The sequence below is a fragment of the Pseudomonas sp. PDM28 genome (assembly GCF_019219115.1).
Lineage (GTDB): Bacteria > Pseudomonadota > Gammaproteobacteria > Pseudomonadales > Pseudomonadaceae > Aquipseudomonas > Aquipseudomonas laurylsulfatiphila.
On the sequence record NZ_JAHUWG010000015.1, the window covers coordinates 1 to 57,671 of the forward strand.

Consider the following 57,671-nt stretch of genomic DNA (forward strand, 5'->3'; position numbering starts at 1 on the left):
TTGTGGGAGCGGGCTTGCCCGCGATGAGGCCTTCACTGCCAACATCCCTGCTGCCTGACACTGCGCCATCGCGGGCAAGCCCGCTCCCACAGTTGATTTCTGTTGAACACAAATCTTGTATTCACCCAGATACTTGTGGGAGCGGGCTTGCCCGCGATGAGGCCATCACTGCCAACATCCCTGCTGCCTGACACTGCGCCATCGCGGGCAAGCCCGCTCCCACAGTTGGTTTTTGTTGAACACAAATCTTGTATTCACCCCAGATGCTTGTGGGAGCGGGTCACGCCGAGTCGAGCAGTTCGCGATGGGGTTTGCCATTGCCGCAACAGATCACGCGGTTACGCCCGGTGGTCTTGGCTTCGTATAGCGCATGATCGGCGTCGTTGAGCCAAAGCGTCGCGTCGGCGTGCGCCGGGTCGAATGACGCCAGGCCAATGCTCAGGCTGACTTTCAGTGCCGGACTCTGCTCGTAACCCAAGGTGGCGAAGCGATCACGCAACGCCTCCATGAGCACCGCGGCGCGGTTCAGGGGCAGGTCCGGAAGGATCACGCAGAACTCGTCACCACCGTAGCGCCCGGCCACATCGGTCGCTCGCAGGTTCTGCTTGAGCATTTTGCTCAACTGACGCAGGACGATGTCACCGGCAACATGGCCGTAGGTGTCGTTGATGGCCTTGAAATGGTCGATGTCGATCAGGGCAATCGCCCCGCCTTTTTGCTGGCGTTTGCAGCGCTGGAACTCGACTTCCAGTTGGTCCTTCCAGGTGCCATGGTTGAACAGGCCCGTCAGGCTGTCGGTGCGGCTCAGCGCCAGCAGTTCACGCTTCTGACGGCCGAGGGTATGGGCCTGGCGGAAGCAGATCCAGCCCAGCGCCAACGGATACAGGCACAGCAAGGGCAAACAGGCATAGAGCTGCAGCGGGCTGGTCGCTGGAATGAACGCCGGGGCGAAAATCTGTAAACCGACGCCGATGCCCAGCACTTGCGCGGCCGTCCCGGCCAGCAGGAAGCGCATGCCGCCGATGGCCACGTTATTCATGGCCATCATGGAAATGGTGGTCGCGCTGGGCAATGGATTGAAATGCATCGCGGCAATCCAGAAGCCGCCGAGAAAGGCATCGATCAGCAGATTGCGGTGTTCGGCGTGATAAGGCTTTCTGGCCCGGCGCGCCCATTGATAAGCCACGTGCGGCCAGACCAGGCCATTGAACCACATGAAACCCCAGACCCAGGGCGCTGGATCGAGTGGATACATCGCCGCGCTCACGCACACCAATCCCAGGGCCACCCCCAGGATTCGCGATGTATAGAGCCTCCTGGCCAATGAGAATCCCTTTCCTCCCGCTTTTTCCATAAGGCCTCTGTGCCACTCGACGGAATGCGATAACAGCCTGTGCCTGTGCGCTGGAGTCTATCAGGGCGAGATTAAATAGCCATCACCGGCTGGCGGGCTGAATGTCGCGACATCACCCTCACATAAAAGCAAAAGCCTCACCCCAGAAACGGCTATACATGAAAGAAGGGGTTGATCAATGACCATAAGAGGAGGCCCATGCAGACCTTTCAAGTATTGATCATCGGCAGCGGGTTTGGCGGCCAATGTGCCGCAATCAATTTGCTCAAGGCCGGGATCGACGATTTTCGCCTGCTGGAGCGGCGGGATTTCTTCGGCGGCACCTGGTGCCAGAACACCTACCCCGGCGCGGCCGTCGACGTACCTTCGCCGCTGTATTCGTTGTCTTTCGCACCCTATCGCTGGACGCAGATGTTCGCCGAACAGGCCGAGCTGCATCGCTACACCCGCCATGTGGTGGAACACTTCGGCCTGCGCGACAAGGTGGAACTGGACGCGAATGTCGAGCGCATCGAATGGGACGACACCAGCAAGCGCTGGACCGTCTACACCGCCGGCAAGGGCACGTATTGCGCGCAGTTCCTGATCAACGCGACCGGGCCGCTGAGCCAACCGGTGGTGCCGCACTTCGAGGGACAGGAGCGTTTTCAAGGTAAAACGTTTCACACCAACAACTGGGATCACGGCTACGACTATCGGGACAAACGCGTGGCCATCGTCGGCAGCGGCGCCAGTGCGGCCCAGGTGATACCGGCCATTGCCCCGGACGTCGGGCACTTGCATGTGTTCCAGCGCACGCCCCACTGGGTGTTGCCCCGGGCCGACCGCAGCTTTGGCCGTTTCCAGCGCTGGCTGCTGGGACTCAAGCCGGCCTACAAACTGCTGCGCTGGGGGATCTACTGGCAGTTCGAAACCCGGGTGATTGCCTTCAAGTATTCGAAGCCGGCGATACACATGGTCCAGCGCCAGGCCCTGCGTTTTCTCAAACGCCAGGTGCCGGACGCCGAACTGCGACGCCAACTGACGCCGGACTACACCATCGGCTGCAAACGAGTGATCCTGTCCAGCACGCTGTACCCGGCACTGGCGCGGCGCAACGTGACGCTGCACAGCCGCGAGCAAGGCATCGCCGCCATCGACGAAACCGGCATCGTGACCCTGGACGGCCAGCACATCGACCTGGACCTGATCGTCTGGTCCACCGGCTACGACGCCACCGACGGGGTGATTTCCTACCCGGTCACGGGAAAAAACGGCACCCGTCTCAAGGAAGTCTGGGCGCAATACCCTCGGGCCTACCTCGGCACCGCCCTGCCCGACTTTCCCAACCTGTTTATCGTCACCGGGCCGAACACCGGGATCGGCCACACCTCGGCACTGTTCATCATCGAATCGCAGATGAATTACATCCTCGACTGTATTCGCACCTTGAAGACTCAAGGTTTACGCAGCATCGAAGTTCGCCATGAGGCGGAACGTACCTACACTGAAATGATCCACCGGGAAATGGAACGTACCGTGTGGAAATCCGGTGGTTGCCACAGTTGGTATCAAAGCAAGAGCGGTCATGTGATTGCGATGTTTCCGGGGTTCAGTTTCAGCTTTCATCGCTTGACCCGAGCGCTGAAACCCGCCGATCACATTTTGTCCTGAGCAGATAGAAGGGAGACGCGTGATGCTTTTGTTGTTCGTGGTTCTCGCAGTGTTCGTCGCCTGGAGCTGGCTGACCTACCCGGCCATCGGCTACTGGCTCTATGACCTGAGCATGGCGGCCGAGGCCAAGTTGTACCGGCTGCACAAGATCGTCGTGCCCATCCCCGAGATGACCGTCTCGACCTGGCAAGGCGGGCCGTACGAAGCCACCAGCAGTGTGCTGATGCTCCATGGCTTCAGCGCCGACAAGAACCTCTGGCTGCGTTTCGCCCGGCACTTTGTCGGCAGCCACCGGGTGATCATCCCGGACATCGCCGGCCATGGCGAAACCGGCTTCAAGGCGGGCGGCGGCTACGACATCCCGCTGCAGGCCAAGCGCATGATCCAGCTGCTGGACGTGTGCGGCGTCGAGAAAGTCCATGTCATCGGCAACTCCATGGGTGGCTACATGGCGGCATGGCTCGCGGCCACTTACCCGGAACGCATTGTGTCCCTGGCCCTGATCGACCCGGCCGGGGTCACCTCGCCCGAACCCAGTGACCTGGAGCGGCATTTGGCCAAGGGCCACAACCCGTTCCTGATTCATTCGCGGGAAGAATTCCAGCGTTTCTACGCCATGACCATGGCATCCCCGCCCTGGGTGCCGAAGCTCGTGCTCGATGCCGTGGCCCAGCGCTATGAACAGTCCCGCGAGGAGCTGGAAGAAATCTTCCGCGATTTCCGCGCCAGCCCGCCGATGGAACCCCATCTGCCCGACATCAGCGTCCCGTCGCTGTTGCTGTGGGGGCGCAAGGACCGGCTGATCGACGTCAGCAGCGTGGCGGTCTGGAGCAAGGGCATCGCCGACCTGCGCGTGCATATCTGGGACGCCATCGGGCACATGCCCATGGTGGAAGCGCCCTCCGGTTCGGCGCGCCTGTATCGAGAGTTTTTGGCATCGCTGCGTTCGGAGAGTCCACAGGATCAACGACTGCACTAGGTTTGCAGTCGTTTGCAGTCGTTTGCAGAATGAAGTTCGTCAGAAACTTCGTTTGTCGGCGTCGCTGAAGGCTGCGATCTTTCGTCCATCCTTTACGTCACCGCGCCAGGAATCCTGTTCATGAACCACCCGAACTTCGTCAGCCCTGACCTGATCCGCCAACGCTTTTCCAAAGCGATGTCCGACATGTACCGCGAGGAAGTGCCGTTGTACGGCGCGTTGATGGAACTGGTGGAGCAGACAAACCGTCACGTGCTGCAAAACGATCCGCAGATCCTGCAACAGCTCACCAGCACTGGCGAAATCGAGCGTCTGGACCTGGAGCGCCATGGGGCGATTCGCGTCGGTACGGCCGATGAACTGGCGACCCTCGCCCGCCTGTTCGCGGTGATGGGGATGCAACCGGTGGGTTACTACGACCTGACACCAGCCGGCGTCCCGGTGCATTCCACGGCGTTTCGCGCAGTGCATGAAGCGTCGTTGCAGGTCAGTCCGTTCCGGGTGTTCACCTCGCTGTTGCGCCTGGAGTTGATCGAAGACCTGGAACTGCGAGCGTTCGCCCAGTCGATGCTCGACCGGCGCTCGATCTTCACCGCCAAAGCCCTCTCGCTGATCGAGCGTGCAGAATCCGAGGGGGGCTTGACCGAACCGCAAGCCCTGGAATTCGTCGAACAGGCCCTGGAAACCTTTCGCTGGCACCACAGCGCCACCGTCACCGCCGAGCAGTATCAGAAACTCAGCAGCCAGCATCGGCTGATCGCCGACGTGGTGGCGTTCAAGGGCCCGCACATCAACCACCTGACTCCACGGACCCTGGACATCGACATCGTCCAGGCGCAAATGCCCGCCCATGGCATCACCCCCAAAGCGGTGATCGAAGGTCCGCCCCGCCGCCAGTGCCCGATCCTGCTGCGCCAGACCAGTTTCAAGGCCCTCGACGAGCCGATTGCCTTCACCGATCAGAACGAAGCTCGCGGCAGCCACAGTGCCCGCTTCGGCGAGATTGAACAGCGCGGTGCCGCCCTCACGCCAAAAGGCCGCGCACTGTACGACCGTTTGCTCAACGCCGCGCGGGACGAACTCAAGGACTTCCCCAACGAAGCCAACGCCGCGCGCTATAACGCCCTGATGGCGCAGCATTTCAGCGAGTTCCCTGACACCTGGGAAGGCATGCGCCAACAGGAGCTGGCTTACTTCCGCTACTTCGTGACGGAAAAAGGCCTGGCGGCGGGCGACCTGAAAAACGTCGCACTGGACGACCTGCTCGGCAGCGGTTACCTGCGGGTTGAACCGCTGGTGTACGAAGACTTCCTGCCGGTCAGCGCGGCGGGGATTTTTCAGTCGAACCTGGGGGACGCGGCGCAAACCCGCTACGGCGTGCACTCCAATCAGCAGGCGTTCGAAAAGGCCCTGGGGCGTACGACGATCGATGAGTTGGCGTTGTATGCCGAGAGCCAGCGGCGCTCGATCGAGCAGTGTTTCGCGGCGTTGGCCGATGTTGAAAAAGGCTCTTCAAGCAATCCCGGGAAACACCGATAACGCAATACCTGTAGGAGCCAGCCTGCTGGCGATGGATTCAAATGCGCCGCGTTCATCCGGTTAACACGCGTTATCGTTAACGACCATCGCTGGCAAGCCAGCTCCCACATGGGAACGTGCCCTCGCTGAAACTACTGTAGGAGCCAGCCTGCTGGCGATGGATTCAAATGCGCCGCGTTCATCCGGTTAACACGCGTTATCGTTAACGACCATCGCTGGCAAGCCAGCTCCTACAAGGGACCGCGCCCACGCTGCCCCCCCAAAAAAAGGGCGACCTGCAGGTCGCCCTTTTTTTATATCCGAAACTTTCAATACAACCAATAAAGTGTCCGCCCAGTGCGATGGCCTCGGCAATCCATGCACTGGTAAAGAGCCGTACACTGGGCGAACGGAAAGCATTTTAGTGGATGAGAATCTATATGTCCGCACTGCAAAGATGAAATTTATCGACACAATGTTTAAGAAAATGTCGACTTGAATACGATGCCGCACAGCGCCCTAAATACGCCCGTTAAACACTATGAGCTGATTATTCCTGTACAAGACTTCTACAAAAATAATCAGCCCATATAACTAACTCAATCTCAGTGCTTGCTGGTCACCGTCAATATGTCGGTGTAAACCACGTTAACGCTTTGTCCGACTTTCAAATCCTTGAGTTTGGCCTGGACTTCAGGTCGCTTGACGTCAACCGTCTTGGACTTGCCTTCCGGGTTTTCAAAAGTCACCTGGTGTTTTTTCTGGTCGATGTGGGTGATTTTCAGCTGCACTTTCACCTGGCGGTAAGCTTCGCCGCCGGGGTTGTCGCTACCGGGGGCTGCGCGCACTTCGCCAGTGGCTTCGGCAGTGCCCGGCAGGCCTTTGTCGACATCGGTGTCGAGGAAGGCGGCAACGGCGCTGGTGACCCTGATGTCGACCGTGTCGCCGGCCTTGAGGTTGTCGAGGTTTTTTGCCTTTTCGGTCAGTTGCACAGGGAATTCATTACCCTGCGGACCTTTGAGGACCACGATACGGTTTGTCGTATCGACCGAAACGACTTGGGTGGCAACCTGATCGACCACCACAACTTCGGACAACGGGAGTTCGGCGGCAACCGCACCGAAACTGGCGGCAGACAACAAGGTGGCGAGGGTGATGGCTTTGGTCAGTGCGTGGCGTTTCATAGGCAGAACTTTCCCTGTGATGAATGACAACAGACGGCGTTGACGCAAAGCGCAATGCCATGTGTGCGATGAGCATAGACGCTGTTCAGCAAGTGGTCGCAGCAGGCCGCTGATTTTCTAATACCCGGTCATTTCCAGATAGCCGTTCCCTGCATGACTGCCACTGAGGCGCACCGGGCCTTCCCAGTACGGTATGCGCAAGTCCATCCACGCCTGGGGATTGAGCGCGGTGATGGCGATATCGAGGTCTCTGGAGGGGATCCTGATCGACCAGCGCACGGGCATCTCGCGCCCGGCCACGCTGGCCCTGTCTTGCGGTGTGAGGCTGATGTCGCCGGCGTGCAGCAACTGTGTCTGCCCCCGGGCGTCGATCCAGGTGCCGGTGAGGTAAGGCTCGCCGTCCTTTTGCCGCATGCGATACAGCATCACCTGCTCGCCGCTGTCCAGGTGCAGGGAGAACCAGTCCCAACCGCTCTGGTTGGCCGTCAGGGGCTGGCTGCTCCATTCACGGTCGAGCCAGGCCGGGCCACTGACCTGAAAGGTCTGGCCGTCGATTTCCAGGGCGCCGCTGGCCTGGAAAAACGGCTGGCTGTAGTAGTAAGAGGCCTGACCCTGTTCGGACTTCTGGCTGAACCCCTTGTCCCCTTGCAGCACCAGCGGACCTGTCGAGGTCAACCGCAGCTGGTAGCTGAAACGCTTGTCGCGGGCGTTGAGCAGCAAGTCGGCCAACGGATCGTCGGCTGTCGCCTGGCTGCTCAACTGCCAGTCGTCGATCCATGCATTGAACGGTGCAACGCTGACACCGGCCTGACCGACGCCGCCCCGAGCATAGCGTTCAGCCGCGTGATGCACCGTTACCGACGTCACCGCCGCGTGACCGAGCCAGATCGTCTGGTTCTGCCAGCCTGCCACCTCGGGGGTGGCTTTCAAGGCACTGCGGAACAGCGTCCATTGCGCGCCGAACTCATGCCCCTGAGCATCCTTCAGGTTGGCGGTGATGTACCACCATTCGATGCGAAAGCCATCGTGCGGGCCGTGATCCGCCGGGAAGCTGAACACCCGGCCGGGCACTACCTTGGTGAACTCAGCGGCCTGGTTGCCCAGCCCGGCAAAACCCTTTTCAACCGGCGCCGGTTGATCGCAGCCGCTCACCAGCAGCACCAGCAGCAAGACGCCGAATTTAATCTTCATGGGCAAAGGTCCGCAGCAAGTCCGCCGGTTGCGTGCGGTACAAACGGAACAACGGCCAGGCCGAAGCCAGCAATGTCGCCACCAGCGCCAGGCCCATCAACTGCAACAATTGCAACGGGAACACCCGCAACGGCAGGCGCCAGCCAAAGGCCTGCACATTGATCACCGTGTCCAGGCACCACGCCAGGGCGATGCCCAACGGCAACGCCAGCACCAGGGTCAGCAGCGCCAGCAACCAGGTTTGCCCCAGGTTGAGCAACATCAGATGCCGGCGTGTCACGCCCAGCGCCCACAGCGGCGCCAGCTGCCCGAGACGGCTCTGGCTTTGGGTCAACAGGCTGATGAACAGCGCCACGCCGGCTACGCACAACGTCAGGCTATTGAGTGCGGCAGTGGCGGCGAAGGTGCGTTCGAAGACTTGCGTGGACCAGCCCTTGAGCCGCGCCTGATCGACGATGCGGCTGTCGTCCAGGGTAAAACGCGCCTGCAGCGCCGTGACGAACGCCGGGATCGACGCCGGTTCGATGCGCAGGTTGAAGCGGTTGGGTGCCAATTGCGGCCAGCCGCGCAGCAGGTGGTTGATATTGACCAGAATGTGACCCTTGGGATTGCCGTAGTCGGCGTAGATTCCGACGATCCGTGGCGACCAGGGGCCAGTGGGCGTCGGCAGCGTCAGGTGGTCGCCCAGTTGCACGCGCAGGCGCCGGGCCAGTTGCTCGCTGAGCATCACCGCATCGTCCTTGGCCAGTCGTTCCCAAGGGTTGTCACCCAGGGCTTCGAGCAACGGCCAGTGCTGGTGGTAGGTCGCGTGATCGATGATCCCGGACAGGTCCGTCGGCCAGCCCTGCAGCTGGATCGACACCTGCCAGTTGGGCAACACCGCCGCCAGTTGCGGCTGCTGGTCGAGCCAGCCGTGCAGCTCCCTGGCCTGGGCCGGGTTCTGTGGGTTGAGGTAAAGCTCGGCCGTCAGCCGTTGCTCAAGCCAGTCGCTGAAGGTCTGGCGAAACCCTGCAGTCATGCTGCCGGCACCGATATTGGCGGCCATGGCCAACAGCAGCGCCATCAACGCCAGGCTCAACGCCGGAAGTTGCTGGCGGCAATCGGCGACAAACCATTGGCCCAGTACCGAGCGGCTGCGCTGCGAAGCGAGACTGAGCAGCGAACTGAGCACCACCGGCAACGCCAGCGCGGCGCCAATCAACAGCGCCGCCATCAGCACGAAGCCACTGACCAGGCTGTCGCCGAAGATCAGCGCCAGCAGCGCGATCACCCCGGCCATTGCCGCCACCCAAGCCTGGCGTCGCAACCAGCGTGCATGGGCCTGATGCCAGGCCTGCGGGTCGGCCAGCGCCAGCAATGGCAAACGCGCTGCCCGCAGCAGACTGTTGACACCGGCCAGCAATGCGCCGATCAGACTCAGGCCGATACCACCGAACCACCATGACAGGCCAAGGTTCAACTGCCCCGCCACTTCGGCCCCATACAAGCCACGCAGGCTGGCGGCGACATCCGGCAACAGCACGGCCGCCAGCAGGTAGCCGCTGACCACCCCGGCCACACCGCCGATCAGGGCCAATCCACCCAATTCGACGGCGAGACAGGCGATCAGCATGCGCGCACTCACACCACAGGCCCGCAGAGTCCGCAGCAAACCCCGGCGTTGTTCCAGCGCCAGCCCGATGGCGGCGTGCACGATAAACAGGCCGACCACGAACGACAGCACCCCCAGGGCCGCAAGGTTCAGGTGAAAGCTTTCGGTCAGACGTGTGAGGTTGTTTTCTTCGCCAGCACTCTTGAGTTGCAGCTGGCCCTGGAAGGCGTGCGGCAGCGGTGCAGTGAAATCCTTCGGTAGCAGCAGTCGCGACAGTTGATCCGGCAACCCGAGAATCTGCTGGGCAAAACCGATGTCCACCAACAGCACGCCGGGCGCCATGTCGGCCTGCACCTGCAGCGGCGGGAGTGCCACGCCCGCCAGGTTCAGTGGCCGGTCACCTTCGCGCAAGCCCAGTACCTGCAAGGTTTGCGACGATATCCAGGTACTGCCCGGCGGACTGAAAAAACCGACCACCTGCTCGATCGCCAAGGCCTGCCCCGCCACCGCCGCGCCCGCCGGCAGCGACACCGGCTCGATGCCCATCAACTGCAGGCGCTGTTCTTCATGCCCCTTGAGCGTGACCCGACCTTGCAGCACCGGTGACACGGGCCACCCCGCGCGGCGCAAATCGACAAACCATTGCTGCGCGAAGGTGCCGCCACCGAGCGCACCGAGACTGGCCTGAGGCTCGCCGCCGATCAACTGACTGGCGCGGGCGTAGCTGTCACGGGCCTGGCTGTTGAGTGCCTGGACGCCGGTCAACAGGCCGGTGGCCAGCCACAACCCGGTCAGCACGCTGAAAAACTGCACCGGATGCTGCCGCCAGTGGCTGAGCAGCGCGCGCAGGGTCTGGCCAAAGATGCGCATGTCAGCGCTCGCCCACACCGGCCAGGCGACCACCGCACAGCAAGGCCTTTTCCGCCAGCCGCGCCGCCACGCCGGGACTGTGGGTGACCATCAGCAGGCTGGTGGGACTGTCGTCGAGCAGTTCCAGCAGCAACTGCAATACCTCGGCGCCGGTGGTTTCATCGAGGCTGCCGGTGGGCTCGTCGGCCAGCAGCAATGGCGGGCGCGACGCCAGCGCCCGGCCCAGCGCGACCCGTTGCTGCTGGCCGCCGGACAGTTGCTCCGGGTAGCGCCGCAACAGCTCGCCCAAGCCCAGGCGCTGAACCAGATGGGCTTGCCAGCGTGGGTCATGACGCCCGGCCAGACGCGCCTGGATCGCCAGGTTGTCTTCGACCCGCAGGCTGCCGATCAGGTTGAATTGCTGGAACACCAGGCCGATTTCCGTTCGGCGCCAGTTCGCCAGTTGCCCTTCGTTCATCTGTTCCAGGCGATGCCCGCCACTGCGGATGCTGCCGCGATCGACCTTGTCCAGCCCGGCGATCAGGTGCAGCAAAGTGCTTTTGCCACTGCCCGACTCGCCCATCAGCGCCAGGCTGCTGCCGGGCCTGAGCGTCAGGTCGACGCCTTGCAGCACCGGCAGCGGCCCCTGCGGTGTGGCGTAGCTTTTGAAAACGCCATGGACTTCAAGCATGGGTCAACCTGCTGGGTATGCGTGGCTCAAGGATAGCGGCCCTGAATGTTTTTTGTCCGTTGCCGATGATCGCCCTGCCCGTGCCCCGCCCTACCCTCGAAGCTGGTCTAACCATAACGATAAAAAACGGAGACACCATGCCTCGTTTCACCTTGAGCCCTCGTGGGCTGCTCGCTTGCCTGATCACTGCCTGCCTGGCGCAAGCGGTGGTCGCCGCCGATGCACCGGTCGCGGCCAGCCCGCAAACCACGGCCAGTAACGCCGCCGTCCTGAAGCAACTGCCCTTCACCGACCGCACCGACTACGAGTCGGTCACCAAGGGCTTGATCGCGCCCTTCAAGGGCCAGGTCAAGGACGCCGCGGGCAAGGTCATCTGGGACATCCAGGCCTATGACTTCCTCGCCAAGGACCAGGCCCCGGAGTCGGTCAACCCGAGCCTCTGGCGCCTGGCCCAGCTCAGCGCCCATGCCGGTCTGTTCGAAGTCAGCCCGCGCTTGTATCAGGTGCGCGGCCTTGATCTCGCTAACATGACCATCATCGAAGGCGACGACGGGCTGATCATCATCGACCCGTTGACCATGGCCGAAACCGCCAAGGCGGCGCTGGAGCTGTACTACCAGAACCGTCCGCACAAACCGGTGGTGGCGGTGATCTACAGCCACACCCACGTCGACCACTTCGGTGGCGTACGCGGGGTCATCGACGAAGCCGACGTCAAGGCCGGCAAGGTCAAGGTGTTCGCCCCGGCCGGGTTCATGGAACACGTGATGAGCGAGAACGTCTACGCCGGCAACGCCATGAGCCGCCGTGCACAGTTCCAGTTCGGCAGCCTGCTGCCCCGTGGCGAAAGAGGCCAGGTCGACGCCGGCCTGGGCAAGAGCACGCCGAGCGGCGGCACCGTCACCCTGATCCCGCCCACCGACCTGATCGACAAGGCACTGGAAACCCGCACCATCGCCGGCCTCGAGGTGGAATTCCAGTTGACCCCGGGCACCGAGGCGCCCGCGGAAATGAACCTGTACCTGCCGCAATTGCGTGCCTTGTGCATGGCGGAAAACGCCACGCAAATGATGCACAACATCCTCACCCCGCGCGGCGCGCAAGTGCGGGACGCCAAGGCCTGGGCCGAGTACCTGGACGACAGCCTGGCGCGGTACGGCGACAAGAGCGACGTGTTGTTCGCCCAGCATAACTGGCCGACCTGGGGCGGCGAACGCATCCGCACCTTCCTCGCCGACCAGCGCGACATGTACGCCTTCCTCAATGACCGCACCCTGCACCTGCTGAATCAGGGCCTGACACCGCTGGAAATCGCCGACTCGATCAAGAAACTGCCCGGCAGCCTGGACCAGAAGTGGTACACCCGCGGCTACTACGGCTCGCTGAGCTTCAACACCCGTGCGGTGTATCAGCGCTACATGGGTTTCTATGACGGCAACCCGGCCAACCTCAATCCGCTGCCACCTGTGGAGACGGCGAAGTACACGGTCGAAGCCATGGGTGGCGAAGCGGCGGTACTGGAGAAAATGCGCGCGGCGATGACCAAGGGCGAGTACCGCTGGGCCGCGCAACTGGGCAATCAATTGCTGTTCGCCAACCCGGACAACGGCGACGCGCGCAAAGCCCAGGCCGAGGCGCTGGAGCAGATGGGTTATCAAAGCGAAAACGCCACCTGGCGCAACATGTACCTGACCGGCGCCATGGAACTGCGCAACGGCGTGCCGCCCCATGCAGGCACTTCGGTGTCGGTGGACATGGTGCGGGCGATGAGCCCGCAGATGTTCTTCGACTTCCTGGCCGTGCGTCTGGACAGCGAAAAGGCCGCAGGCCATGACCTGACCCTGAACTGGACCTTCGAGGACCTGAACAAGGACTTCAACCTGACCCTGCGCAACGGCGTGCTGACCCACCGCACCGGCCTCAACGCCCAGGCGGATGCCGGCGTGACCATGAGCAAGGCCACCCTGGAACAGATCAGCCTCAAGCAACTGGATATCCCCACGGCGATCCAGAAAGGCCTGATCAAGCTGCAAGGCAATGGCAAGAAGCTTGGAGAGTTGATGACCAGCCTCGATACGTTTGCGCCGCAGTTCAATATCGTTACCCCGTGACAGATCCCCTGTAGGAGCGAGCTTGCTCGCGATGGAGGTCAACGATGATGCGGGGAGCCTGACACCCCGCGGTGCGCTCAGGTTTTTCGTCGGAACGCCGCCCGGAGCAAGCTCGCTCCTACATAGCCCGCCGCCATCCATGCCGGGTTACGCACTGGGCAGAACCGGAGGGCAGGAAGATCAAAAGATCGCAGCCTTCGGCAGCTCCTACATTGACCGGGTACACCGCGAATATCGTGGACGGACAAAAAATCCCTGTAGGAGCTGCCGCAGGCTGCGATCTTTTGATTTTGATTTTTAAGAGCGGAAGATCAAGATCAAAAGATCGCAGCCTGCGGCAGCTCCTACAGTGGGTCGGCGTACACAACCGCTCTTCACCACTCAACAGGCCGAGCGTTAGCTCGCCTGCCGCTCTTGATCTTGATCCACCCGCCCCCTCGGCAGGCTGAGAGCAGGTGTTCATCCGGGGATGGGCGCGCAGCGCCGTTCGACGCAGTCGAACTCATTGCATGTAGGTCGAAGCGAAGCCGACCGGAGGGCAATGCCCCCGGATGAATGCCGGAGCGAAGGAACCCCGAGCCTCAGCGAGGGGCCGTACGTAAGGGGCGAGCGTTTTTTTGGTTACTTTTTTTAGGCGCTTGTAAAAAAAGTGACTCGCCGTAAGGGCGAAACCATAAGCCGCCGTTACCGAAGAAACGGATATGTACACCCGTAAAAATCCACACCGCCTGACACTCCGCCTTCGCGGGCAAGCCCGCTCCCACAGGGATCCAGGTTGTCCACTACAGGTTTGAACGACACAGATCCAATGCAGGGGCGCGACTCAGGCAGACACCACCTCAACCCCCGGCATTTGCCAGCGCTGATTGACCACCTGCTGCCCGGGCCCATACAGGCGCAAGACCAGAGTGAACGCCCCACTCGCCGGCGTCGGCAACCAGTTGCTCTGCTCGGCCGGCGTGGCGTTCTGCAGGATCAACGTCAGCCCACCGTCCGCGTCCATCTGCATAGGATCCCGGCTGCTGAGGCAATAACGATTGATCGGGTTGGCCACCAGTTGCCGGTCCGGCAAGTCATACAAGGTCAGCGACCAGAACTCGCTGGCCGGCGGCAATTGACCCGGTGCGAAACGCAGGCGATAGCTTCGCCCGCCCTGCAAGGGTTGCCCCTGATTATCCACACGAGTGCCGGTGTAGAAGGCCTCCTCCACACTGTTGCCGTAAATGCCGACATTCGCCGCGACAGCGCGGTTGAGGTAATTGCCGTCCATCGCTTCGCGAGTGCCGAACAGGCCGAGGGTGGTGCGGACTTGGCTCACCGCCGTTTGCAGTTGCACCTGGGCGTCCTGAATCCCGGCGAGCAGTGCCTTGCGCGTGGCTGGCGGCAACGTCGCCGGGTCGAAGCCCTGGCCGGGCACGATGCCGATCCGCGCAAAGCGTGCGCGCAGGGCTTGCTCGGACGGTTGCGTCGGACACAGGCTGAGGATCTGGTTCAACACCGGGATAAACTCAAGCCCCAACCCGGTCTTGCTGTCCCAGGGTTGCCAGTCAATGACTGGCGCAGCCACGGGCGGTGCACTGCCGATGTATTCATGCAACGAACGCAAGCCGTATTGCTGCTGCAAGGCACGCACCGCCGGCAGGTCCCCGGCGTTTTTCAGGCCCGTTCTGCCAAGCACCATGACGATTTCGGTTTCGCTGCGCAGCACGGCCGTGACGCCGTCCGGTATCTGTCCTTGCCAGTCGGGTCCGGCAATCAGGTAGTTTCCCGCTTCGCGCCCGGTGCTGAGCACGCCGACATAGGCAAAATTGTGGGTGTACTGGTCGACCAGTTGCAGCACATAGTAGCGGTCGTCAGGCACCGCCGGCACACTCAACACTTGCGGCTCGCTGCGCAGGTCGAGCCAGGCCCAGGAGTACGGCGTGTCATTGTTCGGCGTGACGATGTCGCGATTGCTCGGGGTGAACAGCTCACCGTAGTGACGGAACCGGTTGAAGCCGCCGACGTATTCCGGCGCAGACGCGTTGAGCGCCTGCTTTTCCATGGTCTGGTAATGCATGAGCATGGGGTACGCGTAAATCCACGCCTCTTTGGCAATCTGCCGAAGGTCATCGGAATCAGCGGCCAGCAACCAGCGTGGAAACATCAGGCTGCCTCCCAATACCCCCATGCTGCCCAGCACCCGGCGGCGACTGAAAATCAGGTTCATGGATCGATCCTCGCAATCGTCGGCAACTGATAACTCCCGTCCAGTGCCCCACCCTTGGGCAGGTACAGGCGCAACAGCAGGTTGAACGGACCTTGCGGCGTCGGCAGCCAGTTGCCCTGCGGCGCATCCTTGGGCGCATCGGCTTGCAGGGTCAGGGTCAAGCCGCCGTCGGCATCGTATTGTAGACCAGGGCTGCGGTCGCCCAGGGCATAACGCTGGATCGGGTTGGCGGCGAGCAGTTGGGTTTTGCCGTCGTACAAGGTCAGTGACCAGAACGCATTCACCGGTGGCAATTGCCCGGCGGGGAAATGCAGGCGATAGGCGTGCTGGCCGCTGAGCATCTGCCCCTGGGCATCGTGCAGCGCCATCGGGTACAGCGCTTCCAGCGCATCGTTGGCGTAGATGTAGCGCCAGGCGACCGCGGCACGGGTCAGGTCGTCGTCGCCGAACTTGCCGACGTTGGACGGCGACGGCAACCAGCCCTGCTGTTCCACCGACAGCTGGCTGGACGCTGCGCGCACTTGCTCGCGACCGGCTTCGGCGCCTTGGGCGATGGCTTCGAGCAAATCCGCCGGCGCCTGGAAGGTGGCGCCCGGCTTCACACCGATGGCGGCGAAACGAGCCAGTTTTTCCTGCTCGCTGGCGCTCCACTGGTGCAGCGGCGCCAAGGCGTTGAAGGTGCTGAACAGCGCCTGCGCCGGCCCCTGTTTGGTGTCCGCATACGCTGGAAGCTGCAGCGCTGCCAAGGGTTCAGGCGCCGCGCCGCCGCTCACGGTGGACAGTGGTTGCAAGGCGTAGCCCTTGAGCACTTGAGCGGCGTCTTTCCGATCGGCTTCGCCCTTGACCTCGGTGCGCCCCAACAGGAACACCAGGCGGCTCGGCGAGCGAATCACGCCGCTGAAACCCGATGGCACCTCACCCTTCCAGTCGGGCCCGGCGATCAGGTAGCGCCCCGCTTTATCACCCGTGGCGCGGGTGCCGATGTAGTCGAGGTTGTCGGTGCGCATGTCGACCAGTTGAAAGCTGTAGTAGCGCCCCTGCACGGCCGGCACGTCCAGCACCATCGGTTCGCTGCGCAAATCAAGCAAGGCTCGGGAATAGAAGGTGTCGTTGTTCGGTGACACCACTTTGTTGTCCTGCGGGCCGAGCAAGCGCGGTTCGCTGTAGAGCCGGTTGAACGGCAGCTTCGCGGCGATGGCGCTGAGCACTTTGTCGTGCTCGACGGTGGCGTAGGCGAACACGTAGGCCTCCCGGGCCAGTGCCTTCGCCTGGGGTTGATCGAGGGTTGCAGCGTGAACGGTACCCAGGCTTGCGCCCAGGGCAAGAGCGGATATCCAGTAGCGCACGGTAGATCTCCTTGGCAGATAAACATCGGCACACCGGCCCACTGTGGGAGCGGGCTTGCCCGCGAATAGGTCGGTACATCCAACATTGATGTTGTCTGACACACCGCCATCGCGGGCAAGCCCGCTCCCACAGGGACTTGTGGTGGAAATGCAATACGGGTTACTTGGCCCAGCGCCGCAGGTCCGACGGGGTGTAGTCGTCGGTCTTGGCGGCGAAGCCCACGCGCATCGGTTCGGTCTCTTCGTTGGCCAGGCCGCCGGCGTAATAGCGTCCGGAGATCAGGTCGTAGGAGGTTTCCAGCACGTTGTAGGTGAAGCCGTGGTCGTACTGCTGGATCGCATGCAGTTCACCGCTGCGCCACAGTTCACCGCGGCTGTCGTACTGGTCCGACTGGGCGATCTGCCAGCTGTCCTCGTCCACATAGAAACGGCGCTTGGCGTAGATATGCCGGGCACCCGGCTTGAGGGTCGCTTCCACCACCCACACCCGATGCTTCTCATAGCGAGCCAGGTCCTGGTTGACGTGGTTGGGCTTGATCACGGCGTCGTACTTGAGGTCGCGGCTGCCGATCCTGTAACTGTTGTAAGGGATGAACAGCTCTTGCTTGCCCACCAGTTTCCAGTCGAAACGGTCCGGCGCGCCGTTGTAGCCGTCGACGTTGTCGGCGGTGATCAGGCCATTGCTGTAACGGGCGCTGTTGTCATAGGCGATCATCGGCGCACGACGCACGCGACGTTGCCCCGGCAGGTATTGCCAGGCCGAACGCGGCTCGGCGACCTGGTCGATCGGCTCATGCACCAGCACCGCTTCGCCGGACAGACGCGCCGGCTCCAGCACCCGGCTCTTGAACATGAACAGCACGTTGGAGCCCGCCTCCAGGCCACTCACGGTGTCGGCGAAGTTGATCAGCGACTGGTTGCGCACGTAGCTGGTGGCGCCGTTTTCACGCACCAGTGCCGCGCTGCTGATGCGCTCGTAACTGCCGCCGCGATAACGGGTCATGTGGTTCCACATCACCTCCAGGCCTTCGGTGGGCAGCGGAAACGGAATGCCCCTGGCGTAGTCATGCAGACCGTTGCCACCATCGGCCATGCTGGTCTTGGCCACGTTGTCGCGGCTCTGCGCCAACACATCCTTGGGCAGGTTGGCGCTGCGATGGGTCGGGTAGATGTTCATCTTGTAGGTGTCGGGAAAACGCTTGAACAAGGCGATTTGCCCGGGGCTGAGAAACTTCTCGTACTGCGCCACATTTTTCGCCGTGACGGTGAATAAGGGCTTCTCGGCCGCATAAGGGTCGCTATAGCCGCCCTTGCTGTCGACGGTGCCGGCGTTGCTCGCCAGGCCACCGGTCCAGGCCGGAATGCTGCCGTCGGCATTGGCTGCCATTTCCGAGCCCATGGGGGTCAGGGTCTTGCCCAGGGCCGCCGAATCGGTGCCTTTGGCCTGTGCCAGGCCGACGGTGCAGGCCAGGGCCAGCACGCACAATTGCATACGCATAACGGTTCTCCTTAGAAGTCTGCCTTGAAGCTGACGGATGCGAAATCGCGGTCGTCGAGGGTGCTGTAGTCGTTGGAACCGAAGAAGGCGTTGTAGGCCAGTTCCACGCTGTAATCGTTCATGTAGACGCCGGTCAGGCTCACGCCCAGCGCTTGCTGGCCTTCCTGGAACGGCCCTTGCGGATCGTAGGAATAACCCTCGACGTCATGTCTCCAGTTGACGGCCGGAATCAGGTTGATGCCCGGCAACACATCGCTGTATTCGAGACTGGCGCGCAGGCGATAACCCCACGACCACTCGGTGGCAAAGCCTTTGTCGGTGCAGTACTGGTTGGTGACGCCGGAGGCCACGGTGTTGCACGGTGTGCCGTTGCGCGGAGCACTGCGGCCGAACGCGGCGCTACGGCCCAGGCGCTCGTCGCCGAGATCGTCGATGTGCACGACACCGGCTTCACCGAACAGGCTCAGGCGCGTGGCGCCCAGCACGTTGTCGATGGCCTGGGTGGCCGAACCGGTCATCTGCCAGACACCCTTGCGTTCCCAGGCATCGAACTGGCTGCCATTGGTGGTGCTGAAGCCGTCCGGCAATTGCACCCAGGAGCTGCCCCCCGGCCCGGATATCACGGCGACGTTGACGTCGGGTGCGTTGATCGCCAGTGGCATGTTCGGCCGGTAGCTCAGTTCGCCGGCCAGGGAAATCCCGGTGACCGGTTCGACGCCGTTGAGGCTGATGCCGTACAGGTGAATGTTTTCCGGGAAGGCCGCCGCATAACTCGGCGCCTGAGTGCCACCGGGAAAGGTGCCCGGCAAGGAAGTGTTCCTGGCGTTGAGGGTGAAATACGGCAACCGCGAGTGATAGTTGATGTAGTAGATCGCGGCTTCAGCATCGTTCAGCGCCGGGATCATCTGGCGCAGGGCGAAGCCGAACTGACCGTAATCGGACGGCGACTCATTGCCCCGGGAGGTGGCGTACAAACCCGCGGCCTGCATCTGTTCATCGGTCTGCACCTGGCTCAGGTACAACGGCCCGCACCCCGGCTGAATCGCGTCACTGCTGGCGAAGAAAGTGCCGCAACCGTCGAGGACACTGGGCCGCCAGTTGTACTGGTAGAAACCTTCGAGGTTGGTGGTGTCGGTCAGGCCGAAGCTGAAGGACACCATCTCCACCGGCAACTGGCCTTCCTTGATTTCCACGCCGGGACGGTTGAACGCCGAGATGTCCAGCGGGTTGATCACGTTGACGCCGTTCTGGATCAACAGCGCCTCGCCCCAGGACAACACCTGGTTGCCGACCTTCAAGTTCAGCGGGTGGTCGGCCACCTGGAAGTCTTTCCAGACGTAGGCGTCGAGGACCTGGAAGCCCTTGAACTTCGACAGGTCGTCCCAGCCCGAATCGTCGAAATCCTTGAAGCGGCCATTACCGGTTTCATAGGCGTGGTCGTACCAGTATTTGAAGCGCAGGAACGCGCCCTGGCCCTGGCCATCGAGACTGAAATCGGTGAGGCCCTTGAACAGCTGCGAGATGGGATCCCCCTTCTCGAAGTTCAGCCGGTTGTCGTCGGCGCTGACGCTGCTGCCATTGGCATTCACGCCCTGGGCCTGCAAGGCATTGGCGCGGGTCATCAGGCTTTTGTCGGGGTTTTGCGTCGACCAACTGCTGCCCAGGCTCAGGCTGGTCCTGGTCGACAGGCTCCAGTCTTCGTTGAGGTCAAAGGTAGTGGCGCAGGCCGGCCCCGTGAGTACGGCAAGAATCGCCAATGCAAGCGGTTGCGGGCGGGTATGGCCAAGCCGGTGAAGTCGTTGGCGGACTCCGGCTGTGGCCGAGCATTTTTTTATCATTATTGGGCTCCGGTCAGATTTGCTCAGCCCGGACACGGTGCCCAACTATCGACCGCTACACGCAAGCGATGGCCGACAAAAAATAATCATCGGGGGGATCTGCGGGGCGGGGGTATTTTTTTGAAGGTGTACATATCCATTCGGCCGCTGATGGTTCCGCCCTTACGGCGGGGCACTTGGAAAAACGGAACGCCGCCCGGCCTGTAGGAGCGAGCTTGCTCGCGATGGAGGTCAACGATGACGCGGGGAGCCTGACACCCCGCGGTGCTCTCAGGTTTTTCGCGAGCAAGCTCGCTCCTACAGTTGAGCTGGGTACATTCGAAAGAAATTGGTCGGCTGGCAGGACGCCTTCGCTGGCAAGCCAGCTCCCACAATTTGACCGAGTACATCTGAAAGAAATTGGTCGGCTGTCAGGCCGCCTTCGCGAGCAGGCTCGCTCCCACAGAAGAGCAAAAGCAGAGCAGCCCATACCGCGCCGCTTCTCACCACTCAACAGGCCGAGCGTTAGCTCGCCTGCCGCTCTTGATCTTGATCCACCCGCCCCCTCGGCAGGCTGAGCGGAGGTGTTCATCCGGGGATGGGCGCGCAGCGCCGTTCGACGCAGTCGAACTCATTGCATGTAGGTCGAAGCGAAGCCGACCGGAGGGCAATGCCCCCGGATGAATACCGGAGCGAAGGTACCCCGAGCCTCAGCGAGGGGCCGTACGTTCGGGGCGAGCGTTTTTTTGGTTACTTTTTTTAGGCGCTTGTAAAAAAAGTGACTCGCCGTAAGGGCGAAACCGCCAGCCGCCGTTACCGAAGAAACGGATATGTACGCATTCGCAATTCAAAGCGGCGCCACGCCTTCGACAATGATGACCTCAGCCAACGCCACCCCCTCACGATACCCCCGCGCCTCCTGATACAACGCCGAGTGATAGCAAGCCACCGCCTGCTCATAGGAATCAAACTCGATCACCACACTACGCTGCGGCGTCGCCCGACCTTCCATCGCCTCACTACGCCCACCCCGCGCCAGAATCCGACCGCCATACAGGGCAAACGCCTGCGGCGCCCGCCGGGTGTATTGGCTGTATTGATCAGGGTCAGTGACATCCACATGAGCAATCCAGTACGCCTTCATAGTGACCTCTCGGTTTATTTTGTATTATGGTATACCACATTACTCCTCCCACAAACACCGAGACTCCAGCATGGCCTTCAACAGCATCGAAGAAATCATCGAAGATTACCGCCTCGGCAAAATGGTCCTGCTGGTCGACGATGAAGACCGGGAAAACGAAGGCGACCTGTTGCTGGCCGCCGACTGCTGCACACCCGAGGCGATCAGCTTCATGGCCCGTGAAGCCCGTGGCCTGATCTGCCTGACCCTGACCGACGAACACTGCAAACGCCTGGGCCTGGAGCAAATGGTGCCGAGCAACGGCAGCGTGTTCAGCACCGCGTTCACCGTGTCCATCGAGGCCGCCGTCGGTGTGACCACCGGTATCTCCGCCGCCGATCGTGCCTGCACCGTGGCCGCCGCCGTCGCCGCCAACGCAGGTCCCGCCGACATCGTGCAACCCGGGCACATCTTCCCGCTGCGTGCCCGGGAAGGCGGTGTACTGACCCGTGCCGGTCATACCGAGGCCGGTTGCGACCTGGCCCGCCTGGCCGGCCATACGCCCGCCTCGGTGATCGTCGAAGTGATGAACGACGACGGCACCATGGCCCGCCGCCCCGACCTGGAAGTGTTCGCGCGCAAGCACGGGATCAAAATCGGCACCATCGCCGACCTGATCCACTACCGCCTGAGTACCGAACACACCATCGTGCGCATCGGTGAACGTGACTTGCCGACGGTGCACGGCACCTTTCGTCTGATCACCTTCGAGGATCGCATCGAAGGCGGTGTCCACATGGCCATGGTCATGGGCGATCTGCGCCGCGATGAGCCGACGCTGGTGCGCGTGCATGTGATCGATCCGTTGCGCGACCTGGTCGGCGCCGAGTACAGCGGGCCGACCAACTGGACCTTGTGGGCCGCCTTGCAGCGCGTCGCCGCCGAAGGCCACGGCGTGGTGGTGGTGCTGGCCAATCACGAATCCTCCCAGGCGCTGCTGGAACGCGTGCCGCAATTGACCCAGTCGCCCCGGCAGTTCAGCCGTTCGCAGTCGCGGATTTATTCGGAGGTGGGCACCGGCGCGCAGATCCTGCAGAACCTGGGTGTCGGCAAGCTGCGCCACCTCGGACCGCCGTTGAAATATGCGGGCTTGACCGGGTATGACCTGGAGGTGGTTGAGAGTATTGCGTTCACCGAGTGATACGCAGTCATTCCTGCATGGAAAAAACCCTGTGGGAGCGGGCTTGCCCGCGATGACGGCGGTACATCCAAAATCAATGTCACAGATGTACCGCTATCGCGGGCAAGCCCGCTCCCACAGGAATGTGGCTAGGGATAAATCAACTTCATAAAGAGCAAATTGGCTGATAGCCGGTACGGCAAAGTGCTTGCACAAAGTTTGGAATACCATAATATGATATTCCATAGACCGGACAGTCAGCACTGACTCGACGGACCTACTGCTCCCGATAGGCGGGCACTCGAAGGCCCCGCTCATAAACACAACAATGAGGGCGTGAAAATGGTGTTGAACAAACGTGCGACCGCAGTACTTTTTGCGGGACTGCTGAGCGTCACCAGCCAGGCATTGCTGGCGGCTGAAAGCGTCAACTTCGTCAGTTGGGGCGGCAGCACCCAGGATGCGCAGAAGCAGGCCTGGGCCGATCCGTTCAGCAAGGCCAGCGGCATCACCGTTGTGCAAGATGGCCCGACCGACTACGGCAAGCTCAAGGCCATGGTCGAAAGCGGCAACGTGCAATGGGACGTGGTCGATGTCGAAGCCGACTTCGCCCTGCGCGCCGCCGCCGAAGGCTTGCTCGAACCCCTCGATTTCAAAGTCATTGATCGCGACAAGATCGACCCGCGCTTCGTCAGCGATCACGGCGTTGGCTCGTTCTTCTTCTCCTTCGTCCTCGGCTACAACGAAGGCAAACTCGGCGCCAACAAGCCTCAGGACTGGTCCGCGCTGTTCGACACCAAGACCTACCCCGGCAAACGCGCCCTCTACAAATGGCCAAGCCCTGGCGTCCTCGAACTGGCGCTGCTGGCCGACGGTGTAGCGGCGGACAAGCTCTACCCGCTGGACCTGGACCGCGCGTTCAAGAAACTCGACACCATCAAGAAAGACATCGTCTGGTGGGGCGGCGGCGCGCAGTCGCAGCAACTGCTGGCCTCCGGCGAAGCGAGCATGGGCCAGTTCTGGAACGGCCGGATTCATGCCCTGCAGGAAGACGGCGCCCCGGTCGGCGTAAGCTGGAAGCAGAACCTGGTCATGGCCGACATCCTGGTCATTCCCAAGGGTTCGAAAAACAAGGACGCGGCGATGAAGTTCCTGGCCAACGCCAGCAGCGCCAAAGGACAGGCCGACTTCTCCAACCTGACCGCCTACGCCCCGGTCAACGTCGACAGCGTGGCGCGCCTGGACTCGGCGCTGGCCCCGAACCTGCCGACGGCCTACGCAAAGGATCAGATCACTCTTGATTTCGCATACTGGGCCAAGAACGGTCCGGCCATTGCGACACGGTGGAACGAATGGCTGGTCAAATGAAAATGACGGCAACCGCGCCTCGTCCTTCCACGGCCTCCGGGAGCGCCATCGGCGCTGCCGGTTCGGCAGTCGGCCAGACCCTTGCAAAGCAACCCTCGCCGTCGCTGAAGCAGCGTTGGCGTGGCGCCAGCAACCTGGTCCCCGCCCTGCTGTTCCTCGGCCTGTTCTTTCTCGCGCCGCTGATTGGCCTGCTGTTGCGCGGCGTGCTGGAACCGGTGCCGGGCCTGGGCAACTACGAGCAACTGTTCGCCAACTCGGCCTATGCCCGGGTGTTGCTCAACACCTTCTCGGTGGCGGGCCTGGTCACGCTGTTCAGCCTGCTGCTGGGCTTCCCGCTGGCCTGGGCGATCACCCTGGTGCCGCGTGGCTGGGGGCGCTGGATCCTCAACATCGTGCTGTTGTCGATGTGGACCAGCCTGCTCGCCCGCACCTACTCCTGGCTGGTGTTGCTGCAAGCCTCCGGGGTGATCAACAAGGCGCTGATGGCGATGGGCATCATCGATCAACCGCTGGAGATGGTGCACAACCTCACCGGCGTGGTGATCGGCATGAGCTACATCATGATCCCGTTCATCGTGCTACCGTTGCAGGCGACCATGCAGGCCATCGACCCGATGATCCTGCAGGCCGGTTCGATCTGCGGCGCCAGCCCCTGGACCAATTTCTTCCGGGTGTTCCTGCCGCTGTGCCGGCCGGGGCTGTTCTCCGGTGGCCTGATGGTGTTCGTGATGTCCCTCGGTTACTACGTGACCCCGGCGCTGCTGGGCGGTGCGCAGAACATGATGCTGCCCGAGTTCATCATTCAGCAGGTGCAATCGTTCCTCAACTGGGGCCTGGCCAGCGCCGGCGCCGCGTTGTTGATCGTGATCACGCTGGTGCTGTTCTACTTCTACCTGAAGCTCCAGCCGGAATCCCCGGTTGGCGCCAGCAACGCGAGGTAAGCCGTCATGCTCCTGACCCCCAATGCCATGAGCCGCCGGATGCGCTTCGGCCTCTATGCCACCACCGGGCTGATCGGTCTGTTCCTGCTGCTGCCGATCGTGTTCATCGTGCTGCTGTCGTTCGGATCGTCGCAATGGCTGGTGTTCCCGCCGCCGGGCTGGACGCTGAAATGGTACGGCCAGTTCTTCTCCAACGCCGACTGGATGAACGCGGCGATGGCCAGCCTCAAGGTCGCGGTGCTGACCACGTTCTTCGCCGTCGCGCTGGGCCTGCCAACCGCGTTCGCCCTGGTGCGTGGCCGCTTCCCCGGCCGCGAAATGCTCTACGGCCTGTTCACCCTGCCGATGATCGTGCCCCTGGTGATCATCGCCGTGGCGGTGTACGCGCTGTTCCTGAAACTGGGCTACACCGGGACCATGTTCGCCTTCGTGGTCAGCCATGTGATCGTGGCGTTGCCGTTCACCATCATCTCGATCATCAACTCGCTGAAGCTGTTCGATCAGTCGATCGAGGATGCGGCGGTGATCTGCGGCGCCTCGCGCCTGCAAGCAGTGTTCAAGGTGACCTTCCCGGCGATCCGCCCGGGCATGGTCGCCGGCGCCCTCTTCGCCTTCCTCGTCTCGTGGGATGAAGTGGTGCTGAGCGTGATGATGGCCAGCCCGACCCTGCAAACCCTTCCCGTGAAAATGTGGACCACCCTGCGCCAGGACCTGACGCCCGTGATCGCCGTCGCCTCGACGCTGCTGATCGGCCTCTCGGTCTTGGTCATGGTGATCGCCGCCGCTCTGCGCCGGCGCAACGAAATCAGCGCTTGAGCGCCAGGAGTACGACATGAGTGCAGTGATCAAAGATTCCGCGCAGCAAAATGACAAACCCCTGGTCAGCCTGCGTAACCTGAACAAGCACTACGGCGACTTCGCCGCCGTGGACAACATCTCGCTGGACATCAAGGACGGTGAATTCCTCACCTTCCTCGGCTCCAGCGGCTCGGGCAAAAGCACCACGCTGTCGATGCTCGCCGGCTTCGAAACGCCGAGCAGCGGCGAGATCCTGGTCAACGGCCAGTCGCTGGTCAACGTGCCGCCGCACAAGCGCGACATCGGCATGGTGTTCCAGCGCTACTCGCTGTTCCCGCACCTGTCGGTGCGCGACAACATCGCCTTCCCGCTGACCATCCGCAAACTGGCCACGGCCGAACGCGAGCGCCGGGTCGATGCAATGCTCAAGCTGGTGCAGCTTGAGCAATTCGCCCATCGCCGTCCTTCGCAACTGTCCGGTGGCCAGCAGCAACGCGTCGCCATCGCCCGCGCGTTGGTTTACGAGCCACGCATCCTGTTGATGGACGAACCCCTCGGTGCGCTGGACAAGAAACTGCGCGAAGACTTGCAGGATGAACTGCGCCAGCTGCATCGGCGCCTGGGCATCACCATCGTCTACGTGACCCACGATCAGGAAGAAGCCATGCGCCTGTCCCAGCGCATCGCGATTTTCAGCCACGGCAAGATCGTTGGCCTGGGCAGCGGTTATGACCTTTACCAGAATCCGCCGAACGCCTTTGTCGCCTCGTTCCTCGGCAACTCCAACTTCCTCAAGCTCAAGGCCCAGGGTAATGCGGTGGCGACCTTCGAGGGGCAACCGCTGTCGATCCGTCTCACCGCCAGTCTGCAAACCGATCAGGACGTGCTGCTGATGGTACGCCCGGAAAAAGCCCTGGCCCTGAGCAATGAACAAGCCCTCGCCGAACCGCTGGCCGCCGGCTGGAACGAAGTCTCGGCCAAGGTCGTGGAAGTGTTGTTCCTCGGCGAAAGCCAGACCTGCAGCGTGATCACTGCCGGCGGCACCTCGATGACGGTCAAGGCACTGTCCGCCGCCGGCATGCCGCTCAAGGCCGGCGACCCGGTTCGGGTGCGCTGGGCCACCGCGGACGCCTGCGTCTACACCGAATGGGCCGAAAGCGACCTGAACAAGGCTGCCGGCGCTCACTGATCCATTGGCCTGCGCGCGCGGGCCACTATAATGAGTCACCCTCGGGCCACCACAACGTCGGGTTGTGGTGGCCTTTTTTCTGTCACCTGTAAGATAAATTGGACAACGGATTCCTAAAATCCCGGTTTAATGCTAAATAGTGCTCAGTATTTTTAACACCCGACCCTGTCGTGCCACACAGTGCAACGAGAATAACGATATGAAAGTCCATTTCGAGAAAAGTGAAGTGTTTGGGACCCTCCACCTGCAAGCGGCGGTGGCAGCATGATCGAAGTTACCGAAGTTTCCATTGCCGAGCTGCGCGCCGCGCTCGAATCCGGCCAGACCACCTCGGTTGAACTGGTCCAGGCTTATCTCGCGCGGATCGACGCCTATGACGGTCCCGAGACGCCCACGGCACTGAACGCAGTGGTGGTGCGCAACCCCGAGGCCCTCGCCGAAGCACAGGCCGCCGACGCCCGTCGCGCCAAGGGCCAGGTGCTGGGTCCGCTGGACGGCATCCCTTACACCGCCAAGGACAGTTATCTGGTCAAGGGCCTCACCGCCGCTTCCGGCAGCCCGGCCTTCAAGGACCTGGTCGCCTATCGCGATGCGTTCACCATCGAACGCCTGCGCGCCGCCGGGGCGATCTGCCTGGGCAAGACCAACATGCCGCCGATGGCCAACGGCGGGATGCAGCGCGGCGTCTACGGCCGTGCCGAGAGCCCGTACAACGCCGGCTACCTCACCGCCCCTTTCGCCTCCGGTTCGTCGAACGGTGCCGGCACGGCCACCGCGGCCAGTTTCGCCGCTTTCGGTCTGGCGGAAGAAACCTGGTCGAGTGGTCGCGGCCCGGCTTCGAACAACGGTTTGTGCGCCTACACCCCTTCGCGCGGCGTGATCTCGGTACGCGGCAACTGGCCGCTGACCCCGACCATGGACGTGGTCGTGCCGTTTGCCCGGACCATGGCCGACCTGCTCGAAGTGCTCGACGTGGTGGTGGCCGATGACCCGGACACTCGCGGTGACCTGTGGCGCTTGCAGCCTTGGGTGCCCATTCCGAAATCGTCCGAGGTACGCCCGCAATCCTATGCCGCGCTGGCGGCGGACAGCGAAGCGCTCAAAGGCAAGAAGTTCGGTGTTCCACGCATGTACATCAACGCCGACCCTGAAGCCGGCACGTCCGAAGCACCGGGCATCGGTGGCCCGACCGGCCAGCGCATCAACACCCGTCCTTCGGTGATCGGCCTCTGGGAACAGGCGCGCAAGGCCCTCGAAGACGCTGGTGCGCAAGTGATCGACGTGGACTTCCCGCTGGTCTCCAATTGCGAAGGCGATCGTCCTGGCGCGCCGACCGTGTTCAATCGCGGCATCGTCTCCAAGGAATTCCTGCACCATGAACTGTGGGACCTGACCGCCTGGGCGTTCGATGACTTCCTGCAGGCCAACGGCGATCCGAAATTGAATCGCCTGGTCGATGTCGACGGCCCGCTGATCTTCCCTCACGACCCGGGCACCCTGCCCAACCGCGAGGGCGACCTGGTCGCCGGCATGGACGAATACGTGCGCATGGCCGAGCGCGGCATCACGCCGTGGGACCAGATCAGCACAGTGCCCGACGGCCTGCGCGGACTGGAAAAGACCCGCAAGCTCGATCTGGAGGACTGGATGGATCGCCTGGGCCTCGACGCGGTGCTGTTCCCGACGGTCGCCGATGTAGCGCCGGCGAATGCCGATGTCGATCCGCAGTCGGCGGATATCGCCTGGAGCAACGGTATATGGGTCGCCAACGGCAACCTCGCCATCCGCCACCTCGGCGTGCCAACGGTCACCGTGCCGATGGGCGTGATGTCGGACATCGGCATGCCGGTCGGCCTGACCTTCGCCGGGCGCGCCTATGACGACTCGTCACTGCTGCACCTGGCATCGGCGTTCGAGTCCACCGGGAACAAACGCATGATCCCGCCACGCACCCCGCCATTGGCGGCTGACAAGCAGTAATGCAGGAGCTGGCTTGCCAGCGATGGTCATCAACGATAACGCGTGTGATCTGGATAAACGCGGCGTCCTTGAGTCCATCGCCAGCAAGCTGGCTCCCACAGTTTTAGCGTGGGCACGGTCCCCTGTGGGAGCTGGCTTGCCTGCGATGGTCGTTAACGATAACGCGTGTGATCTGGATGAACGCGGCGCTCTTGAGTCCATCGCCAGCAGGCTGGCTCCTACAGGTTCCCGGGAGTTTCAGGGATCAACCTGGGCCATCAGTTCCGGAATCGATTCCGGCCGATTGGCAAAACGCTGCGCCAGCACCGCACAGACCATCAGTTGAATCTGGTGGAACAGCATCAACGGCAGGATCAGCACACCAATGGTGCTACCGGCAAACAACACCTGCGCCATCGGCACACCGGTCGCCAGGCTTTTCTTCGAGCCGCAGAAGAGAATGGTGATGCGGTCTTCCTGATTGAAGCCGAACGCCTTGCCCAGTACGGTCGAGGCCACCAACACCAGCGCCAGGACCACGCAGCACGCCACCACCAGCCCGACTAGGTCCAGCAACGGAATCTGGTGCCAGAGGCCTTCGATCACCGCCTCGCTGAACGCGCCGTAGACCACCAGCAAAATCGAACCCTGATCGACGAACTTCAGCCAACTCTTGTTGCGCGCCACCCAGTTGCCGATCCAGCGCCGCGCGATCTGCCCGGCAATGAACGGCAGCAGTAACTGCACGCTGATCTTGAGGATGGCGTCGAGGGTCGAGCTGCCTTCGCCATGCACATTGAGCAGCAGGGTCACCAGCAAGGGCGTGAGGAAAATCCCGAACAAGCTGGACGCCGCCGCGCTGCAAATCGCCGCCGGGATGTTGCCCCGCGCCAGAGAAGTAAAGGCAATCGCCGACTGCACCGTGGCGGGCAGCGCACACAGGTAGAGCATGCCCATGTACAGGTCATTGCCGATCAGCGGTGACAGCAGCGGCTTGAGCGCCAGGCCGAGCAGCGGGAACAGCACGAAGGTCAGGCTGAACACCAGCAAATGCAGGCGCCAGTGCCCGGCACCGGCAATGATCGACTCGCGGGACAGCTTGGCGCCATGCAGGAAAAACAGCAGCGCGATGGCGATGTTGGTCAGCCAGCCAAAACCGACCGCGACCTGGCCGCTGGCAGGCAGCAGGCTGGCGAGCGCGACCACGCCGATCAGGGTCAGGGTGAAGTTGTCGGGTAACAAACGGGGCCGAGTCATGGGTTGATCATCCGGGGGTTGCCAGTACGTGAAAGCGACTCTAACGTGACTGGATATTACCGACTAACGCCGATGAGCCCACCGATGCCGCCTAAAGGACATGACAAGAGTATCCGGCGCAGTATTCCCGGGCTGTCCAGCCTGCCCAGGCCACTCTACGGCCGTACCGAATCGCTGCCCAATCGCGCCCTGACCCGGCGCCACAGCCACCCGTGGGTGCAACTGTCCTATGCGATCCAGGGCGTGCTCGAAATCCAGACCAGCGTCGGGCGCTTCGTCGCCCCGCCGGAGCGTGCGGTGTGGATTCCGGCGGGCATGCCGCACCGGGTGTTCAGTTCGCCGCGCACGGAAATGCGCAGCCTGTACATCGATTGCAGCGTCTCGACCTGGGCGCCGCCGGGCTGTCATGTGTTGGCGGTCAGCGATCTGTTGCGCGAGTTGATCCGTGCCTTCAGTCAGATTCCGGTGGAATACGACCAGGACGGTGCGCACGGCCGGTTGGCCCAGGTGATTCTCGATCAGTTGGCTGAGGCACCCCAGATCGACCTGATGCTGCCCCTGCCCCAGGACAGCCGGTTGCGGCAAATCGCGCAAAGCCTGGAGTCGCACCCCGAGCAACAAACCACCCTCAGTCACTGGAGCGACCAATTCGGCGTCACCGAGAAAACCCTCAGTCGCCTGTTCCTGCGCGACACCGGCCTGACCTTTCGCGCCTGGCGTCAGCGTTTGCGCCTGCTCGGCGCCCTGCCCCCCCTGGAACAGGGCGAGCGCGTGACCGACGTGGCGCTGGCTTGTGGCTACGACTCGACGTCGGCGTTTATCGCGGCGTTTCGTCAGCAGTTTGGTGAAACACCGGGGGAGTTTTTTCGCTGAGCCTTGCGCCGTACATCTCTGTTGCCTGTCAGTCCGCCATCGCGAGCAAGCTCGCTCCCACAGGGGGCTTTATGTCGTACGCAGAATTTGTGCACAACAACATTCAACTGTGGGAGCGAGCTTGCTCGCGATGGCGGTGGATCAGTCGACACCTGCATTGACTGACACTACGCCTTCGCGAGCAAGCTCGCTCCTACAGGGGGCTTTCTGTCGTACGCAGAATTCGTGCACAACAACATTCAACTGTGGGAGCGAGCTTGCTCGCGATGGCGGTGGATCAGTCGACACCTGCATTGACTGACACTACGCCTTCGCGAGCAGGCTCGCTCCTACAGGGGGCTTTATGTCGTACGCAGAATTTGAGCACAACAACATTCAACTGTGGGAGCGAGCTTGCTCGCGATGGCGGCGGATCAGTCGACACCTGCATTGACTGACACTAAGCCTTCGCGAGCAGGCTCGCTCCCACAGGGAGTTCACATGAGTTTTCCGGGGTTACTGATCGGACTTGATGCTGGTCCACACCCGCGTGCGCACCCGCTCGAGCTTTTGCGGCAATGGCTGCACGACGTACAGCGTCTTCAATGCCTCGCTGGTCGGTGTCAGGTTCGGGTTGCCGGTGATGTCCTTGTTGATCAGCGCCAGCGAGTCCTTGTTGGCATTCGGGTAACCGAGGAAGTCGCTGATCGGCGCGATGACTTTCGGGTCCAGCAGGTTGTTGAGGAATTCGTGGGCCTCGGCGACGTTCTTCGCGCTTTTCGGGATGGCGAAGGTGTCGAACCAGATTGGCGCCCCCTCTTTGGGCAGGCGCCAGTCGACGACCACACCGTTGCCCGCCTCTTTGGCGCGGTTGCCGAACTGATAGAAGCTGCCGGAATACCCGATGGCCACGCAGATATCGCCGTTGGCAATGTCGGTCATGTACTTGGCGGAGTTGAAGTAGGTAACGTAAGGGCGGACCTTGAGCATCAGTGCCTTGGCTTTTTCGTAGTCATCCGGGTTCTGGCTGTTCGGGTCCAGCCCGAGGTAATGCAGGGCCAGCGGCAGGATCTCCGACGGCGAGTCGAGCATCGCGACGCCACAGGCCTTGAGCTTCTCCATGTTCTCGGGCTTGAACACCAGGTCCCAGCTGTCCACCGGCGCATTCTCGCCCAGCGCCGCCTTGACCTTGGCCGGGTTGAATCCGATCAGCACGGTGCCGTACATGTAGGGCACGCCGTACTGGTTGCCCGGGTCGTTCTTGTCCAGCAGCTTGAGCAACGCCGGGTCCTGGTGCGACCAGTTCGGCAGCTTGGACTTGTCGAGTTTCTGGAACACGCCGGCCTTGATCTGGGTTTCGATGAACTGGTTCGAGGGCACCACCAGGTCGTAACCCGAGTTGCCGGTGAGCAGCTTGGCTTCCAGGGACTCGTTGGTGTCGAAGGTGTCCCAGGTCACCTTGATCCCGGTGTCCTTGGCAAAGTCCTTGGGTACGGACGGCAGGATGTAGTCCGCCCAGTTGTACACCCGCAATTCGCGCTGTTCGGCGTGCACCGCGCTGGCCAGCAGCGACAGTCCGCAAACGGTGGCGCCCAGTATGCGTTTCATTGAGTCCATGGATCGTTTCCCCAAGTGTGGCGTGAGTTCGATGGTTTTTATGTTCTGTACACGGCAGCGGCCTTGAAAATTGCCAAGGGCAAGGAAGTAAAGCTTCTGGTTGTGATTCTTGCCGAGGGCATGGCCGGTTCACAGCGTGAGTCAGGCCAAAAGGAGATCGAAACGGCCAAAATACCTGTCCGCATTGATCAGCGATGCGACAGTGCGGCGGCCAGCCCAAACATCGATTTTTCTGTGGGAGCGGGCTTGCTCGCGAAGAGGCCGGCACATTCAGTATCGATGTGATCTGACACACCGCCATCGCGGGCAAGTCGGATCGCCGCACCGCCGCTCCCACAGGGTTTGCGCGGTCCTTGTGGGAGCGGGCTTGCCCGCGATGAGGCCGGCACATTCAATATCAATGTCGACTGGCACACCGCCTTCGCGAGCAAGCCCGCTCCCACCGGGGATTGTGGTGTGATTACAGCAGCGACAAGGTGTAGTTGATGATGAACCGGCTCTGGTCCACATTGCGGCCGGCGTCGGTGTTCGATTTGGCATTGCGCAGTGTGAACCCCACCCCTTTGAACGTGCCCGACTGCAACACGTAGTCCAGGGTCATGTCACGCTCCCATTCGGACTGATCGCTGGCGTTTTGCGCCTTGATGTCCGTGCCCTTGAGATACGCGATCGAGGCTTTCAGGCCCGGCACGCCCATGGGCGCGAAGTCGTAGGTGTATTGCCCGAAGTTCGTCTGCTCTCCGGCGCGGGCAAAGTTCTGGATCATCTTGTCGGTGGGCAGGTAGACACTGCCGCCGCCCGCCCCTTTGTCCACCAGGCTGCCCTGGTTGGGCTGGACGAAGTTGCTGCCGTCGCCCACCCGTTGATGCCCCACCGACACCGCATGCCCGCCATGGGTATAGGTGAGCATCGCCACCCAGGTGCTGTTGTCGATTTCACCGTCGTTGTCGTCGGTGTACCCGGATACCCGATAACCTTGCGCACGGCCGGAGGCTGAGCTGTTGGCACCGCTGGACGTGGTGCGGAAGTAGCGCAGGTCGGTGGACAGTGAGCTGGCGCTGTCGATGGACAGAATGTGCGTCAGGCCGAGAAAGCTCTGGTTGTAGAAGTCTTCCAGCTGCGCGAAGTAATACTGCGTCTTGAGGCTTTTGCTGAGGTTGTAGTCAGCGCCGGCGTAGTAGAACTTGTTGCTGTCCTGGGTACTGCCGGCGACCGACAGCCCTGTACGGTCGGTCGAGGCACGCCCGACCGCGTGCTCCAGCACACCGCTGGTCAGGGTCAGGCCATCGATGTCGTTCGAGGTGACCTGCGCACCGGTAAACGATTGCGGCAACACACGCGCGTCGTTGGCCAGCAGGATCGGCAACTTCGGCAGCAAGGTGCCGTAGCGAAATTCAGTCCTGGCCAGGCGCATCTTCGCCGTGGGGCCGAAGCTGCTCCAGGTGTCGGCCGCGCCGTCACCGTCGGAAGGAATCATACCGCTACCGACGTGGCGCCCCGCTCCGCTGTCCAGCGTGATGCCGAGCAACGCCTGGGCATCGAGCCCGAACCCTAGCGTGCCCCGGGTAAATCCGGACTCATAGCGCAACACGAAGCCCTGGGCTGACTCTTCGGTTTTCGAAGGCTCCGCTGCGCCATCGCGATTGTCGCTGTTGAAGTACAACGTGCGCATCGACAGGCTGGCCTTGCTGTCTTCAAGAAAACCATGGGCGGCGGAATCGGCCGCCTGTGCACACAGCGAACCGGTGGCCAACAGGACTGCGGTGGGAATCGCGCGTTTGAACATAGGGTGCTCCTGGGTGTTTCTTATCGTTTTTGAAGGTTTCACCGCCAGGCAGGACCCGATTGCCGCCCACGCAACAGCGCTCAACACGAACGCGACAACAGGCGCGCTCGATGAGTGATGCGAATTGTTCGAGGTGAGGGTTTACTGACTGGCTTGTGAAACTCTTAAAACATTTCGGCAGGCTATTATCAAACGCGGTGAAAGTAGTTTTCGTGGAGGGATAAGCCTTGTCGTGCAGGGGTATGGACGATCACTGTTTTTGCATATCGGTGCAGCGGATTTTCATCATGCCGACCTCGTCGGCAGTGGGTTGAATCCACAGCCGAAAGCGGACGTTCCCAGGCACCTGCGAAGTTATGGCGACTTAGTCTTGGTCCGCGGGAAATCAGTGCTCGCCATTGATCTTTCGTGAACGTACTTCTCAAATTCTTCGGCTGGCAGTGGCGCAGAAAACAGGAAGCCCTGATAGGTCTGGCAGCCATGCTTGACCAGAAAGGTGCGCTGAGCTTCTGTCTCCACACCTTCTGCAATCACCGAAAGCCCCAATATCTGGCTCAGGCTCACAATCGCGCAGGCGATGGCGGCGTCGTTGGAATCAACCAGCACATCCCTGATGAAGGACTGGTCGATCTTGAGTTGATCCAGCGGAAGGCTCTTGAGGTATGACAGTGACGAGTAGCCGGTTCCGAAATCATCCAGCGAAAGGCCTATGCCGATCTCTTTCAACTCGATCATTTTGGCGACAGTACCTTCCATATCCTCTATCAGCAGGCCTTCGGTCAGTTCCAGTTTCAATTTCTTCGGATCGGCCCCCGTGCGTCTCAGTACTTGCAGTACCTCCTCGACGAAGTCCGGATGGTGAAACTGGCGGGCACTGACATTCACAGCCATACCCAATCGGGCGGTTTCCGGATGCTTTGCCCAGGCAACCAGTTGAGCGCAGGCTGCCTGCAGCGCCCAACGGCCTAGCGGCAGAATCAACCCCGTTTCCTCTGCCAATGGAATGAACTCGCCTGGAAACACGACTCCGCGCTCAGGATTCTGCCATCTCATCAGTGCCTCTGCGCCAATGATACGGCCCTCACTATTGACCTGCGGCTGGTAATGAAGAAGGAACTCGTTGTTCTGCAAGCCTTGGCGCAAGTCTACTTCCAGTCTGGCGCGTGCCGTGGCAACCGCCTGCATTTCCGGATCGAAGAAGCGCATGGTATTGCGGCCCGCCGCCTTGGCTCGATACATCGCCAGGTCAGCGCGCTTCATAATATCGTCCACTGTGCTCAGCTGCCCCTGGAACAGCGCAATGCCGAGGCTCGGGGTGCTGTGGTGCTCATAGCCATCCAACTGGTAGGAAATGTTCAGAGCGTTGAGAATCTTTTCGCCAACAGCCTTGGCCTGGATAGCGGCTTCTCGAGGGTTCTCATTAAGGCCATCCATCAGGACGACGAATTCGTCTCCGCCCAGGCGAGCCACGGTGTCGCTCTCGCGTATGCAGCCGCAAAGGCGCAGAGCAACTTGCTGCAGCAACATGTCGCCTCTGTCATGCCCCAACGTGTCGTTCAGTGCCTTGAAGTTATCCAGGTCAATGAGAATTATCCCGCTCGTATGCAGGCTACGGGAGCTGCCCGCCAGCAGATGCTGTAACCGGTCCAACATGAGCCGCCTGTTGGCCAGCCCGGTCAACTGATCGTAGAAAGCCAAACGCTGGACCTCTTGCTCAGCGGTCTTACGGTGGGTGATGTCAGTATTGATCGACAGAACGGATTGCGGCTGGCCATCATCGTCTCGCACCAGGGTTCGATGACTTTCGAGCGTGATGGTGCGGCCATCCCGGCGTCTAAGTGTAACTTCGTCCGCCCAGTCACCCGTTTCTATCAGGCTGTTAGTGGCCGCATTGAAAGCGGCGCTACCCTGGTAGATCAACTCCTGTGCCGATTTGCCGAGTGCCTCTTCCTTAGACAGACCGTAGAGACGCTCGGCGCTTTTGTTCCAGTACAGGATGCGGTTATCCATCCCGTGAACGACAATCGCGTCCTGGGCCTTGTCCAGCAGCGATGCTTGCTGGCGGGCCTGCATCTCGCTTTCGCGCAGCACTGCCAGATAACCTTCCCTTTCCGCGGCTTGCGACTCCATTTCGCGCCTGATCTTGCCCCCGTAGACAACGGCCGCACTGACCATCAACAGCACGAACACCATGATCGCGTATTCGACCCGGCGCAGTTCCTCGACCGACTCAAGCTCCTCCTCCAGGAGCTTGCTTTGAATCAGGCCAACGCGATCGCGCACGGTACTGAGTGAGGCGAGCAACAGGGCATACTTCCTGTCCATCGTTGCCATGCGTTTACCGGCATTATCCGACTGCCCCTCCCTGAAGTAGGAAAAGATCAGCAAGGCCTCGTTCACCATTTCGACCATCGCGGCATCAACTGCACCCACCTCATCCTTCAATGCAAGGGTAAAGGCTTGTATATCTGCACTGTGTTCAGCCTCATGGGCGATCCGTTCTTCCAACTGTTTTTTGGCCATTGCCAAATGCTCGTTGAAGGCGCGCAAGGCTTCATTCATGTTCCGCGATTCGGCTTCAACATGATGCGTATCGAACACATTATTGCCCGGCGCATTGACTGTGGAAGCCAGGCTGCCCAGCGTTGAATAGCTCGACAACTGTTGGACCCACGACTGGTTTGCCTTGATGGAGCGGTGATAGGTATCGACGATCAGGTGATTCAATAGCACGCTCAGCACAACAACCAGCACGTCGAATCCCGCAAGAAAAAAGTACATGCGGTGCCATTTGGTCGAGCGCGGCTTACTTGAACGGCTGGGAATGGCGTGCTTTGCGGCGCTTTTACTCCCGAAAAAATCCATTTCACAATCTCCAAACATAATCCTTCTAAATTGACCAATAGAAGCGGTATTCGGAAACCAGAAGCTATGCGTCTTAAGTGCTACGCCAACCAAGTATTCGACACTAAGCAATGCATTTGGCGATGCTGAATTTCATGGTGAAATTTTTTACTCTCCGAAGCGCCCAGCCGCACCGTAGCGAAAGTCGATTCGATCCTGAGTGATCCCAACGGGCCATTTGCGCGCAACCTGCCGGACTGCCTGATCAGTTTCGACAGCAATCCAAGCATAGCCACTAATTTGCAATTATTCTGTTCGCCGACTGCTCCAGGTCGGTAGCAGCCCTTGACGCAGCGCATTTGCAACGGCTCTCCCCAGCAAGGCAGATAATGTCGGCAGTTGACCGTCATAGACTAATCTCCACCTTTGACGAACGCTCAAATGAAGGGTTGCCATGGGATGAGGCAGATTGGCAGTCACTCACTCGTTCCACGCGTAAAAAACACGTGAAAAAGTTAGATCAGATAAGTGACTGATTATGGAAGATAAAGCAGATATAACGGTTAACAAGGCGCCGCAACTTCTGAACGATCAAGTCGAGCTGTACGGCGCCAGCACTGGCAACAGTCTGCGGGCCGCGATTGCCCTGGAAGAAGCCGGCATCGCCTACACGGCACGCAAGCTCGACCTGTATGCACAGGAGCACCGCGGGCCGGACTTCCTGGCGCTCAACCCGGCCGGGAAAGTGCCGACCCTGATCGATCACGGGACGACGCCGACGCTGGTCATCAACCAGTCCAACGCCATCATCCAGTACGCCGACTCCATTGCCCCCGCAAAGCTGGCACCGGCGCAGCCGGGACCTGTGCGCACCCGGGTGATCGACCGCTATTTCTATTTCGTGACCGATGTCATCGCCCCCAGCCATGCCGCGTTTTTCCTGCACCAGGCAGGCCAGGACAAAGCGGCGGCGATCATCGACCTGCGGGTGATCGAACAACTGACCTACTCGGAAAGTTTTCTGACCGGCGAATTCATGGCCGGCGAACAGTTTTCCATGGCCGACATTTCGGCGTTCACCATCGCCATGGCATTCCGTGACCGGCTGGACTGGAAGCTGCTGCCACAACTATCGCGCTGGTTCGACACGGTCGAAGCCAGGCCGGCGGTACAACGCGGCCTGAATGTGTTCAAGCATTCCTGAGCGATCAGCGAACATAAAAATGCCCGACACGCCGCCGTCACTGTGGGAGCGAGCTTGCTCCGGGCGGCGTTCCGACGATGGACTTAAGAGCGCTGCGTTTAGTCAGTAAACACGCGGCATCGTTAACGACCATCGCGAGCAAGCTCGCTCCTACAGTGACGGCGACGCGCCGGGCATTTTCATACGAACACCCAACGATTTAGCCTCAGTCGGTGTAGCCGAACTTCATCGCACGGCTTTCCTGCGCCTGGCTTCGCGTAGCGAGGCAGTAATACAACGGGCATGTCACCACCAGTCCCACCAGCCATGACAGGTCCGCGCCGTCTACCAGATTGGCGTACGGCCCGACATACAGTGAAGTGTTGGCGAATGGCAACTGCACGATGATGCCGATGAAGTAGGCAATGATCGCGTGCAGGTTGAAGCGCCCGTAGATGCCGCCGTCCGCGCGGAAGATCGAGGCGATGTCGTAGCGGCGACGCTTGATCAGGTAGAAGTCGATCAGGTTGATCGACGCCCAGGGCACCAGCACCAGCAACAGCGCCAGAATCAGGCCGATGAACTGCGAAATGAAGTTCGCCGAGGCACCCAGTGCCACCACGCAGCAACCCGCCAGGATGATGCCCGACAACACCACGCGCACCTTGATGCTCGGCGTCCACTGGCTGGCGAAGGTCTGGATCGAGGTGATGATCGACAGCACCGCGCCATACAGATTCAGGGCGTTGTGGCTGATGATGTTGAGCAGGAACAGCACCATCAGGATCGGCCCCAGCCAACCGGTGGACTGCTTGACCGCCGCCATCGCCTCGGTGCCTTCGGGCGTCGCCAGGACCGCCACGGCACCGAAGGTGAACGACAGGATCGTGCCCAGGGTCGCCCCCAGGTAAGTGGCGAAGAACGGCCGGGTGATGCCGATGTCCGCCGGCAGGTAGCGCGAGTAGTCCGACACATACGGCGAGAAGCTGATCTGCCAGATGATGCCCAGCGAGACCGTGGCCAGCCAGCCCGACAGGTTGAACCCGCCGCGAGTGAAGAAGTCCGCCGGCAGGTCATGGGCGAAGATGTAGAGGAAACCGGCGAGCAACGCGCTGCCCATGACCCAGGTACCGATGCGGTTGAGGGTGTGGATGAAGCGATAACCGATCACCCCGATGGCCGTGGCGCTGAGGGCACCGATGAGGATGCTCGCCGGTACCGGAACCGACGGCACAATGCCGACAATCGATTTGCCTGCCAACACGATGTTGGAGATGAAGAAACCGATGTAGATCAATGCGGCGAAGAACACGATCAGCAGCGCGCCGTAGCGGCCGAACTGACCACGACTCTGGACCATCTGCGGAATGCCCATGCACGGCCCCTGGGCCGACGCCAGCGCAATCACCACACCTCCGACCATGTGCCCGAGGGCAATCGCCAGCAGGCCCCAGAACAGGTTGAGGTGGAACACCTGGACCACCATGGCGCCGGTGACGATGGGCAGTGGCGCGATGTTGGTGCTGAACCACAGGGTGAAAAGATCGCGGGCCTTCCCATGGCGCTCTGCGAGTGGAACGTAGTCGACCGTGTGGTTCTCGATCAACGGATCTTGCCGGGACATCTGGGACATGTGCATGAACTCGAGTTTGTCTGTTCTTATCTTTGTATGAAGCCAAACCGGGGGGACTCTCTGGCCGCCCCTCAGATGCGGACCATATTATGGTATTCCAAACTTTAAACAAGACTGATCCGGTCTTTGAACAAGCCTCTGAGCCGGTATCCTGCCCGATTCACGCCCACACTGGCTAGCCAATAGCCCCGTAATCATTGGGTTTGCGACGAAAGCCGTACGTTTATCGGTTCACTCAAAAAGACCTTGCAATCGATGTATTACGGTATACCATCAGACCTACAAACACATAAAAACGCGTCACACCACCCGAGGACCGTCCAATGATCGATGCCGCCATCTACAAACAAGTCATGGGCTCGTTCCCGTCCGGAGTGACCGTGATCACTACGCTCGATGAAGATGGGCAAATCGTCGGCCTGACCGCCAGCGCCTTCAGTTCGCTGTCGATGGACCCGGCCCTGGTGCTGTTCTGCCCCAACTACAGTTCCGACTCCTATCCTGTCCTGATCAAGAACAAGCGCTTTGCGATCCACGTGCTTTCCGGCGGTCAGCAAAGCGAAGCCTATGCCTTCGCGCGCAAAGGCAAGGACAAGGCCCAGGGGATCGAGTGGACGCTCAGCGAGTTGGGCAACCCGATCCTGGCCAACGCCACGGCGGTCATCGAATGCGAGTTGTGGCGCGAATATGAAGGCGGCGACCACGCCATCATGGTCGGCGCGGTGAAGAACCTGATCGTGCCCCAACAGAACAGCGGGCCACTGGTGTATTGCCACGGCAAGATGGGCGCCCTGCCTGTTCTGGCCTGATCCCTCTGATATCACCGCATCCCCCTGTGGGAGCGGGCTTGCCCGCGAAGAGGCCGGCACACTCAACATCGATGTCGCCTGACACTCCGCCTTCGCGGGCAAGCCCGCTCCCACAGGACCCGGGGTTGCCGGCAGAGAAATGTTTTTGCAGACATTTCGTATTATGGTATACCAATAACCATCAGGCCCGCAGTCGACAGGCCAACAACAAAAGATCCGAGGTAAGCGTCATGAAGTTTTCCCTGTTCGTACACATGGAACGTTGGGATGAAAGCGTCAGCCACCGCCAGTTGTTCGAAGACCTGACCGAACTGACGCTGATGGCCGAAGCCGGTGGTTTCAGCACCGTCTGGATCGGTGAACACCACTCCATGGAGTACACCATTTCGCCAAGCCCGATGCCGTTGCTGGCTTATCTGGCGGGCAAGACCACCACCATTCACCTGGGTGCCGGCACCATCATCGCGCCGTTCTGGCATCCGCTGCGGGTGGCCGGTGAATGCGCGTTGCTCGACGTGATCAGCAACGGGCGCATGGAAGTCGGTTTGGCCCGTGGGGCCTACCAGATCGAATTCGACCGCATGGCCGGCGGCATGCCAGCCTCCTCCGGCGGCCAGGCATTGCGGGAAATGGTTCCGGTGGTGCGGGCCTTGTGGAACGGCGACTACGCCCATGACGGCGACATCTGGAAATTCCCCACCTCCACCAGCGTGCCCAAGCCGATCCAGCAACCGAACCCGCCGATGTGGATCGCCGCCCGCGACCCGGACTCGCACAACTTCGCGGTGGCCAACGGCTGCAACGTCATGGTCACGCCGCTGATGAAAGGCGACGAGGAAGTCCTCGACCTGAAGAACAAATTCCAGGCCGCCCTGGACAACAATCCTGGCGTGCCGCGTCCGCAACTGATGGTGCTGCGACACACCCACGTGCACACCGCCGACGATCCACAGGGCTGGGAAGTCGGGGCCAAGGCGATCTCGAAGTTCTATCGCACCTTCGATGCCTGGTTCGGCAACAAGACCACCCCGGTCAACGGCTTCCTTGCGCCGAGCCCGGAAGAGAAATTCGCCGGTCGCCCCGAGTTCGAGCTCGAGAGCCTGCACAAGACCGCCATGATCGGCACCCCGGAAGAAATCATTCCGCGCATCAAGTACTACCAGGAACTGGGCGTGGACGAATTCAGCTTCTGGTGCGATAACAGCCTGCCCCACGCGGAGAAGAAAAAATCCCTGGAGCTGTTTATCAAGCATGTGGTGCCAGCGTTTCGCTGATTCCTGAGCCAGGATGCGAGACTGGGGACCAGCACATCTCAACTGTGGGAGCGGGCTTGCTCGCGAAAGCGGTGCCCCTGACGACATTAATGTTGGATGTGCCGGCCTCTTCGCGGGCAAGTCGGATCGCCGCACCGCCGCTCCCACAGGGATTGATGTACCGGACACACCGCGTTCGCGAGCAGGCTCGCCCCCACAAGAGTCGATTCCAATGATCACTGGTCGTCTCCCATCACTCGCCCTCCCCTCCGGCGCCGCGCGGGCTTACCTGCGCGGTGAATGGACTGCTTCGCACCTGCATTTCAAGCGTCTGCGCGCCAGCGTTTCGGCCAAGCAGAACGGCTTCTGGCAAATAGTTCACTGAGCCCACCCGAACAGCCAATCACGCACCCCGCGTCTCGCCATGGCCTGGCGCGTGCGGTGTCTTGTGTTTCGCCTTTGATCAGGTTTGCCCAATGAACAATAACAACGCGCTGTTGATCATCGACATGCAGCAGGAGGACGGCTTCGTCCTGGAGAACCTCGACAGAGTGCTCGCCCATACCGCCGCCCTGCTCGATACCGCCCGCCATCAGCGGATGCCTGTCATCTATACCCGCCACATCAATCAGGCCGACGGCAGTGACCTGCCCCACGGTGAACCCCTGGCCGCCGACGGTGGCCCCGGCGGTTACCGCGCCGGCACCCGGCAAGTGGAAATCATCGAGTCGCTGACGCCGCAATCCGGTGAATGGATCATCGACAAGGGCCGTTACAGTGCCTTTCACCGCACCGACCTCGATGCCCGACTCAGGGCCATGGAGGTCGACACGCTGATCGTCTGCGGCGTGTTGACCGACGTCTGCGTACTGACCAGCGTGTTCGATGCCTTTGCCCTGGGCTATCGCGTGCGCCTGGTCAGCGATGCCTGCACCACGACCACCGAGGCCGGGCATTACTCGGCCCTGCTGATCATGGCCAACTGGGTCTACTCACTGGAAATCCTCACCACGACCGAATGCCAGCGCGCCCTGGAACACCGCGACTACCTGAGCCTGATCCCCGAGCGTCCGGACCTGTTTGCCCACCAGCCCCATGAGCTGCAAAGCACCATCGCCCGTCTGCAATCCCGTCTCGTCCGGACTCAGGAGTAATCGCCATGCAAGTCGAAAAAAGAAGCATCGATTTCATCCCCGAGACCGAACGCCACGGCAAGCCGGGCTCGCTGTTCTATATCTGGTTCGGCGCCAACATGAACATCACCACCATCGCCTCCGGCGTGTTGCCGGTGGTGATGGGGCTCAACCTGTTCTGGAGTGCGCTGGCGATCATCGTCGGTTCGTTGCTGGGGGCGATTTTCATGGCCTCCCACTCGGCCCAGGGACCGAAGCTGGGCATTCCGCAAATGATCCAGAGCCGGGCGCAATTCGGCGTGCTGGGGGCGGTGTTGCCGCTGCTGTTCGTGATGCTGATTTACCTGGGCTTCTTCGTCAGCAACACCTTGCTCGCGGCCCAGGCGCTGGAGTCCGTCAGCCCGCTGCCGATGTCCGGCAACATCTACCTGATCGGCGCGTTGTGCTTCGTCGTCGCCCTCTATGGCTATCGGTTGATTCACCGTTTGCAGAAGCTGCTGTCGATTCTGTCGCTGGTGGTGTTCATGGCCGCCACGGTGCTCGCCTTGCAGTTGCCGATCCCGGCCGAACAATGGCTGCCGACCGGCTTCTCGTTGTCGAAGTTCCTGGTGGCAGTGAGCATCGCCGTGACCTGGCAACTGTCCTACGCGCCTTATGTCGCCGACTACTCGCGCTACCTGCCGAGCAATACGCCGACCGCCCAGGTGTTCTGGTACAGCTACGCCGGCACGGTCAGCGGTGGCGCGTGGATGATGATTCTCGGGGCGATCCTGAGCGTCGGCATCGGCGACTTTTCCAGCAACGTCGGCGGGCATGTCGCCGGTCTGTTCGGCACTGGCGCGGTGCTGCTGTTCGCCTTCATCGTCTATGGCCAGGTGTCGATCAACGTGTTCAACCTGTACGGCGCGTTCATGTCGACCATCACCGTGATCGAGCCTTTCGCCCGACTCAAGGTAACGCCGCGGATGCGCGGTGTGTTCATGCTGCTGATCAGCCTGGTGGCCACGGCCCTGTGCACCATCAGTCAGGACGACTTCATCAACTTCTTCCTGAACTTCATCTTCTTCATGAGCTACTTCCTGATCCCGTGGACGGCGATCAATCTGGTGGACTACTACTGCCTGCGCAAAGGGCAATACCGGATTGATGACATCTTCGACCTGAACGGGATCTATGGGCGCGTCAACCGGATTGCCTGCGGCAGTTTCCTGCTGGCGATTGCCCTGGAAATTCCGTTCATGAACACCACGTTGTACGTCGGCCCAGTGGCCACGGCGCTGGATGGGGTGGATCTGGCGTGGGTTGTCGGGTTGCTGGTGCCGGCGGTGAGTTACTACTGGCTGATGAAAATGAACGCGCGCGTCAGCGTACCTGCTTAGTCATCAGCATTTGACGGCAAAAAGATCGCAGCCTGCGGCAGCTCCTACAAGGGCAAGACGTACCCCCCTGTAGGAGCTGCCGCAGGCTGCGATCTTTTGATTCTCACGACCGACCAAATTCCAGGCAAAAAAAATCCCGGGCAGCTGATGGACGCCCGGGACTTAAAAATGCATAAACCGTGGTGGTGAACGCGGCGCGGATATTACGGAATATTTCGGCCTGTAACAAGATATTTTAATTCACTATCCAGTTACTAAACGCTCTAAGCCCTTATATATCCACATATTTTCTAAGCGCGACTACAAGAACCAACGATACTCCCGCGCACTGATGTCATGCAGAAATGCCAGATGATCCTGCCGCTTGTTTTCGCAATAGACGTCTACAAACTCCGCCCCCAAGCCTTCGCGCACGGCTGAATGATGTTGCATGGACTGCACCGCTTCGAGCATTTCCAACGGGAAATCGATGCCACTGCTGCGGTCTTCGTTGAGCGGTGCAATCGGCTCGCGCTCCCCTTCCAGGCCCTGCTCCAACCCCACCAGGATCGCCGCCAACGCCAGATACGGGTTGGCATCGGCGCCCGCCAGGCGATGTTCGATGCGCAGGTTCTTGACGTCCGACTCCGGAATACGCAGGCACGCATCGCGATCCTCGAAGCCCCAGCTGGCGCGGGACGCGACGTTCACCGTGCCGCTCAAGCGACGCATGGCATTGTGGTTCGGGGCAAAGATCGGCATGCAGTGCGGCAATACCTCCAGACAACCGGCCACGGCATGGCGCAGCGCCCGCTGCCCGTTCGCCGCCAGCAGGTTGTTGCCGGCCTGGTCATACAGGCTGACGTGCACGTGCATGCCACTGCCGGGGTGTTGCAGGTAAGGTTTGGCCATGAAACTGGCGCGCAGGTTGTGCTTGAGCGCCACGCCCCGGGTGCTGCGGCAGAACAGGGCCGCCCAGTCGGCGGCGCGCAGGCCGTCATCGCAATGGCCGAAGTTGATTTCGAACTGGCCCGGGCCGAGTTCAGCGGTAATCACCGTGGCATCGATGCCTTGGGCTCGCGCGGTCTCGACCATCTCATCGAGCACCGGGGCGAAGCGCGACAAGCGTTCGATGTGCATGTTCGGCTGATCATCGGCATCGCCAGTCAATTCATCACGGGGGAACTGAGGCAGGCCGTCCTTCAAGCGGCTGTCGAACAGGTAAAACTCCAGCTCGAAGGCCACCACCGGGAAAATCCCTTTACGGTGCAGGCGGTTCAACACCTGGGCCAGCACTTCACGGGGTTCGAATTCGATGGGTTTTTCCGTGCCGTCGGAGGTGATCAGCATCTGGCCCAGAGGCTGCTTTTCCCAGGTCACCAGCTTCAAGGTGCCAGGCACCAAACGCCGCAGCGCATCCGGGTCACCATCGTTGAAGCAGTAGTCTCCGATCTTGAACAGCCCACCCTGGGTGCCGAGCAGCACGCAGTTTTGCGGCAGTTTCAGTGCACTGCCGGCAGCGACTTTCTCCAGCATCTCGATCGGGTAGCGCTTGCCGTAGAAATGCCCCGGAATGTCCAGGGAGATCAGGTCGACATAACGTACTTCGGGGTTGCAGTGGCGGAAGTTGCGAACTTCGGCCAGCAGTTCAGAGCACACGGCATCCATCGTTTTGGTCCTTGTTGTTATCAGGTGTAAACCCAAAGCACGCGGGTCAGTTGGTCGGACAGGTTGCCGTAGCGGCAGTGCGCATGGCTGGCCAGTTGAAAGCTGTCGCCGGGATGCAGGGTCACCGGTTCGTTGTCGTCGAGCCACAGGGTCAGTTGCCCTTCGAGGACATAACCGCCCTGCTCCGAGCTGTCCTTCATGTGCCGCTCGCCGCTGCTGGCGCCGGGTTCGAGCTGGCTTTCCAGCATCGAGAACGACGCGCGCATTTTTGGCGAAACGAGGATGTCGGTAATGCCGTCGGCGTAGTACAGCGTGCGGCGCTCGTCCGGGCGGGTGACCCAGGACAACGCCATGGGTTTGGGCAGGCTGTAGAAATAGGTGGTCGGCACGCCGAGGGTTTCGCTGATCGCGGTCAGGTCCGCCACCGTCGGGCGCGACAGGCCGCGCTCGACCTGGGACAGAAAACCGACGGAGCGGCCGATTTTGTCCGCCAGTTCCTTGAGGGTGTACTTCTTGTGCTTGCGCAGGTCCTGGATCAGGATCGCCAGCGCCGAGATTTCTTCTTGCATGTCCATCTTGAGGCTTCCAGAAAGTGTCGCTTCAAATACTGTCGCGCAGTCGATACCAGGCCTTGCCGATGGCTTCCAGCGGCGCGGCCAGGTATTTGCCGCCGGGAAAACTGCCGTTGTTCAGGCCCTGGTACAGGGACAGTTCGTCGGGTTGACCGAGGATCGCGTCGGACACCGCCCGTGCTGCGGCCAGTGTCGGCAGCACGCCATGCCCGGAATAGCCCTGCATCCAGTACAGTTCGCCGCGCCGTCCGATATCCGGCGTGCGCTTGAGGGTCAGGTCGATGTGGCCGCCCCAGGCAAACTCAAGCTCGACGCCCGTGAGTTGCGGGAACACCCGCTCAAGGAACGGCCGGGTCGCCGCGGCGATGTCCTTGGGCATCCCGCCCAGGTAAGTGCAACCGCCGCCGAACAGCAGGCGGTTATCCGGGGTGCGGCGGAAATAATCGAGCACGAACTGATTGTCAGTCACGCACACGTTGCTCGGCAGCAGCGCCGTGGCCTGGTCCTTGGTGAGCGGCGCGGTCGCGACCTGATAGGTGCCGACCGGCAACACGCAACTGGCCAGTTGCGGGTCGAGCCGATCGAGGTAGGCGTTGCACGCCAGCACCAGCACATCCGCGCGAATACGACCGCGCTCGGTCGTCACCACAAAGCCTTCGCCCTCCTCGCCATAACTCAGCGCCTTGCTTTGCTCGTAGATACGGCCGCCAGCCCGCTCAACCGCCTCCGCGAGGCCCAAGGCAAGTTTCAGCGGATTCAAATGCCCGCCCTCGGGGTCGAACAGGCCGGCCTGATAACGCTCGCTGGCCACCCATTCCGGCAGCTGTTGCCGGGGGATGAATTGCAGTTTGTCGTGACCCCACTTGTGGCTGGCCTCGTGCTGCCACTCGGTCAGCAGCCCCACTCGCCGCGGCATCACCGAAGTCCAGAGATGGCCGGCGCGGTAGTCGCAATCGAACTCATGGCGGCCGGGCAGATCACGCAATTCGCGCGCGGCCCAGCGCATGCCGTCCCACAATCGCCGCGCTCGCTCGTATCCCAGCGCCGCTTCCAGCGGTGGCATGTCGCACGACCAACCGAGAATCGCCTGCCCGCCATTTCGCCCGGACGCGGCCCAAGCCACCCGGCTGGCCTCGAGCAAAGTCACGCGCTTGCCGGCCAGCGCCAGGCGCAACGCCGTGTGCAATCCACTGAAACCGGCCCCGATGATCAGCACTTCGGTGTCTTGCTCACCTTCAAGTGCGGTCCGATTGACCAGTCGATCGGCGCAACTATGGGCGTAGTAACTGGCGACATGCCGGGTGGATTGCTGAAACATACGGCCTCGTGAAATTTTGTATTTTTAATTTCATGAAAAAATACACGGTTAATTTCACGCAGGCAATCGAGACGTAAAAAAATCCCGCTTCGGCGAACCCGAGCGGGATTTTTTCATTCAGGCGCGATGTTCGAATCAATCAGGCCACAGGAATCATCGGATCCGCCGAAGCCAGTGCGCTGACTCGATCTGCCGCCGGTGGGTAGATCCACTGGGTGTTGATCTGGGTCTTCAATGCCTTGGCCTCATGCTTGACCAACTTGACCTGGCGGTCCCAACCCTCGGTGTAGACCGCGCCCCAGGCGCCGAGGTCCAGGCAGGTCACGTACTTGGGCTGGCTGTATGGCGTCGGGGCGACACCGAGGATCTGCGCCGCCACGTTGTTGCCGGCGTGGCGGCCCAGCGAAATCGCGTGCTGGCAGGTCATCAGGGCGTAGTTGCCGATCTCGTCGCTGGCTGCGTAAGCCACGTCGCCGGTGGCGAAGATGTCGTCCTGGCCAATCACTTTCAGGTGGGCGTCGACATGCAGGCGACCCAGGCGATCGCGTTCGGCCGGAATCTGTTCGGTCAGCGAGCTGGCGCGAACGCCGGTGGTCCAGACCACGGTCCTGGCATCGATACGCGCACCGTCGGACAGAGTGACGCCGTTGGCATCGACCGACACCACCGAGGCTTTCAGGTGCCATTTCACGCCGGTCGCCACACTGGCCTCGACGATCGATTCGGCGATTTCCTCACCCATCGAGCCGCCGATTTTATCGCCACGGTCAACGATGATCACATTGATGTCGGCACGGTCGCCGAGAATGGCCCGCAGGCGGGTCGGCATTTCAGTCGCCGTTTCGATCCCCGTGAAACCGCCACCGGCCACCACCACCGTGTTGCGCGCGTTGCTTTCAGGCAGATTGGCCAGCGCCTTGAGGTGGTTTTCCAGGCGCACGGCCTGTTCGATCTGGTCGACGTCGAACGCATGTTCGGCCACGCCCGGGGTGTTTGGCGAAGCCAGGCCGCTGCCGGTGGCCAGAACGAGTTTGTCGTAGCTGCAGACTTGTCGGGCACCGCCGGCATCGACATAGCCGACCTGTTTTTGCTCGACATCGATGGTCTGCGCCGCGCCCTTGATGAACTTGACCCCGACAGCATCGAACAGATCGCCGATCGGCGCAGCCAGTTGGTGGGCGTTCGGTTCGTAGAAGCGCGGGCGCACACGCAGCTCGGCCTGGGGCGCCAGCACGGTCACTTCTACGTCGTTGTGGCCGTGAATGTCGAACAGGCGCGTGGCACTCAAAGCGGTCCACATGCCACCGAAACCTGCGCCGATCACCAGAATGTGCTGTTTCATCTTTAACTCCAGGGGATAAACAAGGGTTGTGAGTCACGCTCATCAGGAGCCGGCAATAAGATCGGTGTTTTTCGAGAATCGCCGACCTGTGCCGCTCGAACAACTACGACTGTATTGATCCTAGTTAAATCCCGCAACCGGTTTTTTTTGATGGCCGCCATCGAACCCGTCGATGCTTTGGTAGAAAAGCCTCAAGAACGCGCATGACAAGGATTTTTCGAGCGGACACAAAAATTTAAGGACACGACGATTCGTTGCCTGGCTTAGGCTCGGCTGCTAGAATTGGCGACTAATCAAGTCGGAGATTTGTATGTCTCTTTACAGCGCAGGTGTCGAGTACGGCATCCACTGCCTGCTTTTTCTCGTCGGCAACGGTGGCGACTCCCGTGAAGCGAGTGTGCGCGACCTGGCCGAACTGCAAGGTGTTCCCCTGGACTATCTGGCGAAAATCTTCACCAAGCTGGCCAAAGGCAAACTGGTGGTCGCCACCGAAGGCATGCGCGGAGGCTTCAAGCTGGCCCGGCCCGCCGACGAAATCACCCTGCTGGATATCGTCAACGCCATCGACGGCCGCAAGTCGATCTTCGATTGCCGGGAAATCCGTGGCCGTTGCGCAGTGTTCGACGGCACCCCGCCGGCCTGGGCACTGGACGGTCCGTGCGCGATCCATGGCGCGATGATGGTTGCGCAAAAACGCATGGAAGAGGCCCTCGCCCAGCAAACCATCCTCGACATCGCCAGGAAATTCGGGCGCAAGGCCCCGGCAGAGTTCGGCGTCAAGGTGGAGAGTTGGATGAACGAGCGTCGGGAAAGGAAAAGCAGTGCCCAGGCCAGTGAGCAGATCATTCCTGCGACCAACCTTTCAGACTGATCCACATAAAACCGGATGCACGCCAGGCATCCGGTTTTTCTCGGCTCAGGCGAAAAACGGTCGGTGACCGATTTGCACCCTTTCGCGCTTAAAGGCAGTCGCGCACGATTTTGCGCAGGTCGCCGGATTTGGCCCAAGGTGGCCCCTGATACAGCGAAATCTGGCTGCCATCCTTGTATTTCACGATATCCAGCACTTCATCGGCCGTTATCACGCTTGGTGCGGTGATCCGGTAGCCGTTGGAAATCGAAACCTGGGTCGTATTCGATACTTCCTTCTGCCAGGCCGGCAAAACGCACGCCGCATACTCTTTTGGCGTCTTATCGCTGTGCTTGCTGACATTCGGCTCGCCCGGTACCAGCGACGCCGGCAACGAACACCCGCCCAGCAATGCCAGCGCGACTCCCCCCATCAACATCCGCATGCTGCTTCCTTAAATTCGAAAAGAGAAAATGTAGCTTGCCGCCGACCGTACATCCATCCCGACGATTCGGCGAGTCATTGATATCACTTTGCCCAGTTAGTTCCTTGCAGGTTGTCATTTGACTTCGTCCTGGCTTGAGAACACCAGCACTAGAGCGGGCCAGCGCATTGTCCTGTTCGCTTTTCCCGACCAAAGGAAACCCCGCTGACTCAGACGAACACAACATCCGGTCCGGTAAACGGGTCTAAAATTGCGGAGTGCAGCATTCAGGAGGTCATCATGTGGCTTAACGATTCGGAACAGCAACTTCGGCGTGACCTGCAAGGGCTCGCGTCAGACCTGCGCTGGTCGGCGGTGGAGCTTTTGCGCATTGAGCAGCGGTTGCGCGAGCTTGGCAGCGAAGGCGACGCGCAAGCCGTGCAAAGACTGTGTGCTTTGTTTCAGGGTGATGAACAAAAACTGTCCGGCTATGCCGAGGAAGTGAAAGCCAAAGTCATTAGCCGCAACAAGCCTCAATAGCGGGAGCGCTGCCATGAACAGGCCTCTATTCACGCTGGTCGTCGCACTGACCGCGTTGGCAGGCTGCAGCACCAACTCGATCTATCAGGACCAGCCGCTGGTGGCGAAAGTCGACACCGGCATGACCCGGGAACAAGTCCGGCAAATCGGCGGCCAGCCCCTGGCGGTCACGGATCGTACCGTTGAACCCGGTACCTGCTTTGACTACAAACTGACTCACGAAGGCCATCAGCAGGCGTACAACGTCAGTTTCGATGGCCGCGGCATGGTCGACCACAAGAGCTTCATGACCTGCGCGCAATGGAGCCACGCGCAGCAAAAGGCCCGGGAGCCCTCCCGGCCCAGTGGTGGAGGTGGCTATTAACACTGTAGGAGCGAGCCTGCTCGCGATGGACGTCCGGACAACGCGTTCATTCAGACAGGGCGCGTCATCGTTGACGTCCATCGCGAGCAAGCTCGCTCCTACAGGAGATCGACGTCATTTTGTTTGATGGCCGCCTGCTGGCTTGCCAGCACGCGCCCTGTAGCCAGGCAGTGACGCGGCAAACGCCAGTGCCTCCTCTCGACTGTTGAACGAGCCAAGCCGGTCACCCTGGGTGCATACCCGCCAGGGGCCGTTGTTCACGCTGAGTACGTCATAGCCGTTCATGTGCATCTTGTTCAGCATCGAAACGCTCATGGTCACCTCCTCCTGGGCAGTGCTATCGGTTGACTTGTTTACCTTACACCCGCCCTTCTCCAAAATACCGACCAGACGTCGCCGTGGAAATTCCCCCTTTCGGCTGCACTTTTCGTCTCATCGGCCGCTCAAACTACCCGATGGCAGCGCAATTGCAGCCCTGGCCCGAATGCTGCCTCTTCATACCTGTTCCATGACAATCGGCCATTGGGTAACCCATGAAAGTACGCGCAACCATCATCTTCGAGCAGGACAGGCATGTACTGCTGGTACGCAAGCAAGGCGGTCGCTGGACGCTGCCCGGCGGCAAGCTCGAACGGGGCGAAAGTGCAGCCGACGCTGCCATTCGCGAGCTGTGGGAAGAAACCGGCCTGCGGGTCGACGAGTTGATATACGTGCTGGAGCTGGAAACGGACGGCACCCGACACCACGTCTTCGAAGTGTCGGTGCTGAACCTTGAGCAGTTGCGACCGCTGAACGAAATCACCGATTGCATCTGGCACCCGCTGGATGCACTACACAACCTGAACACCAGCGATGCCATGCGCAGTATCGTCAGCGCCTTTGTGCGGCGCTTGTAGACCCTAGCCCCTGGCCAACGCCGTCGCTGCCCTGTCGATCAAGGCCGCCACTTCGCCGGGCATCGACGCCAATGACGCATGGCTGGCATGCAAGGTGAGGATCTCCCGGGCGTTGAGCCGCGCCGCCATCCACTGCTGGTTTTGCGGGGCGATCATCCGGTCGTCGGTGGAAAGCTGATACCAGGATGGCTTGTTCTTCCAGGCCACCGTGCCAATGGTGTCGCCGAAGGTGCTGGCCAGCGGAGCTTTCTGGGTGAGACCCATGACCAACCCTTCGGTCGCCGGCAGGTCCTGGCAGAAGCTCTCGTGGTAGAGCTCGGGCTTGACCCACAGGTAACCGTCGCTGTCCGGCGTCAGGTTGGCCGCTGCCGCAGGCGGGTGCCGTTGCGTGATGCCGCCGGGACTTTCACCGGCGTCCGGGGCGAACGCGGCGATGTACACCAGCCCGACCACATTCGGCAAATCCCCCGCTTCAGTGATGACCGCGCCGCCATAGGAATGCCCCACCAGCAGCACCGGACCGGGCACCTGGGCGATCATCTTGCGCGTACGCTCGGCATCATCAGCCAGCGAAGTCAGCGGCAATTCGACGGCACGAATGTGCGTGTCGCCCCGGCTGAGCAATTTGGCGATGACCTTGTTCCAGTGGGCGGCACCGCCCCAGAATCCATGGACCAGCACGATCGTGGGTTTGTCACTCATCACCATGACTCCGTTTGCCGATGGGGTTGTTCGTCGCTCGCGTCAGCCCTGATCGCCGCCGCCCACGGGCATGACCATGCCGGTGATATAGGACGCTTCGTCGCTGGCCAGAAACAGAATAGCCCCCGCCTGCTCATCCAGGGTGCCGTAGCGTTTCATCAGGCTGCTGTCGAGGGTCTGGTCGACGATCTGCTGGTACCAGAGTTTTTCCTGCTCGCTCTGCTCGGCACCATTGCGGGGTATGCGTCGCGGCGGTGCTTCCGTGCCGCCAGGCGCCGTGGCATTGACCCGCACGCCGCGACCGGCGGTTTCGAACGCCAGACAAGCGGTCAAGGCATTCACCCCACCCTTTGCCGCACCGTAGGGCACGCGGTTGAGGCTGCGGGTGGCGATGGAAGATACGTTGACGATCGCCCCGCTGCCCTGCTCCAGCATGAACGGCAGTGCGGCATGGCAACACCACAGGGTCGGGAACAGCGAACGACGGACCTCGGCCTCGATCTGCGCCGCCTCGTAGTGCTCGAACGGTTTAGCCCAGATGGTGCCGCCGACGTTGTTGACCAACACATCGAGGCGTCCGAAGCGCTCGACGGCGGTTTGCATCACCCGGCTGCATTCGTCGTATTGCTCAAGGTCGGCGGTCAGAGCCAACACCTGAGTGGTCGCGGCCAATTGTTGCTGCACTTCGAACACCAGCTCGGAACGATCCACCAGGATCAGCTTCGCCCCTTCGGCTGCCATGCGCTCGGCCACCCGCTGCCCGATGCCTTGGGCAGCGCCGGTGATCAGCGCGACTTTTTCGTGAAATCGGTTCATGTGTACCTCATCGGTCAATGACGATGTATCGGGTGATACCCAATCCTGTGGGAGCGAGCTTGCTCGCGATTGCTGACTCACAGGCAACCTGGATGCTGAATGTTCCGGCCCCTTCGCGGGCAAGCCCGCTCCCACAATGGATCTGTGTCGTGCACAGAATCAGCGGTCGCCCCCCATCAACTGTGGGAGCGGGCTTGCCCGCGAAAGCGGACTTACAGACGACATCAATGCTGAATGTTCCAGCCTCTTCGCGATCAAGTCGAATCGCCGCACCGCCGCTCCAACATGGGGTCGGCTCAAGCCGCGCTGGCGGCGAATTTTTCGTAGTAGAAGTTCGCAGGCGCGATGCCTTGCTCGCGAATGAACTGGCTGACGGCCTCGACCATCGGCGGTGGGCCGCACAGGTAGACGTCGACATCACCCTCGTTCAAATGCTTTGGCTCGATGTGCTGGGTCACGTAGCCCTTGAGTGGATGTTGGCTCTCGGGGCTGGCGACGCAGGCGCTGAAGGTGAAGTTGGGGATGCGCGCGGCAAAGGCTTCGAGGCGGTCGATTTCCACCAGGTCGAAATCGTGGGTCACGCCGTAGATCAGATGCAGCGGATGATCGCTGCCCTGCTCGGCGATCTTCTCCAGCATCGCGGTGAACGGCGCCAGCCCGGTGCCACCGGCCAGCAGCAACAGCGGCCGACGGATGTCACGCAAGTAGAAACTGCCCAGGGGACCTGCCAGGCTCATGCAATCGCCGGCCTTGGCCATGCCGGTGAGGAAGCTGCTCATCAAGCCGCCGGGCACGTTGCGGATCAGGAAGCTGACTTCGCCATCGCGCTGCAACGAGCTGAACGAATAGGCGCGGGTCTGTTCGCTGCCGGGAATTCCCAGGTTCACATACTGCCCCGGCAGGAACGCCAGTTTGCTCAGGGCTTCGCCCTTGATCGACAGGGCGATGGTGCTGTCGGACAGCTGGCGCACGGCGCTGATGGTCGCGTCGTAGCTGGCCTGACGGGTGCGGCAGACCTCGGAGGACGTCGGTACCCGCACCACGCAATCGCTCTGGGCGCGCATCTGGCAGGTCAGGACAAAACCCTGCGCGGCCTCTTCAGGGCTGAGGGCGTCTTCGATGTACTCCTCGCCCAAATCGTACTGGCCGGCTTCGGCAAAACACTTGCACGTGCCGCAGGCACCGTCGCGGCAGTCCAGCGGGATGTTGATGCCCTGGCGGTACGCGGCATCGGCCACGGTCTCGCCCACGTTGGCGTCGATGAAACGGGTGACGCCGTCTTCGAAATTGAACGCAATGGAATGGGTCATGACGCCAGCCTCACAAGTGGTAAACATCGATGACCTGACGAACGTAGTCGTTCTTCAGGATCACTTTCTTGGCCTTGATCAGCGGGTTTTCACCGCGCACGTCGAGGGTGTAGAAACTGCTGCCGAAATAGCTGTCGACGGTCTTGTAGCGAAAGCTCAGGGTGTGCCAGTTGAAGCGCACCTTGCACAGTCCGTCGGCTTGCTCGAGCAGCTCGATGTTGCTGATGTTGTGGGAGGTGCGGGTGTCCGGCACGCTGGCGCTGGAGCGCTCGGTCTTGATGCGGAAGACGCGGTCTTCCAGGCCGGTACGGTTGCCGTACCAGATCAGCGAGATTTCCCGCTGCGGGTCTTCGGTCAACTCGTCGTTGTCGTCCCAGGACGGCATCCAGAAGGTCGCGTCCGGGGCGTACAGCTCCAGCCACTCGTCCCACTGGCGGTCGTCGAGGTAGCGCGCTTCGCGGTAGAGGAAATCGCGCACCACTTCATAGGAAATGGTCATTGCACGTCCTCCACGGCGATCAGTTTCGATTGCTCGGCGGCGAGGGCCTTGAGCATGGTCTGCTGCCAGTACTTGTGTTGCAGCACGAACAGGCCTTCGTCTTCGGTGCGCACGCCACTGAGCAGCGGGTGCAGGTCGATCTCCTTGGCGGCTTCGTCTGCACCTTCGATCCAGTGCTCGGCGCCTCGGGACATGTCGTTCCAGGTGGTGACGCTGCCCTGGTAACTGGTCTGGCAGGACCGGAATTCCTCCAGATCGTCCGGCGTGGCCATGCCGCTGACGTTGAAGAAATCCTCGTACTGGCGAATCCGGCTGGAACGGGCGTGGTCGCTCTCGCCTTTGGGGGCGATGCAGTAGATGGTGATCTCCGTGCGGTTGACCGAGATCGGCCGGGCGATGCGGATCTGCGAGCTGAACTGGTCCATCAGGTACAGGTTCGGGTACAGGCACAGGTTGCGCGAGTTCTCGATCATCCAGTCGGCGCGAGCCTTGCCGAAATCCTGCGCCAGCTCATCGCGGCGCTCGTACAGCGGACGGTCCTCGGGGTTGGCCCAGCGGGTCCAGAGCAGCATGTGGCCCTTGTCGAAGGAATAGAAACCACCGCCCTGCTTGGCCCAGCTGCCGGCGCTCATGGTCGGGTTGGCGTCACCGGCTTCACGCTGCTTGCGCTGGTTCTGGGTGGCCGCGTAGTTCCAATGCACGGAGCTGACGTGGTAGCCGTCGGCGCCGTTTTCGGCGGTGAGTTTCCAGTTGCCTTCGTAGATGTAGCTGGAGGAGCCGCGCAGCACTTCCAGGCCATCGGCGGACTGGTCGACGATCATGTCGATGATCTTCGCCGACTCGCCCAGGTGCTCGACCAGTGGCAGGACATCGGCCTTGAGGCTGCCGAACAGGAAGCCGCGATAGGACTCGAACCGCGCAACGCGGGTCAGGTCGTGGGAGCCTTCGCAGTTGAAGCTCGCGGGATAACCGGCGTTGGCCGGGTCCTTGACCTTGAGCAGCTTGCCGGAGTTGTTGAAGGTCCAGCCGTGGAACGGACAGGTGTAGGAGCTCTTGTTGCCGGACTTGTGCCGGCACAGGGTCGCGCCACGGTGGCTGCAGGCGTTGATGAAGGCGTTGAGCACACCGTCCTTGTTGCGCGCGATGAAGATCGACTGGCGCCCCATGGTCGTGGTGTAGAAGTCGTTGATGTTGGGGATCTGGCTTTCGTGGGCCAGGTACAGCCAGTTGCCTTCGAAGATGTGTTCCATCTCCAGGTCGAACAGACGCGGGTCGGTGAACATCTCGCGCTTGCAGCGATAGAGGCCCTGCTCGGGATCGTCTTCAAGCAGGGAATGCAAATATTCGGGTCGCAGGGTCATGGCCGCCGCCTCCATTGTTATTGTTCAGGCAGGGGTCATGCTAGGACGGTGGATCAGGCGGGAGTATCCGCGGGGTGCAGACCTTTATCCGTTTTGTGCAGGTGGAGGTTGGCAGAAGCCGGCGTGGAGAAATACTTGTCCGCTACGACACAGAACCTGTGGGAGCGGGCTTGCCCGCGAAGAGGCCGTGTCAGTCGACGTATATCTTGCCTGACACACCGCCTTCGCGGGCAAGCCCGCTCCCACAGGGTTTCTAGGCGTTTGCGCAAATCGTATGAAGTCCCCGGTCAATACCGGCGCTTGAGGGTGTCGGACGGCAATTCGCCGAATTGTTTGCGGTAGCTGTCGGAGAACCGTCCCAGGTGCAGGAAGCCGTAGTCCATGGCTACTTCGGTGATGTTGCGCACGTTGCAGGTCGGGTCGCTGAGGCAGGCGTTGATGCACTCGAGGCGCTTGCGGCGGATGTAGTTCTTCGGCGTGTCACCGGCATTGCGTTCGAACAATCCATACAAAGAACGCAGGCTCATGTGGGCCTGGCGCGCCAGTGCTTCGCTGTCGATGTCCTGCTTGAGGTTATGGGCGATGTATTCGGCAATCGCTTCGAACGTGGCCGTCTGCGAGCCCAGTTCGAGGCGGCTGACGTTGGTCTTCATCAGGCTGAGCATCTTGCTGACGATGATCTGCGTGTAATGCTCCTGCACCCTGGGGATCTGCTCGGTGGATTCGGCCTCCTGG

General features: G+C 61.3%; 48 protein-coding genes and 1 pseudogene (1 of these 49 running past the window's edge). 22 read left to right on the forward strand and 27 right to left on the reverse strand.

Annotated features, from left to right (window positions below; genetic code table 11):
* Nucleotides 1-280: 280 nt before the first annotated feature.
* Entirely contained in the window at nucleotides 281-1,354 is a 1,074-nt protein-coding gene (locus KW841_RS27920) for a diguanylate cyclase (RefSeq protein WP_218480540.1), read from the reverse strand.
* A gap of 198 nt (nucleotides 1,355-1,552) precedes the next feature.
* On the opposite strand from KW841_RS27920, the gene KW841_RS27925 reads away from it, so the two are divergent.
* From KW841_RS27925 to KW841_RS27935, 3 genes are all read left to right on the forward strand, one after another.
* Nucleotides 1,553-3,007 (forward strand): NAD(P)/FAD-dependent oxidoreductase, encoded by a 1,455-nt coding sequence (locus KW841_RS27925; protein ID WP_218480541.1) that lies wholly within the window; start codon nucleotides 1,553-1,555, stop codon nucleotides 3,005-3,007.
* 22 nt (nucleotides 3,008-3,029) lie between these two features.
* Nucleotides 3,030-3,986 (forward strand): alpha/beta fold hydrolase, encoded by a 957-nt coding sequence (locus KW841_RS27930; protein WP_218480542.1) that lies wholly within the window; start codon nucleotides 3,030-3,032, stop codon nucleotides 3,984-3,986.
* 120 nt (nucleotides 3,987-4,106) lie between these two features.
* Entirely contained in the window at nucleotides 4,107-5,525 is a 1,419-nt protein-coding gene (locus KW841_RS27935) for a VOC family protein (RefSeq protein WP_218480543.1), read from the forward strand.
* Between the two features lie 584 nt (nucleotides 5,526-6,109).
* On the opposite strand, the gene KW841_RS27940 is transcribed toward KW841_RS27935, so the two are convergent.
* From KW841_RS27940 to KW841_RS27955, 4 genes are all read right to left on the reverse strand, one after another.
* The gene (locus tag KW841_RS27940) at nucleotides 6,110-6,688 is read right to left on the reverse strand and encodes a hypothetical protein (protein WP_218480544.1); all 579 of its coding nucleotides are present in this window, start codon (nucleotides 6,686-6,688) and stop codon (nucleotides 6,110-6,112) included.
* Nucleotides 6,689-6,805: 117 nt separating this feature from the next.
* The gene (locus KW841_RS27945) at nucleotides 6,806-7,879 is read right to left on the reverse strand and encodes a lipocalin-like domain-containing protein (protein WP_218480545.1); all 1,074 of its coding nucleotides are present in this window, start codon (nucleotides 7,877-7,879) and stop codon (nucleotides 6,806-6,808) included.
* Nucleotides 7,869-10,340 carry an ABC transporter permease gene (locus tag KW841_RS27950; RefSeq protein WP_218480546.1) on the reverse strand — a complete coding sequence of 824 codons (2,472 nt, stop codon included), beginning with the start codon at nucleotides 10,338-10,340 and terminating at the stop codon, nucleotides 7,869-7,871. The genes KW841_RS27945 and KW841_RS27950 overlap by 11 nt, the downstream gene beginning before the upstream one ends.
* A gap of 1 nt (nucleotide 10,341) precedes the next feature.
* Entirely contained in the window at nucleotides 10,342-11,010 is a 669-nt protein-coding gene (locus KW841_RS27955; RefSeq protein WP_218480547.1) for an ABC transporter ATP-binding protein, read from the reverse strand.
* Nucleotides 11,011-11,147: 137 nt separating this feature from the next.
* Here KW841_RS27955 and KW841_RS27960 point away from each other — a divergent pair, with 137 nt between their 5' ends.
* The gene (locus KW841_RS27960; RefSeq protein WP_218480548.1) at nucleotides 11,148-13,121 is read left to right on the forward strand and encodes an alkyl/aryl-sulfatase; all 1,974 of its coding nucleotides are present in this window, start codon (nucleotides 11,148-11,150) and stop codon (nucleotides 13,119-13,121) included.
* 823 nt (nucleotides 13,122-13,944) lie between these two features.
* Here KW841_RS27960 and KW841_RS27965 read toward each other — a convergent pair.
* From KW841_RS27965 to KW841_RS27980, 4 genes are all read right to left on the reverse strand, one after another.
* Nucleotides 13,945-15,330 carry a DUF1254 domain-containing protein gene (locus KW841_RS27965; protein ID WP_218480549.1) on the reverse strand — a complete coding sequence of 462 codons (1,386 nt, stop codon included), beginning with the start codon at nucleotides 15,328-15,330 and terminating at the stop codon, nucleotides 13,945-13,947.
* Entirely contained in the window at nucleotides 15,327-16,676 is a 1,350-nt protein-coding gene (locus KW841_RS27970) for a DUF1254 domain-containing protein (protein WP_218480550.1), read from the reverse strand. Before KW841_RS27970 ends, KW841_RS27965 begins: the two co-directional genes overlap by 4 nt.
* Nucleotides 16,677-16,836: 160 nt before the next feature.
* Nucleotides 16,837-18,174 carry a DUF1329 domain-containing protein gene (locus tag KW841_RS27975; protein WP_218480551.1) on the reverse strand — a complete coding sequence of 446 codons (1,338 nt, stop codon included), beginning with the start codon at nucleotides 18,172-18,174 and terminating at the stop codon, nucleotides 16,837-16,839.
* A gap of 11 nt (nucleotides 18,175-18,185) precedes the next feature.
* Complete coding sequence (locus KW841_RS27980) at nucleotides 18,186-20,012, reverse strand: DUF1302 domain-containing protein (protein WP_218480552.1); 1,827 nt, start codon at nucleotides 20,010-20,012, stop codon at nucleotides 18,186-18,188.
* 224 nt (nucleotides 20,013-20,236) lie between these two features.
* Here KW841_RS27980 and KW841_RS29880 point away from each other — a divergent pair.
* A pseudogene (locus KW841_RS29880) lies at nucleotides 20,237-20,317 on the forward strand (outer membrane lipoprotein carrier protein LolA); the annotation flags it as partial.
* A 521-nt stretch (nucleotides 20,318-20,838) separates the two neighbouring features.
* Here the strand turns inward: KW841_RS29880 and KW841_RS27985 are convergent.
* Complete coding sequence (locus tag KW841_RS27985; RefSeq protein ID WP_095967716.1) at nucleotides 20,839-21,135, reverse strand: DUF1330 domain-containing protein; 297 nt, start codon at nucleotides 21,133-21,135, stop codon at nucleotides 20,839-20,841.
* 70 nt (nucleotides 21,136-21,205) lie between these two features.
* Between KW841_RS27985 and ribBA the strand changes: the two genes are divergently transcribed.
* From ribBA to KW841_RS28015, 6 genes are all read left to right on the forward strand, one after another.
* Entirely contained in the window at nucleotides 21,206-22,315 is a 1,110-nt protein-coding gene (gene ribBA, locus KW841_RS27990; protein WP_126045298.1) for a bifunctional 3,4-dihydroxy-2-butanone-4-phosphate synthase/GTP cyclohydrolase II, read from the forward strand.
* Nucleotides 22,316-22,636: 321 nt separating this feature from the next.
* A complete protein-coding gene (locus tag KW841_RS27995; protein WP_007976232.1) occupies nucleotides 22,637-23,662 on the forward strand; it encodes an ABC transporter substrate-binding protein in 1,026 nt (341 codons plus the stop codon).
* A complete protein-coding gene (locus KW841_RS28000) occupies nucleotides 23,659-24,603 on the forward strand; it encodes an ABC transporter permease (protein WP_015095695.1) in 945 nt (314 codons plus the stop codon). Before KW841_RS27995 ends, KW841_RS28000 begins: the two co-directional genes overlap by 4 nt.
* Nucleotides 24,604-24,609: 6 nt before the next feature.
* Entirely contained in the window at nucleotides 24,610-25,419 is an 810-nt protein-coding gene (locus KW841_RS28005; RefSeq protein WP_007976227.1) for an ABC transporter permease, read from the forward strand.
* A gap of 16 nt (nucleotides 25,420-25,435) precedes the next feature.
* Nucleotides 25,436-26,590, forward strand: coding sequence for an ABC transporter ATP-binding protein (locus KW841_RS28010; protein ID WP_007976224.1), 1,155 nt, complete (start codon nucleotides 25,436-25,438; stop codon nucleotides 26,588-26,590).
* A gap of 264 nt (nucleotides 26,591-26,854) precedes the next feature.
* A complete protein-coding gene (locus KW841_RS28015) occupies nucleotides 26,855-28,570 on the forward strand; it encodes an amidase (protein WP_218480553.1) in 1,716 nt (571 codons plus the stop codon).
* Nucleotides 28,571-28,807: 237 nt separating this feature from the next.
* Here KW841_RS28015 and KW841_RS28020 read toward each other — a convergent pair whose 3' ends face one another.
* Nucleotides 28,808-29,806, reverse strand: coding sequence for a bile acid:sodium symporter family protein (locus KW841_RS28020; RefSeq protein ID WP_218480554.1), 999 nt, complete (start codon nucleotides 29,804-29,806; stop codon nucleotides 28,808-28,810).
* An 84-nt stretch (nucleotides 29,807-29,890) separates the two neighbouring features.
* Between KW841_RS28020 and KW841_RS28025 the strand changes: the two genes are divergently transcribed.
* The gene (locus KW841_RS28025; protein ID WP_218480555.1) at nucleotides 29,891-30,679 is read left to right on the forward strand and encodes a helix-turn-helix domain-containing protein; all 789 of its coding nucleotides are present in this window, start codon (nucleotides 29,891-29,893) and stop codon (nucleotides 30,677-30,679) included.
* A 495-nt stretch (nucleotides 30,680-31,174) separates the two neighbouring features.
* Here the strand turns inward: KW841_RS28025 and KW841_RS28030 are convergent, their stop codons facing one another.
* Nucleotides 31,175-32,275 carry a polyamine ABC transporter substrate-binding protein gene (locus tag KW841_RS28030; protein ID WP_218480556.1) on the reverse strand — a complete coding sequence of 367 codons (1,101 nt, stop codon included), beginning with the start codon at nucleotides 32,273-32,275 and terminating at the stop codon, nucleotides 31,175-31,177.
* Nucleotides 32,276-32,290: 15 nt separating this feature from the next.
* Here KW841_RS28030 and KW841_RS28035 point away from each other — a divergent pair, with 15 nt between their 5' ends.
* A complete protein-coding gene (locus KW841_RS28035) occupies nucleotides 32,291-32,560 on the forward strand; it encodes a hypothetical protein (protein WP_218480557.1) in 270 nt (89 codons plus the stop codon).
* Between the two features lie 175 nt (nucleotides 32,561-32,735).
* Here the strand turns inward: KW841_RS28035 and KW841_RS28040 are convergent, their stop codons facing one another.
* Both KW841_RS28040 and KW841_RS28045 read right to left on the reverse strand, forming a co-directional pair.
* Nucleotides 32,736-34,061, reverse strand: a complete 1,326-nt coding sequence (locus tag KW841_RS28040) for an OprD family porin (protein ID WP_218480558.1) — start codon at nucleotides 34,059-34,061, stop codon at nucleotides 32,736-32,738.
* 354 nt (nucleotides 34,062-34,415) lie between these two features.
* Nucleotides 34,416-36,926 carry a bifunctional diguanylate cyclase/phosphodiesterase gene (locus tag KW841_RS28045; protein WP_218480559.1) on the reverse strand — a complete coding sequence of 837 codons (2,511 nt, stop codon included), beginning with the start codon at nucleotides 36,924-36,926 and terminating at the stop codon, nucleotides 34,416-34,418.
* A gap of 562 nt (nucleotides 36,927-37,488) precedes the next feature.
* Here KW841_RS28045 and KW841_RS28050 point away from each other — a divergent pair.
* Nucleotides 37,489-38,109, forward strand: a complete 621-nt coding sequence (locus tag KW841_RS28050) for a glutathione S-transferase family protein (protein ID WP_218480620.1) — start codon at nucleotides 37,489-37,491, stop codon at nucleotides 38,107-38,109.
* Nucleotides 38,110-38,314: 205 nt separating this feature from the next.
* Here the strand turns inward: KW841_RS28050 and KW841_RS28055 are convergent, their stop codons facing one another.
* Nucleotides 38,315-39,721, reverse strand: a complete 1,407-nt coding sequence (locus KW841_RS28055; RefSeq protein ID WP_218480560.1) for a cytosine permease — start codon at nucleotides 39,719-39,721, stop codon at nucleotides 38,315-38,317.
* 323 nt (nucleotides 39,722-40,044) lie between these two features.
* Between KW841_RS28055 and KW841_RS28060 the strand changes: the two genes are divergently transcribed.
* The 4 genes from KW841_RS28060 (at nucleotide 40,045) to KW841_RS28075 (ending at nucleotide 44,295) form a co-directional block, all read left to right on the forward strand.
* A complete protein-coding gene (locus KW841_RS28060; RefSeq protein ID WP_218480561.1) occupies nucleotides 40,045-40,530 on the forward strand; it encodes a flavin reductase family protein in 486 nt (161 codons plus the stop codon).
* A gap of 230 nt (nucleotides 40,531-40,760) precedes the next feature.
* Nucleotides 40,761-41,804, forward strand: a complete 1,044-nt coding sequence (locus KW841_RS28065; protein ID WP_007982502.1) for an LLM class flavin-dependent oxidoreductase — start codon at nucleotides 40,761-40,763, stop codon at nucleotides 41,802-41,804.
* 455 nt (nucleotides 41,805-42,259) lie between these two features.
* Entirely contained in the window at nucleotides 42,260-42,937 is a 678-nt protein-coding gene (locus tag KW841_RS28070; protein ID WP_218480562.1) for an isochorismatase family cysteine hydrolase, read from the forward strand.
* 5 nt (nucleotides 42,938-42,942) lie between these two features.
* Entirely contained in the window at nucleotides 42,943-44,295 is a 1,353-nt protein-coding gene (locus tag KW841_RS28075; RefSeq protein WP_218480563.1) for a cytosine permease, read from the forward strand.
* A gap of 300 nt (nucleotides 44,296-44,595) precedes the next feature.
* Here KW841_RS28075 and KW841_RS28080 read toward each other — a convergent pair whose 3' ends face one another.
* The 4 genes from KW841_RS28080 to KW841_RS28095 all read right to left on the reverse strand — a co-directional run bounded on the left by KW841_RS28080 (nucleotide 44,596) and on the right by KW841_RS28095 (nucleotide 49,174).
* Nucleotides 44,596-45,942: a glutamine synthetase family protein gene (locus KW841_RS28080; RefSeq protein WP_095967701.1), complete on the reverse strand. Its 1,347-nt coding sequence runs from the start codon at nucleotides 45,940-45,942 to the stop codon at nucleotides 44,596-44,598.
* A 20-nt stretch (nucleotides 45,943-45,962) separates the two neighbouring features.
* A complete protein-coding gene (locus tag KW841_RS28085; RefSeq protein WP_218480564.1) occupies nucleotides 45,963-46,517 on the reverse strand; it encodes a helix-turn-helix domain-containing protein in 555 nt (184 codons plus the stop codon).
* A 25-nt stretch (nucleotides 46,518-46,542) separates the two neighbouring features.
* Nucleotides 46,543-47,832 carry an FAD-binding oxidoreductase gene (locus KW841_RS28090; protein WP_218480565.1) on the reverse strand — a complete coding sequence of 430 codons (1,290 nt, stop codon included), beginning with the start codon at nucleotides 47,830-47,832 and terminating at the stop codon, nucleotides 46,543-46,545.
* 139 nt (nucleotides 47,833-47,971) lie between these two features.
* On the reverse strand, nucleotides 47,972-49,174 hold the full coding sequence (locus KW841_RS28095; protein ID WP_218480566.1) for an NAD(P)/FAD-dependent oxidoreductase: 1,203 nt from the start codon (nucleotides 49,172-49,174) through the stop codon (nucleotides 47,972-47,974).
* A gap of 310 nt (nucleotides 49,175-49,484) precedes the next feature.
* Between KW841_RS28095 and KW841_RS28100 the strand changes: the two genes are divergently transcribed.
* The gene (locus KW841_RS28100) at nucleotides 49,485-50,045 is read left to right on the forward strand and encodes an Rrf2 family transcriptional regulator (protein ID WP_218480567.1); all 561 of its coding nucleotides are present in this window, start codon (nucleotides 49,485-49,487) and stop codon (nucleotides 50,043-50,045) included.
* 88 nt (nucleotides 50,046-50,133) lie between these two features.
* On the opposite strand, the gene KW841_RS28105 is transcribed toward KW841_RS28100, so the two are convergent.
* Nucleotides 50,134-50,469 (reverse strand): hypothetical protein, encoded by a 336-nt coding sequence (locus KW841_RS28105; RefSeq protein ID WP_218480568.1) that lies wholly within the window; start codon nucleotides 50,467-50,469, stop codon nucleotides 50,134-50,136.
* A 279-nt stretch (nucleotides 50,470-50,748) separates the two neighbouring features.
* Here KW841_RS28105 and KW841_RS28110 point away from each other — a divergent pair, with 279 nt between their 5' ends.
* Nucleotides 50,749-50,988: a hypothetical protein gene (locus KW841_RS28110; RefSeq protein ID WP_218480569.1), complete on the forward strand. Its 240-nt coding sequence runs from the start codon at nucleotides 50,749-50,751 to the stop codon at nucleotides 50,986-50,988.
* A 13-nt stretch (nucleotides 50,989-51,001) separates the two neighbouring features.
* Complete coding sequence (gene osmE / locus KW841_RS28115; RefSeq protein WP_218480570.1) at nucleotides 51,002-51,352, forward strand: osmotically-inducible lipoprotein OsmE; 351 nt, start codon at nucleotides 51,002-51,004, stop codon at nucleotides 51,350-51,352.
* Between the two features lie 114 nt (nucleotides 51,353-51,466).
* Here the strand turns inward: osmE and KW841_RS28120 are convergent, their stop codons facing one another.
* Nucleotides 51,467-51,667 (reverse strand): SPOR domain-containing protein, encoded by a 201-nt coding sequence (locus KW841_RS28120; protein WP_218480571.1) that lies wholly within the window; start codon nucleotides 51,665-51,667, stop codon nucleotides 51,467-51,469.
* Between the two features lie 218 nt (nucleotides 51,668-51,885).
* Between KW841_RS28120 and KW841_RS28125 the strand changes: the two genes are divergently transcribed.
* A complete protein-coding gene (locus KW841_RS28125) occupies nucleotides 51,886-52,248 on the forward strand; it encodes an NUDIX hydrolase (protein WP_218480572.1) in 363 nt (120 codons plus the stop codon).
* 3 nt (nucleotides 52,249-52,251) lie between these two features.
* On the opposite strand, the gene KW841_RS28130 is transcribed toward KW841_RS28125, so the two are convergent.
* From KW841_RS28130 to KW841_RS28155, 6 genes are all read right to left on the reverse strand, one after another.
* Nucleotides 52,252-52,950: an alpha/beta hydrolase gene (locus KW841_RS28130; RefSeq protein ID WP_218480573.1), complete on the reverse strand. Its 699-nt coding sequence runs from the start codon at nucleotides 52,948-52,950 to the stop codon at nucleotides 52,252-52,254.
* 42 nt (nucleotides 52,951-52,992) lie between these two features.
* Entirely contained in the window at nucleotides 52,993-53,766 is a 774-nt protein-coding gene (locus KW841_RS28135; protein WP_218480574.1) for a 1,6-dihydroxycyclohexa-2,4-diene-1-carboxylate dehydrogenase, read from the reverse strand.
* A 296-nt stretch (nucleotides 53,767-54,062) separates the two neighbouring features.
* Nucleotides 54,063-55,076, reverse strand: a complete 1,014-nt coding sequence (gene benC / locus KW841_RS28140; RefSeq protein ID WP_007976173.1) for a benzoate 1,2-dioxygenase electron transfer component BenC — start codon at nucleotides 55,074-55,076, stop codon at nucleotides 54,063-54,065.
* Nucleotides 55,077-55,086: 10 nt separating this feature from the next.
* Nucleotides 55,087-55,575 (reverse strand): benzoate 1,2-dioxygenase small subunit, encoded by a 489-nt coding sequence (gene benB, locus KW841_RS28145; RefSeq protein WP_218480575.1) that lies wholly within the window; start codon nucleotides 55,573-55,575, stop codon nucleotides 55,087-55,089.
* Nucleotides 55,572-56,936, reverse strand: a complete 1,365-nt coding sequence (benA, locus tag KW841_RS28150) for a benzoate 1,2-dioxygenase large subunit (RefSeq protein ID WP_218480576.1) — start codon at nucleotides 56,934-56,936, stop codon at nucleotides 55,572-55,574. The genes benB and benA overlap by 4 nt, the downstream gene beginning before the upstream one ends.
* A gap of 287 nt (nucleotides 56,937-57,223) precedes the next feature.
* Nucleotides 57,224-57,671: the 3' end of an AraC family transcriptional regulator gene (locus KW841_RS28155; protein ID WP_305729911.1), read on the reverse strand. The gene runs 512 nt beyond the window's last position; only the last 448 of its 960 coding nucleotides appear in the window; its start codon lies beyond the right edge, outside the window — the gene reads right to left on this strand; it ends in the stop codon at nucleotides 57,224-57,226.

Bases quoted from the DNA above. Each gene is read 5' to 3' on its own strand.
- osmE (WP_218480570.1), top strand. From the start codon at position 51,002: ATGAACAGGCCTCTATTCACGCTGGTCGTCGCACTGACCGCGTTGGCA.
- KW841_RS28065 (WP_007982502.1), top strand. From the start codon at position 40,761: ATGAAGTTTTCCCTGTTCGTACACATGGAACGTTGGGATGAAAGCGTC.
- KW841_RS28130 (WP_218480573.1), bottom strand. From the start codon at position 52,950: ATGAGTGACAAACCCACGATCGTGCTGGTCCATGGATTCTGGGGCGGT.
- KW841_RS28125 (WP_218480572.1), top strand. From the start codon at position 51,886: ATGAAAGTACGCGCAACCATCATCTTCGAGCAGGACAGGCATGTACTG.
- KW841_RS28090 (WP_218480565.1), bottom strand. From the start codon at position 47,832: ATGTTTCAGCAATCCACCCGGCATGTCGCCAGTTACTACGCCCATAGT.
- ribBA (WP_126045298.1), top strand. From the start codon at position 21,206: ATGGCCTTCAACAGCATCGAAGAAATCATCGAAGATTACCGCCTCGGC.
- benA (WP_218480576.1), bottom strand. From the start codon at position 56,936: ATGACCCTGCGACCCGAATATTTGCATTCCCTGCTTGAAGACGATCCC.
- KW841_RS28110 (WP_218480569.1), top strand. From the start codon at position 50,749: ATGTGGCTTAACGATTCGGAACAGCAACTTCGGCGTGACCTGCAAGGG.
- KW841_RS27985 (WP_095967716.1), bottom strand. From the start codon at position 21,135: ATGAAGGCGTACTGGATTGCTCATGTGGATGTCACTGACCCTGATCAA.
- KW841_RS28075 (WP_218480563.1), top strand. From the start codon at position 42,943: ATGCAAGTCGAAAAAAGAAGCATCGATTTCATCCCCGAGACCGAACGC.
- KW841_RS28055 (WP_218480560.1), bottom strand. From the start codon at position 39,721: ATGTCCCAGATGTCCCGGCAAGATCCGTTGATCGAGAACCACACGGTC.
- KW841_RS27980 (WP_218480552.1), bottom strand. From the start codon at position 20,012: ATGATAAAAAAATGCTCGGCCACAGCCGGAGTCCGCCAACGACTTCAC.
- benC (WP_007976173.1), bottom strand. From the start codon at position 55,076: ATGACCCATTCCATTGCGTTCAATTTCGAAGACGGCGTCACCCGTTTC.
- KW841_RS28070 (WP_218480562.1), top strand. From the start codon at position 42,260: ATGAACAATAACAACGCGCTGTTGATCATCGACATGCAGCAGGAGGAC.
- KW841_RS28020 (WP_218480554.1), bottom strand. From the start codon at position 29,806: ATGACTCGGCCCCGTTTGTTACCCGACAACTTCACCCTGACCCTGATC.
- KW841_RS28005 (WP_007976227.1), top strand. From the start codon at position 24,610: ATGCTCCTGACCCCCAATGCCATGAGCCGCCGGATGCGCTTCGGCCTC.
- KW841_RS27975 (WP_218480551.1), bottom strand. From the start codon at position 18,174: ATGCGTATGCAATTGTGCGTGCTGGCCCTGGCCTGCACCGTCGGCCTG.
- KW841_RS27995 (WP_007976232.1), top strand. From the start codon at position 22,637: ATGGTGTTGAACAAACGTGCGACCGCAGTACTTTTTGCGGGACTGCTG.
- KW841_RS27940 (WP_218480544.1), bottom strand. From the start codon at position 6,688: ATGAAACGCCACGCACTGACCAAAGCCATCACCCTCGCCACCTTGTTG.
- KW841_RS27930 (WP_218480542.1), top strand. From the start codon at position 3,030: ATGCTTTTGTTGTTCGTGGTTCTCGCAGTGTTCGTCGCCTGGAGCTGG.
- KW841_RS27935 (WP_218480543.1), top strand. From the start codon at position 4,107: ATGAACCACCCGAACTTCGTCAGCCCTGACCTGATCCGCCAACGCTTT.
- KW841_RS27960 (WP_218480548.1), top strand. From the start codon at position 11,148: ATGCCTCGTTTCACCTTGAGCCCTCGTGGGCTGCTCGCTTGCCTGATC.
- KW841_RS27920 (WP_218480540.1), bottom strand. From the start codon at position 1,354: ATGGAAAAAGCGGGAGGAAAGGGATTCTCATTGGCCAGGAGGCTCTAT.
- KW841_RS28015 (WP_218480553.1), top strand. From the start codon at position 26,855: ATGATCGAAGTTACCGAAGTTTCCATTGCCGAGCTGCGCGCCGCGCTC.
- KW841_RS28085 (WP_218480564.1), bottom strand. From the start codon at position 46,517: ATGGACATGCAAGAAGAAATCTCGGCGCTGGCGATCCTGATCCAGGAC.
- KW841_RS28100 (WP_218480567.1), top strand. From the start codon at position 49,485: ATGTCTCTTTACAGCGCAGGTGTCGAGTACGGCATCCACTGCCTGCTT.
- KW841_RS27925 (WP_218480541.1), top strand. From the start codon at position 1,553: ATGCAGACCTTTCAAGTATTGATCATCGGCAGCGGGTTTGGCGGCCAA.
- KW841_RS28135 (WP_218480574.1), bottom strand. From the start codon at position 53,766: ATGAACCGATTTCACGAAAAAGTCGCGCTGATCACCGGCGCTGCCCAA.
- KW841_RS28095 (WP_218480566.1), bottom strand. From the start codon at position 49,174: ATGAAACAGCACATTCTGGTGATCGGCGCAGGTTTCGGTGGCATGTGG.
- benB (WP_218480575.1), bottom strand. From the start codon at position 55,575: ATGACCATTTCCTATGAAGTGGTGCGCGATTTCCTCTACCGCGAAGCG.
- KW841_RS27965 (WP_218480549.1), bottom strand. From the start codon at position 15,330: ATGAACCTGATTTTCAGTCGCCGCCGGGTGCTGGGCAGCATGGGGGTA.
- KW841_RS27950 (WP_218480546.1), bottom strand. From the start codon at position 10,340: ATGCGCATCTTTGGCCAGACCCTGCGCGCGCTGCTCAGCCACTGGCGG.
- KW841_RS28120 (WP_218480571.1), bottom strand. From the start codon at position 51,667: ATGAGCGTTTCGATGCTGAACAAGATGCACATGAACGGCTATGACGTA.
- KW841_RS28105 (WP_218480568.1), bottom strand. From the start codon at position 50,469: ATGCGGATGTTGATGGGGGGAGTCGCGCTGGCATTGCTGGGCGGGTGT.
- KW841_RS28045 (WP_218480559.1), bottom strand. From the start codon at position 36,926: ATGGATTTTTTCGGGAGTAAAAGCGCCGCAAAGCACGCCATTCCCAGC.
- KW841_RS28030 (WP_218480556.1), bottom strand. From the start codon at position 32,275: ATGGACTCAATGAAACGCATACTGGGCGCCACCGTTTGCGGACTGTCG.
- KW841_RS28060 (WP_218480561.1), top strand. From the start codon at position 40,045: ATGATCGATGCCGCCATCTACAAACAAGTCATGGGCTCGTTCCCGTCC.
- KW841_RS27955 (WP_218480547.1), bottom strand. From the start codon at position 11,010: ATGCTTGAAGTCCATGGCGTTTTCAAAAGCTACGCCACACCGCAGGGG.
- KW841_RS28025 (WP_218480555.1), top strand. From the start codon at position 29,891: ATGCCGCCTAAAGGACATGACAAGAGTATCCGGCGCAGTATTCCCGGG.
- KW841_RS27945 (WP_218480545.1), bottom strand. From the start codon at position 7,879: ATGAAGATTAAATTCGGCGTCTTGCTGCTGGTGCTGCTGGTGAGCGGC.
- KW841_RS28010 (WP_007976224.1), top strand. From the start codon at position 25,436: ATGAGTGCAGTGATCAAAGATTCCGCGCAGCAAAATGACAAACCCCTG.
- KW841_RS28040 (WP_218480558.1), bottom strand. From the start codon at position 34,061: ATGTTCAAACGCGCGATTCCCACCGCAGTCCTGTTGGCCACCGGTTCG.
- KW841_RS28080 (WP_095967701.1), bottom strand. From the start codon at position 45,942: ATGGATGCCGTGTGCTCTGAACTGCTGGCCGAAGTTCGCAACTTCCGC.
- KW841_RS28000 (WP_015095695.1), top strand. From the start codon at position 23,659: ATGAAAATGACGGCAACCGCGCCTCGTCCTTCCACGGCCTCCGGGAGC.